This is a genomic window from Nostocoides sp. F2B08, from assembly GCF_009184895.1.
Lineage (GTDB): Bacteria > Actinomycetota > Actinomycetes > Actinomycetales > Dermatophilaceae > F2B08.
Genome location: NZ_WESE01000006.1, coordinates 501 through 58,171, shown reverse-complemented (window position 1 = coordinate 58,171; position 57,671 = coordinate 501). Strand labels below are relative to the sequence as shown.

General features: G+C 69.6%; 43 protein-coding genes and 1 other RNA gene (1 of these 44 only partly in view). 13 read left to right on the top strand and 31 right to left on the bottom strand.

The window, feature by feature from the left end:
* The 5 genes from GA707_RS14005 to GA707_RS13985 form a co-directional block, all read right to left on the bottom strand.
* A protein-coding gene (locus GA707_RS14005) for a DEAD/DEAH box helicase (protein WP_152179075.1) crosses the window boundary here: on the bottom strand, positions 1-1,258 show its 5' portion. Its footprint begins 503 nt before the window's first position; the window shows 1,258 of its 1,761 coding nt (coding positions 1-1,258); its start codon is at positions 1,256-1,258; the stop codon falls past the left edge of the window.
* A 67-nt stretch (positions 1,259-1,325) separates the two neighbouring features.
* The gene (locus tag GA707_RS14000; protein ID WP_152179074.1) at positions 1,326-1,634 is read right to left on the bottom strand and encodes a DUF3039 domain-containing protein; all 309 of its coding nucleotides are present in this window, start codon (positions 1,632-1,634) and stop codon (positions 1,326-1,328) included.
* Positions 1,635-1,705: 71 nt separating this feature from the next.
* Positions 1,706-2,266: a YqgE/AlgH family protein gene (locus tag GA707_RS13995; protein WP_152179073.1), complete on the bottom strand. Its 561-nt coding sequence runs from the start codon at positions 2,264-2,266 to the stop codon at positions 1,706-1,708.
* Between the two features lie 40 nt (positions 2,267-2,306).
* Entirely contained in the window at positions 2,307-4,370 is a 2,064-nt protein-coding gene (locus GA707_RS13990) for a DEAD/DEAH box helicase (protein WP_152179072.1), read from the bottom strand.
* A 96-nt stretch (positions 4,371-4,466) separates the two neighbouring features.
* The gene (locus GA707_RS13985; protein ID WP_226963806.1) at positions 4,467-4,907 is read right to left on the bottom strand and encodes a VanZ family protein; all 441 of its coding nucleotides are present in this window, start codon (positions 4,905-4,907) and stop codon (positions 4,467-4,469) included.
* Between GA707_RS13985 and GA707_RS13980 the strand changes: the two genes are divergently transcribed.
* The 3 genes from GA707_RS13980 to ppdK are packed head-to-tail and all read left to right on the top strand — an operon-like array spanning position 4,906 to position 8,932.
* Entirely contained in the window at positions 4,906-5,553 is a 648-nt protein-coding gene (locus GA707_RS13980; RefSeq protein ID WP_152179071.1) for an SIMPL domain-containing protein, read from the top strand. The genes GA707_RS13985 and GA707_RS13980 overlap by 2 nt on opposite strands.
* A complete protein-coding gene (locus tag GA707_RS13975; RefSeq protein ID WP_152179070.1) occupies positions 5,550-6,191 on the top strand; it encodes a hypothetical protein in 642 nt (213 codons plus the stop codon). The genes GA707_RS13980 and GA707_RS13975 overlap by 4 nt, the downstream gene beginning before the upstream one ends.
* Positions 6,192-6,244: 53 nt before the next feature.
* Complete coding sequence (gene ppdK, locus GA707_RS13970) at positions 6,245-8,932, top strand: pyruvate, phosphate dikinase (RefSeq protein ID WP_152179069.1); 2,688 nt, start codon at positions 6,245-6,247, stop codon at positions 8,930-8,932.
* 126 nt (positions 8,933-9,058) lie between these two features.
* Here ppdK and GA707_RS13965 read toward each other — a convergent pair whose 3' ends face one another.
* The gene (locus GA707_RS13965) at positions 9,059-12,616 is read right to left on the bottom strand and encodes an adenylate/guanylate cyclase domain-containing protein (RefSeq protein WP_152179068.1); all 3,558 of its coding nucleotides are present in this window, start codon (positions 12,614-12,616) and stop codon (positions 9,059-9,061) included.
* A 656-nt stretch (positions 12,617-13,272) separates the two neighbouring features.
* Entirely contained in the window at positions 13,273-13,617 is a 345-nt protein-coding gene (locus GA707_RS13960; RefSeq protein ID WP_152179067.1) for a hypothetical protein, read from the bottom strand.
* A 343-nt stretch (positions 13,618-13,960) separates the two neighbouring features.
* Between GA707_RS13960 and speB the strand changes: the two genes are divergently transcribed.
* Positions 13,961-15,130, top strand: a complete 1,170-nt coding sequence (speB, locus tag GA707_RS13955) for an agmatinase (RefSeq protein ID WP_152179066.1) — start codon at positions 13,961-13,963, stop codon at positions 15,128-15,130.
* A gap of 127 nt (positions 15,131-15,257) precedes the next feature.
* Here speB and ssrA read toward each other — a convergent pair.
* Positions 15,258-15,623, bottom strand: a transfer-messenger RNA (tmRNA) gene (ssrA, locus tag GA707_RS13950).
* A 162-nt stretch (positions 15,624-15,785) separates the two neighbouring features.
* On the opposite strand from ssrA, the gene GA707_RS13945 reads away from it, so the two are divergent.
* Positions 15,786-19,163 carry a pyruvate carboxylase gene (locus GA707_RS13945; RefSeq protein WP_152179065.1) on the top strand — a complete coding sequence of 1,126 codons (3,378 nt, stop codon included), beginning with the start codon at positions 15,786-15,788 and terminating at the stop codon, positions 19,161-19,163.
* 138 nt (positions 19,164-19,301) lie between these two features.
* Positions 19,302-19,475 (top strand): CsbD family protein, encoded by a 174-nt coding sequence (locus tag GA707_RS13940; RefSeq protein WP_152179064.1) that lies wholly within the window; start codon positions 19,302-19,304, stop codon positions 19,473-19,475.
* 69 nt (positions 19,476-19,544) lie between these two features.
* On the opposite strand, the gene GA707_RS13935 is transcribed toward GA707_RS13940, so the two are convergent.
* The 15 genes from GA707_RS13935 to GA707_RS13865 all read right to left on the bottom strand — a co-directional run bounded on the left by GA707_RS13935 (position 19,545) and on the right by GA707_RS13865 (position 32,862).
* Positions 19,545-21,473: a DUF2207 domain-containing protein gene (locus GA707_RS13935; RefSeq protein WP_226963805.1), complete on the bottom strand. Its 1,929-nt coding sequence runs from the start codon at positions 21,471-21,473 to the stop codon at positions 19,545-19,547.
* Between the two features lies 1 nt (position 21,474).
* Complete coding sequence (gene smpB / locus GA707_RS13930; protein WP_152179063.1) at positions 21,475-21,948, bottom strand: SsrA-binding protein SmpB; 474 nt, start codon at positions 21,946-21,948, stop codon at positions 21,475-21,477.
* A 70-nt stretch (positions 21,949-22,018) separates the two neighbouring features.
* A complete protein-coding gene (locus tag GA707_RS13925; protein WP_152179062.1) occupies positions 22,019-23,428 on the bottom strand; it encodes a M23 family metallopeptidase in 1,410 nt (469 codons plus the stop codon).
* Between the two features lie 103 nt (positions 23,429-23,531).
* The gene (gene ftsX, locus GA707_RS13920; RefSeq protein ID WP_152179061.1) at positions 23,532-24,437 is read right to left on the bottom strand and encodes a permease-like cell division protein FtsX; all 906 of its coding nucleotides are present in this window, start codon (positions 24,435-24,437) and stop codon (positions 23,532-23,534) included.
* Between the two features lie 61 nt (positions 24,438-24,498).
* Complete coding sequence (ftsE, locus tag GA707_RS13915; RefSeq protein ID WP_152179060.1) at positions 24,499-25,188, bottom strand: cell division ATP-binding protein FtsE; 690 nt, start codon at positions 25,186-25,188, stop codon at positions 24,499-24,501.
* 56 nt (positions 25,189-25,244) lie between these two features.
* Entirely contained in the window at positions 25,245-26,366 is a 1,122-nt protein-coding gene (gene prfB, locus GA707_RS13910) for a peptide chain release factor 2 (protein ID WP_152179059.1), read from the bottom strand.
* A gap of 11 nt (positions 26,367-26,377) precedes the next feature.
* Entirely contained in the window at positions 26,378-27,028 is a 651-nt protein-coding gene (locus tag GA707_RS13905) for a class I SAM-dependent methyltransferase (protein ID WP_152179058.1), read from the bottom strand.
* A 5-nt stretch (positions 27,029-27,033) separates the two neighbouring features.
* Positions 27,034-28,068 (bottom strand): prenyltransferase, encoded by a 1,035-nt coding sequence (locus GA707_RS13900; protein ID WP_193315341.1) that lies wholly within the window; start codon positions 28,066-28,068, stop codon positions 27,034-27,036.
* Positions 28,069-28,073: 5 nt separating this feature from the next.
* Positions 28,074-28,796 carry a class I SAM-dependent methyltransferase gene (locus tag GA707_RS13895; RefSeq protein ID WP_152179057.1) on the bottom strand — a complete coding sequence of 241 codons (723 nt, stop codon included), beginning with the start codon at positions 28,794-28,796 and terminating at the stop codon, positions 28,074-28,076.
* 93 nt (positions 28,797-28,889) lie between these two features.
* Complete coding sequence (locus GA707_RS13890; protein WP_152179056.1) at positions 28,890-29,906, bottom strand: cobalamin-dependent protein; 1,017 nt, start codon at positions 29,904-29,906, stop codon at positions 28,890-28,892.
* A 72-nt stretch (positions 29,907-29,978) separates the two neighbouring features.
* Complete coding sequence (locus GA707_RS13885; RefSeq protein WP_226963804.1) at positions 29,979-31,283, bottom strand: glycosyltransferase family 4 protein; 1,305 nt, start codon at positions 31,281-31,283, stop codon at positions 29,979-29,981.
* 71 nt (positions 31,284-31,354) lie between these two features.
* Positions 31,355-31,774 carry a hypothetical protein gene (locus tag GA707_RS13880; protein WP_152179055.1) on the bottom strand — a complete coding sequence of 140 codons (420 nt, stop codon included), beginning with the start codon at positions 31,772-31,774 and terminating at the stop codon, positions 31,355-31,357.
* A gap of 32 nt (positions 31,775-31,806) precedes the next feature.
* The gene (locus tag GA707_RS13875; RefSeq protein WP_226963803.1) at positions 31,807-32,268 is read right to left on the bottom strand and encodes a pilus assembly protein; all 462 of its coding nucleotides are present in this window, start codon (positions 32,266-32,268) and stop codon (positions 31,807-31,809) included.
* Positions 32,265-32,681 (bottom strand): TadE/TadG family type IV pilus assembly protein, encoded by a 417-nt coding sequence (locus tag GA707_RS13870; RefSeq protein WP_152179054.1) that lies wholly within the window; start codon positions 32,679-32,681, stop codon positions 32,265-32,267. Before GA707_RS13870 ends, GA707_RS13875 begins: the two co-directional genes overlap by 4 nt.
* Positions 32,665-32,862, bottom strand: a complete 198-nt coding sequence (locus tag GA707_RS13865) for a hypothetical protein (protein ID WP_152179053.1) — start codon at positions 32,860-32,862, stop codon at positions 32,665-32,667. Before GA707_RS13865 ends, GA707_RS13870 begins: the two co-directional genes overlap by 17 nt.
* Positions 32,863-33,052: 190 nt before the next feature.
* On the opposite strand from GA707_RS13865, the gene GA707_RS13860 reads away from it, so the two are divergent.
* The 5 genes from GA707_RS13860 to GA707_RS13840 all read left to right on the top strand — a co-directional run bounded on the left by GA707_RS13860 (position 33,053) and on the right by GA707_RS13840 (position 47,611).
* Positions 33,053-34,486, top strand: coding sequence for a recombinase family protein (locus tag GA707_RS13860; protein WP_152179052.1), 1,434 nt, complete (start codon positions 33,053-33,055; stop codon positions 34,484-34,486).
* Positions 34,487-34,939: 453 nt separating this feature from the next.
* On the top strand, positions 34,940-37,213 hold the full coding sequence (locus tag GA707_RS13855) for a DUF6603 domain-containing protein (RefSeq protein ID WP_152179051.1): 2,274 nt from the start codon (positions 34,940-34,942) through the stop codon (positions 37,211-37,213).
* A complete protein-coding gene (locus GA707_RS13850) occupies positions 37,210-39,597 on the top strand; it encodes a hypothetical protein (RefSeq protein WP_152179050.1) in 2,388 nt (795 codons plus the stop codon). The genes GA707_RS13855 and GA707_RS13850 overlap by 4 nt, the downstream gene beginning before the upstream one ends.
* A complete protein-coding gene (locus GA707_RS13845; RefSeq protein ID WP_152179049.1) occupies positions 39,594-44,870 on the top strand; it encodes a hypothetical protein in 5,277 nt (1,758 codons plus the stop codon). Before GA707_RS13850 ends, GA707_RS13845 begins: the two co-directional genes overlap by 4 nt.
* A gap of 512 nt (positions 44,871-45,382) precedes the next feature.
* Complete coding sequence (locus GA707_RS13840; RefSeq protein ID WP_152179048.1) at positions 45,383-47,611, top strand: hypothetical protein; 2,229 nt, start codon at positions 45,383-45,385, stop codon at positions 47,609-47,611.
* A 167-nt stretch (positions 47,612-47,778) separates the two neighbouring features.
* Here the strand turns inward: GA707_RS13840 and GA707_RS13835 are convergent, their stop codons facing one another.
* Together GA707_RS13835 and GA707_RS13830 are read right to left on the bottom strand one after the other, a co-directional pair.
* Complete coding sequence (locus tag GA707_RS13835; RefSeq protein WP_152179047.1) at positions 47,779-48,405, bottom strand: DDE-type integrase/transposase/recombinase; 627 nt, start codon at positions 48,403-48,405, stop codon at positions 47,779-47,781.
* A gap of 186 nt (positions 48,406-48,591) precedes the next feature.
* A complete protein-coding gene (locus GA707_RS13830) occupies positions 48,592-50,028 on the bottom strand; it encodes a DUF6519 domain-containing protein (protein WP_152179046.1) in 1,437 nt (478 codons plus the stop codon).
* 913 nt (positions 50,029-50,941) lie between these two features.
* Here GA707_RS13830 and GA707_RS13825 point away from each other — a divergent pair.
* Positions 50,942-52,303 (top strand): hypothetical protein, encoded by a 1,362-nt coding sequence (locus GA707_RS13825; RefSeq protein WP_152179045.1) that lies wholly within the window; start codon positions 50,942-50,944, stop codon positions 52,301-52,303.
* A gap of 196 nt (positions 52,304-52,499) precedes the next feature.
* Positions 52,500-53,243 carry a hypothetical protein gene (locus GA707_RS13820; protein WP_152179044.1) on the top strand — a complete coding sequence of 248 codons (744 nt, stop codon included), beginning with the start codon at positions 52,500-52,502 and terminating at the stop codon, positions 53,241-53,243.
* Here the strand turns inward: GA707_RS13820 and GA707_RS13815 are convergent.
* The 6 genes from GA707_RS13815 to GA707_RS13790 all read right to left on the bottom strand — a co-directional run.
* A complete protein-coding gene (locus tag GA707_RS13815) occupies positions 53,240-53,791 on the bottom strand; it encodes a nitroreductase/quinone reductase family protein (RefSeq protein WP_226963820.1) in 552 nt (183 codons plus the stop codon). The genes GA707_RS13820 and GA707_RS13815 overlap by 4 nt on opposite strands.
* A 156-nt stretch (positions 53,792-53,947) precedes the next feature.
* Positions 53,948-54,559 (bottom strand): hypothetical protein, encoded by a 612-nt coding sequence (locus GA707_RS13810; protein WP_152179043.1) that lies wholly within the window; start codon positions 54,557-54,559, stop codon positions 53,948-53,950.
* Positions 54,560-54,802: 243 nt separating this feature from the next.
* Positions 54,803-55,465 carry an organomercurial lyase gene (merB, locus tag GA707_RS13805; protein ID WP_152179042.1) on the bottom strand — a complete coding sequence of 221 codons (663 nt, stop codon included), beginning with the start codon at positions 55,463-55,465 and terminating at the stop codon, positions 54,803-54,805.
* Between the two features lie 171 nt (positions 55,466-55,636).
* Positions 55,637-56,089 (bottom strand): cupin domain-containing protein, encoded by a 453-nt coding sequence (locus GA707_RS13800; RefSeq protein ID WP_152179041.1) that lies wholly within the window; start codon positions 56,087-56,089, stop codon positions 55,637-55,639.
* A 249-nt stretch (positions 56,090-56,338) separates the two neighbouring features.
* The gene (locus GA707_RS13795; RefSeq protein ID WP_152179040.1) at positions 56,339-56,869 is read right to left on the bottom strand and encodes a hypothetical protein; all 531 of its coding nucleotides are present in this window, start codon (positions 56,867-56,869) and stop codon (positions 56,339-56,341) included.
* A 219-nt stretch (positions 56,870-57,088) separates the two neighbouring features.
* On the bottom strand, positions 57,089-57,671 hold a 583-nt coding region (locus tag GA707_RS13790; RefSeq protein WP_226963802.1), incomplete at its 5' end, for an alpha/beta hydrolase.

The window sequence follows — 57,671 nt, the reverse complement described above, 5'->3', positions numbered from 1 at the left end:
CGTCGTCGGCGTCCTGTGGGCGGTCCAGCGCATGGTCTCGCTCGGCTTCCATCGCCCCCGCGTGGGCGAGGATCACCGGCACGCTCGGCAGGAAGACCGACGCCGTCTCCCCCCGCCGGCGGGCCCGGACGAACCGGCCGACCGCCTGGGCGAAGAACAGCGGGGTCGACGTCGACGTCGCATACACGCCGACACAGAGCCGGGGCACGTCCACGCCCTCGGAGACCATGCGCACGGCGACCATCCAGCGGGCGGTTCCCTGCGCATACTGCTCGATCCGCTCGGAGGCGCCGGCATCGTCCGAGAGCACCACCGTCGGCGGCTCACCCGTGATCCGCTTGAGGATCGACGCGTACGCCCGGGCCTGGGTCTGGTTCGAGGCGATGACGAGCCCACCGGCGTCGGGAACGTGCCGGCGGACCTCGCTCAGCCGGGTGTCGGCCGCCGCGAGGACGGCCGGGACCCACTCACCCTTCGGGTCCAGCGCGGTCCGCCAGGCCTGCGCGGTCTGGTCCTTGGTCATCGGCTCGCCGAGGCGGGCGGCAACCTCGTCGCCGGCCTTGGTCCGCCACCGCATCGACCCGCCGTAGGCGAGGAACAGCACCGGCCGGACCACCCCGTCGGCGAGCGCCGCGGCGTAGCCGTAGGTGTAGTCCGACGCCGAGCGGAGGATGCCCTCAGCGTCCATCTCGTAGCGGACGAACGGGATCGGGCTGGTGTCCGAGCGGAACGGCGTGCCGGTGAGCGCGAGTCGGCGCACGGCCGGCTCGAACGCGGAGCGGATCGCATCGCCCCAGGACTTGGTGTCCCCGCCGTGGTGGATCTCGTCGAGGATGACCAGCGTCCGGGAGCGCTCGGTGCGGTGCCGGTGCAGGTCGGGGCGGCTGGCGACCTGCGCGTAGGTGAGCGCGACGCCGTCGTAGTCGCTCGCCGTGGCGGCGACCGAGTTCGAGAAACGCGGGTCGAGGTGGATGCCCACGCGACCGGCGGCATCGGCCCACTGGGTCTTCAGGTGCTCGGTCGGCGCGACGACGGTGACGGCGTCGACGACGCCGCGGCCCATGAGCTCGGCGGCCACGCGGAGGGCGAAGGTCGTCTTGCCTGCACCCGGCGTCGCGACCGCGAGATAGTCACGGGACTCGGAGCGCAGGTAGCCGTCGAGCGCAGCCGCCTGCCACGCGCGCAGCTTGTCCGCGGTTCCCCACGCGGCCCTCTCGGGAAAGGCGGGAGGGAGGTGGGAGGCGGCCGATGTAGACATGGGAGCGGCCACCGTAACCGATGGCCGCGCGACTCAGAGCATCGACACGCGCCGGCCGGAATCCGGGTCAGTCGCCGCCGTCCTGCGGCGCCCGCAGACCGTCGTAGATCTCCTTGCACACCGGGCAGACGGGGAACCGGTCGGGGTTGCGGCCCGGCACCCAGACCTTGCCGCAGAGGGCGACGACCGGCTCGCCGGTCACGGCACTCTCGACGATCTTCTCCTTGCGCACGTAGTGCGCGAACCGCTCGTGATCGCCCGGCTCCCAGAGGTCCTCGTGCGCGCGGGTCTCCTCACGCTCGAGGACCGAGGTCGAGGTCGCCGGCTCGCTCGTCGGCGCCTGGGGCTGCTCCAGCGGGGTCTGGGATGCCTGCATCACCCAACTGTATGCGGTGGTCGGCTGTGCGTGGCGGGTCCGCTGATGCGGCGCGACCGACCCAGTCGGCGTCAGTTCATCGTGGGGTCGACGGGATAGGTCGAGACGAAGGCGAGCTCGTCGCGCTGACGACGCAGGACGCGTACCCAGAGTCCGTCCGGATCGTCGGTGAAGGCGTCCCTCGCCTCGGCGTCGACGACGTACCAGCTTCCGGTCCTGACCTCACCGTCGAGCTGACCGCCGGTCCAGCCGGCGTAGCCGGCGAAGATCCGCAATCCGGTGACCTCCGAGGCCACGAGGGGCGGCGGGGCATCGAGGTCGAGCACGCCGATGCCGCCGAAGAGCCGGCGGATCGCCATCGGCGCCTCGCCCTCCCCCGGAACGGCGACCAGTCCGAGAGCGGAGTCCGTCTGCACCGGTCCGCCGTGGAAGACCCGCGGTGGCGCGGTCGCGAGCTCCTGCCAACCGGGCAGGACGGCGTCGACGTCGGCCTCGAGGGGGCGGTTGAGGACGACGCCCTGGGCGCCCGCCTCCGAGTGGTCGAGGACGAGGACGACACTGCGCGCGAAGATGCCCTCCTCGATCTGCGGAGTCGCGACGAGCAACCGCCCGGTGAGCCTCTCGTCCGCCATACCTCCATCATGGCAAACGCGGCCGCGGGCCCAGCACGGTCTAGCGGTCGCCGCGCCGGTCCTGTCGGGGCCGGCGCTCGCCGGAGCGTCCGCCCTTGCCGAACCTCGGCCGGCCGCCACCGCCGGGAGTGCGGGCCGGATGGCCGCGGCGGTGTCCCCGATGCTTCGGAGCCAGGATCGCGGCCACCTCCTCGGCGACGGAGACGCCGGGCGGGGTGCTGCCTCCCGCGGCGTCGATGAGCGGGTCACCGGGCCGCACGGACACTGGTGAGATGTCGAGGCCGGCGGAGGCGATCATGCGTTCCATGGTGCGGCGCTGGTGCGGCAGCGCCAGCGTCACGACGGTTCCGAGCTCGCCGGCCCGGGCGGTCCGTCCCGACCGGTGCAGGTAGTCCTTGTGGTCCGCGGGCGGGTCGACCTGAAGCACGAGGGAGACGTCGTCGACATGGATGCCGCGGGCCGCGACGTCGGTCGCGACGAGGACGGGCAGTCGCCCCTCCCGGAAGGCACCGAGCACCCGGTTGCGGACGGACTGGGTCAGCCCGCCGTGGAGAGCGGCGGCGCGGATGCCGCGGTCCTGGAGCTCGCCGGCGACCCGGTCCGCGCCGAGCTTGGTCCGCACGAAGACGATGGTGCGCGTCGTGCGGTTCGCGAGCTCGGCGGTGACCGTCTTCTTGTCCTGGGGACCCACGAGGAAGACGAAGTGGCTCATCGTCTCGACCGAGGCACCCACGTCGTCGACGCCGTGCTCGACGGGGTCGGTGAGGTAGCGGTCGACGACCTGGTCGACACCGTTGTCGAGGGTGGCGCTGAACAGCAGGCGCTGACCGTCGTTCGGAATCTCGTCGAGGATGGTCGAGACATCGACCATGAAGCCCATGTCGGCCATGTGGTCGGCCTCGTCGAGGACCGTGACCTCCACGTCACCGAAGTCGACCGCCTCCCGTTCGCGGAGGTCCTTGAGCCGGCCCGGGGTGGCGATGAGGACGTCGACGCCGCGGTCGAGTGCGGAGATCTGGCCGGTGTAGGACAACCCGCCGGCGACGAGCCGACATCGCAGCCCGCTCGCGACGGCCAGAGGCTCGAGGGCGTCGTTGACCTGCATCGCAAGCTCGCGGGTGGGCACCAGGACGATGGCTCGAGGGCGCCTGGGCTTGGACTTGCTGCCCATCAGGCGGGTGAGCAGCGGTAGCCCGAACCCGAGGGTCTTGCCCGACCCGGTCTGGGCGCGCCCGAGGACGTCCCGACCTGCAAGAGCGTCGGGAATCGTCGTCGCCTGGATCGCGAAGGGCTCGGTGATCCCGTCCCGGGCCAGCCGCTCGACGAGCACCATGGGCAGACCCATGGCGGCGAACCCGTTGTCGTCCGTGACCTTCGCCGGCCCGCTGGCTCGCGCTCCGGAGTACCGCACATAGGTATCGGCCTCCGCGCGCTCGGCCTCGGCCTCCTCCCAGGTAGGCGGCGCGTCCTCGCGGCCGCGGGTGTCCGGGCGCCGGTCATCCCTTCCGCGATAGTCACGCCGGTCGTCCCGGCCGCCCCGGTCGTCACGGCGGTCATCACGCCGGCGGTAGTCACCGCGGTCATCGCGACGGTAGCCGCCCCGGTCGTCACGGCGGTCATCACGCCGGCGGTAGTCACCGCGGTCATCGCGACGGTAGCCGCCCCGGTCGTCACGGCGGTCATCACGCCGGCGGTAGTCATCCCGGTCATCGCGACGCCGGTACTCAGTGCGGTCATCCCGGGACCGGTAGTCACGCCTGTCGTCCCGCTGGCGGTAGTCACCACGGTCGTCCCGAGACCGGTACTCCCTCCGGTCGCCACCCCTGTCGTCCCGGCTGCGGTAGTCGCTGCGCTCGCCGCGGGGACGCTCGTCGCGGGCGCGGTACGGCCGGTCCTCCCGCTTCTGGTACTCGCGCGGCTCCCTGCGCTCGTCCCGGGTCGACGCCGCAGCGGTCGACCCGCCCTTGCGGTGCGGCTTCTTGGGGCCGCCGGCGGCCTTGAGCTTCTTGGCGGCCGCCTTCTGGGCCGGGGTCCAGCGTGCCTTCTTCGGGGCGCCGGCGGTATCGGTCTTCTTGCCGGCGCTCTTCTTCGGCGGGCGAGCCATGGGTGGTCCAATCACATCAACATCGGGGGTAGGTGCATCCGCGCGTCAGTCGCATCGCACGGGAACTCACGCGGGCCGAATGATGAGGCGGACCAATCAGTCTACCGCCGCCGGAGCCCTCCGGATCACGCTGTGACGACTGAGCATCACCGCTCCGATGGCGAGACCGATGAACACACCGACGACGTCGGCGACGACGTCCCACGGGTCACCCGTGCGACCGGGGATCCACAGGTGCTGGACGACCTCGCTCACCGGTGCGTGCACGGCCAGGATCACACCGACGAGCCACGGCCGCAGGCCCGCGAGCACCCCGAGAACGGCGGGCAGTGCAAACACCAGGGCGTGGACGACCTTGTCCGCGTGCGGCACAGGCAGAGCGGCTGAGCCGCTCGGCACATAGAGGTACAGAACCCAGAGCTGGGCGAGCACTGCGGCGATGAACCCGCCCCGTAGGAACACGAGCGGACGGCGCGGCAAGAGGCTGCCGTCGGTCCGTTCCCCACCGCTCCCCCGTGCGGCATAGTTCGTATCCATGACGAACATCCTGCCCTCATGCGTCGACGTCACGGGCACCGGCAGCGCCGGTGCCGTCCCGGACATGGTCAACCTGGAGCTTCGCGTCACCCGCGAGGGAGAGAGCGTCTCGGCCACCCTGCGCGAGGTCGACGCGGTCGTCTCCGCCGTCCGCGCAGTTCTCGCGGACTCGGGAGTCGCAGAACGCGACGTCACCACCACGTCGAGCGGCATCCACCACAGGTACGACGACCGGGGCCAGGTGACGAGCCGGCTCACCGGCTTCCACACCCTGCGGGTCGGGATCCGCGACCTCGACCGGGTCAGCGTCATCCTCGACCGTGCCGTCGAGGCAGCCGGTGACGCTCTGCTCATCGACGGCATCGCCCTGGCCATCGCGGACCCGACGCCGCTGCTCGCGACTGCGCGCGAGCGCGCCTTCGAGGACGCCCGGGCCAGAGCGGAGGAGTATGCGCGGTTCGCCGGCCGCACGCTCGCTGAGGTGGTCTGGATCGGCGACCACGTCAGTGGACCAGAGCCCCGGCCGTTCGCTGCGCGCGCCGATGCGATGGCGACCAGCCTGTCCGTCGCGCCGGGCGAGAGCACGGTCACGGCCCAGGTCAGCGTGCGCTGGGCCTGGCACGGACCCGAGGTCGCCACCCCGTGAGCTGGATCGACGCCGTCGGCTGGGCCGGCTCGGCACTGCTCATCTTCTCGCTGCTCCAGGCGAGGGTGCTGCGGCTGCGGATCCTCAACCTCGTCGCCTGCCTCGTCCTCGTCTTCTTCAACGCGGTCATCGAGGTCTGGCCGATGGTGGCGATGAACATCGTGCTGGCCGGGATCAACATCTTCTTCATCACGAAGCTGCTGCGGGAGCGCCACGACGAGGACGCCTACGCGGTCGTCGAGGTCGACGAGGGCGACGCCTACCTCGAGCATTTCGTCCGGACCCATGAGGGTGAGATCGGACACTTCTTCCCGCACTTCTTCGGCGAGGTCGCCTCGGCCGAGGGCCGGATCGGGGCCCGCGAGGACCGGTTCACGTACCTCGTACTGCAGGGCGACGAGACCGTCGGGGTCGTCGTGGTCCGCGACGCCGGCGACGGGGTCGCGCAGATCGAACTCGATTACGTGACACCGAAATACCGGGACTTCACGCCGGGTGAGTTCGTCTACCGGAGGTCCGGTCTGTTCACGGATCGGGGCTTCACCAGCGTGCGCACCCCTCCCGACATGGTCGCGCCCTACTACGAGCGACTGGGCTTCGCGCGCGAGGGGACCTCCTGGCGCTTGGAGGTCCACTGACTACTACTATGTGTAGTACCAAAGTCCTGCAGCACCCCTGAGGAGGGCTGGCGATGAGCCGCTACGTCTACGACTTCACCGAAGGCAGCATGGAGGACAAGGACCTCCTCGGCGGCAAGGGCGCCAACCTCGCCGAGATGACGAACCTCGGCATCCCCGTCCCACCCGGCTTCACGATCACCACCGAGGCCTGCCGCGCCTACCTCGCCGACGGAGCGGTTCCGGAGAGCCTCGAGGCCGAGATCGACGACCATGTGGCCGCCCTCGAGAAGGCGATGGGTCGCAGTCTCGGCGACGCCGTCGACCCGCTCCTCGTCTCGGTCCGGTCGGGTGCGAAGTTCTCGATGCCGGGGATGATGGAGACCGTCCTCAACATCGGCCTCAACGACGACTCGGTCGAAGGTCTGGCGTTTCAGACGGGCAACCCGAGGTTCGCGTGGGACAGCTACCGGCGCCTGGTGCAGATGTTCGGCAAGACCGTGCTCGCACTGGACGGCGAGCACTTCGAAGGCGCGATGGACCGGATCAAGGAGGCCAGGGGGGTCACGGCCGACGTCGATCTCGACGCCGGGGACCTGCGCGAGCTCACCCGGCGTTTCCAGGCGATCATCGAGGCCGACTCCGGTGCCCCGTTCCCCCAGGACCCCCGCGAGCAGCTCCGCGAGGCGGTCGTCGCCGTCTTCCGCTCGTGGAACGCCGACCGGGCCGTCCTCTACCGCCGCCGCGAGCGCATACCGACGGACCTCGGGACCGCGGTCAACGTCCAGGCGATGGCCTTCGGCAACCGCGGCTCGACGTCGGGCTCGGGTGTCGCCTTCACGCGCGACCCGGCGACCGGCCAGCAGGGCGTCTACGGCGACTACCTGCCCAACGCCCAGGGTGAGGACGTCGTCGCAGGGATCCGCAACACCCTCTCCCTGCACGAGCTCGAGGAGCTCGACAAGACGTCCTACGACGAGCTGCTCGCCATCATGGACCGCCTCGAGAAGCACTACCGCGACATGTGCGACATCGAGTTCACGATCGAGGACGGCCGGCTCTGGATGCTCCAGACCCGCGTCGGCAAGCGCACGGCGGCGGCCGCGTTCCGCATCGCCGTCGACCTGCTCGACGACGGGACGATCAGCGAGGAGGAGGCACTGCAGCGGGTCACCGGCGACCAGCTTGCCCAGCTCATGTTCCCGCACTTCGAGACCACGGGCGAGCGCGCCCTGCTCGCCACCGGGATGAGCGCGTCACCGGGAGCAGCGGTCGGTCGCGCCGTCTTCGACTCCGAGACCGCCGTGCGGCGCGCCGAGGCGGGCGAGGCGGTCATCCTCATCCGTCGCGAGACAAACCCCGACGACCTGCACGGCATGGTCGCGGCCACCGGCATCCTCACGAGCCGCGGCGGCAAGACCTCCCACGCTGCCGTCGTCGCCCGCGGGATGGGCCGCACCTGTGTGTGCGGCGCCGAGGCGCTCGACGTCGACACCAAGACCAGGTGCTTCACGACCCCCAACGGCACGAAGATCTTCGAGGGCGACGTCATCTCGATCGACGGAAGCACCGGCGAGATCTTCGCCGGGGAGGTGCCGGTCACGGCCTCACCCGTCGTGCAGTACTTCGAGGGCGAGATCGAGCCGGACGAGGACCACCCCCTCGTCTCGGCCGTGCACCGCATCATGACGATCGCCGACGCCCGCCGCCGGATGCGGGTGCGGGCCAACGCCGACACCGCAGAGGACGCTGCGCGTGCTCGGCGGTTCGGAGCCGAGGGCATCGGGCTGTGCCGGACCGAGCACATGTTCCTCGGTGAGCGTCGCGAGCACGTCGAGCACCTCATCCTCGCCGAGACCGACGAGGCCCGGCATGCGGTCTTCGAGGAGCTGCTCCCCCTGCAGCGCGCGGACTTCGTCGAGCTCTTCCGGGCGATGGAGGGTCTGCCCGTGACGATCCGGCTCCTCGACCCGCCGTTGCACGAGTTCCTGCCCGACCTCACCGACCTCTCGGTCAAGGTCGCGCTGGCCAAGGCCACCGGCCACGAGATCGACAAGGACACCCAGCTCCTCGTCGCCGTCCAGCAGCACCACGAGCAGAACCCCATGCTCGGACTGCGCGGCGTCCGCCTCGGCATCGCCATCCCCGGCCTGTTCGAGATGCAGGCCCAGGCGATCCTGGAGGCCGCCGCCATCATCACCGAGCAGGGCGGGTCGGCCCATCCCGAGATCATGGTCCCGCTCGTCGGCGCCGTGGAGGAGCTCCGCAACATCAAGGAGGAGATCGCCGAGGCGGCCCACGAGGCACGACTCAAGCACTCGGTCCACCTCGACCACCTCGTCGGCACCATGATCGAGCTGCCCCGCGCGGCCCTGACCGCGGGCGAGATCGCCCAGGCCGCGGACTTCTTCTCCTTCGGCACCAACGACCTCACCCAGACGACGTGGGGGTTCTCCCGCGACGACGTCGAGTCGAGCTTCTTCTCGCAGTACCTCGACGCCGGCATCCTCGGGGTCTCGCCGTTCGAGACCATCGACCGCGACGGTGTCGGCCGGCTCGTGCGGATCGGCACCGACGAGGGCCGGCGCACCAAGCCGAACCTCAAGGTCGGCGTGTGCGGGGAGCACGGAGGCGACCCCGAGTCGGTGCACTTCTTCGAGGAGCGGGGCCTGGACTACGTGTCCTGCTCGCCGTTCCGGGTGCCCGTCGCCCGCCTAGAGGCCGCCCGCGCGAGGTTGGAGCGGGAGGACGCGACCGCCTGAGCTGCCGGCATCGGGCGTCACCCGGCACCGCCACGAACCTCATCCGCCCCCATGTGCGCCGGGGGCGGATGAACCGTGACGGCGGAGGCCGGCTGTGCGACGACCCGCCGGATCGAGCGAGACGAATCACCCGGCGGCGCCGGCGAGCTCCGCCAACGCACGGCAGTCCGGGATCTGGAGGAACCGTTCTCGGACGGCGGCGTCCTCGACAAGCGCGGCCCGCCGGGTCAGAAAGCGGGCTGCGACCACCGGCACCTCCCGGGCCCACGGGTCGCCCAGAGCCTCCAGGGCTCGGTGGCAGGCGATTAGGGCGCGTCCGGGGTGCGGCTCTCCACACGGTTCGGGACCATTGGGTCCCATCGCGACGAACGCTTTGCGAGCCAAGGCCCGCGCCTCCTCAACGCGAGTGGCCGTGGCCAACGCATCGGCCAGGAACGCCTCGCTCTGAACAGTCTCGGTGGCCACGCCCAGCAGCCGGGTCCGGTCCGACGCCGCGGTGAGAGCATGCACGGCCGTCTGTGTGTCGCCGGTAGCAAGAGCGGCGAGCCCGAGGGCGATGTCCGACTTCGCGATCGCGAGCGGGATGTCGCTCAACGTCGCCGACGCGCGCGCCTCCTCTGCGAGGGACAGAGCGTCGGCGGGGCGGGACTCATCGAGCGCCAGGGCGCTCAGCGACGCGAGCGCATGGCAGACGAAGTAGTGCAGCGAGTGCTGGCGCCCCAACTGAACTGCGCGCTCGAGGTGCTCGCGCGCTGTCGTCCCGGCACCGGTGAGGCGCTCGGCTTCACCGAGGCGCTGAAGGGACGAGACGATGCCTTCGAAGTCCTCCACCCTCTCGCTCAGCTCCACGGCCCGGACGGCGGTGACGAGCGCCTCATCGAGGCGCCCGGTGTCCAGCGCGATGCTGTTGAGGTTGCCCAGCACGATGCCCTGGCGCAGGAGGTGCCCGTTGGCGGTGAAGACCGCGAGAGCCGCTTCTGAATGCACCTTGGCCTCCTCCATCCGACCGGCCAGCATGTGCACCGCAGCGAGCTGGCCGCTGACGAGTGCCTGACCCTCCTCGTCACGCACCTGCCGAAAGGCGTCTGCGGACTCCTCGAGCAGGTCGACTGCCAACCGCTCCTCGTGCAGGTTCGTCGCGACGACTCCCAACAGACGGAGCGTCTCGCCGACCTGTCGCATCGTGCCGGCCTCCCTGGCCATGTCCAGTGCCGCCTGCAGATGACGCCGGGCCTTCAGGTGCTCGCTGGCGAACGCGAGCGAGCGGCCTCCCATGATCCACGCCTCGACCTCGTCAGTGCGCAGCCCGGCCTTCTCCGCGAGGGCGGCCGCCTCTGAGGAGACCCGGACGGCGTCTGCGTACTCGGCATGGAAGAACAGCCACCGTCCTCGCACCAGGAGCACCTTCGCCCTGCGTCCCAGGTCGTCGCCGGCCGCCTCGACGAGGCTGTCCAGCACGGCCCGTTGCTCGTCACGCCGCCCGGTCCGGTCGAGCACGCGCTCCTTCTCGAGAAGAACCTCGAAGCGCAGGTCGTCGCGGGTGCCCGCGGCGGCCCGGTCGAGAAGCGTGAGCGCCTCGTCGTTGGCGTATGTGCGGGCCGCGTGCCGAGCGGCGCTCAGCAGCCACGGTGCCGCAGCCTCCTCCTCGCCGGCGGCGAGCAGGTGTTGGGCGACAGTGCCGGCATGCTCGTCCAGTCGCCCACTGGCTCGCGCGGTCTCGAGCACCCAGGCAGCGGCTCTCGCGTGGTAGGTGCGGCGCACCGGGCTGAGCAGGCCGTCGTAGGCGACGTCACGCAGCAGGGCATGTCGGAAGGCGAACTCGTGCGCGTGCGCGAAGGCCGACGACGGACGCTGATGCACGACCTCGCGCCGACGAAGGGCGTCGTAGGCCTGGGCCGATGGCGCCGGCAACCCCTCGGCGAGGTGTGCCACGGCGGCGTCCCAGAAGACTCGACCGATGACGCTGGCCCGGTCGACGAGGTCCCGTTCCGAGCGAGACAGCGTGTCGAGCCGCGCCTCCAGCACGGCGCGGAGAGTGCCCGGTACGGCCGCGGCGTTCGGCGGGGAGGGGAGGACGGTCCATCCCCCGGGACCTGTGCCGATGGTCCCGGTGTCGACGAACCAGGCGATGACCTCCTCGACGAAGAACGGATTGCCCTCGGTCGCGTCGACGACGACCTCTCGGACCCAGTCGGGGACGGTCTCGAGTTCATGGAGGATCTCGGATACCAGCAGACCTGCCTCTCGTCGCGAGAGCGGCTGGAGCCGCACCTCGCGGTGGCCAGACAGTCCCTCCCCCCAGTGCGGGTGTTGCTCGAGCAGGGTCGGCCGCGCCGTGGCGACGACGAGCAACGGGTATGCGCGAGGCCGGGCCTGCACGTCGATGAGCAGGTCGAGAACGGGGCGGTCGGCCCAGTGCAGATCCTCCAACAGCAGCACCACCGGGGCTTCATCGCACATCGCACGCATGGTGGCGTCCAGTGCCGACCACGCGCGATGCTGCAGGGCTGCAGGATCGAGAGGCGCGGTGTCTGTGGCCGAGGTGTCCGTCGTGGTGAATCCGAGCCAGCCGATCAGGTCCTCCGCTCCGCTCACTGCACCCGCCGACATCGCAGCCATGCCTTTGTGCCACTTCTCCAGGACCTCGGCGGGAGGGTCAGTGTCCTGGATCGAGAAGCGTTCGGCGAATGCGGACCGCACGAGGCCGTGCGGCATGCCGTCGGCAGAGGGGTCGGCGCGGCCCCTGAGCAGCCAGACGGTGTCGGGCAGGCTCGCCAGCCAGGCCTCGAGGTCGGCCAGGAGGCGCGATTTGCCGATGCCGGCGTCACCCACCACTGTCACAACGCGTGAGGCCCGCTCCTCGACCGTGTCCTCGAACAGCTTGGCGAGCAGCTTCAGCTCGACGTCCCGCCCGATGGTTCGTGTCGAGACCCCCTCCAACCCTCGCGCCGTGCTCCAGAACCCAGACTCTGCGGCCGAGTGGACGAGGTAGGTCCGCACCGGACGGTCCAGACCCTTGAGGTCGAGTTCGCCATGGTCCTGGAGACCGAATGAGCCACGCACGTGCCTGGCCGTCGCCGAGGACAGCAGGATGCCGTCGGGTGGGGCAGCCGTCTGCAGGCGGGCCGCGCGGTTGACCGTCGCACCGACCACGACGACGTCCCCGTCCCCCCGCTCGTCGAAGCTGCCCAGCACCACGTCGCCGGTGTCGATGCCCACGCGGGTGCGTAGCGCCTGCCCGTGCTCGGTACGCACCTCATCGGCCAGGCGGGCGAGATCGGGCTGTACCGATACGGCGGCCCGCACGGCTCGGTGGGGGTCGTCCTCACGGGCCCGGTCCATGCCGAAGACGCCGACCACGGCGTCCCCGATGAACTTCAAGACGTGCCCTCCCTGCGCCTCGACCGCCTCGCGCCAGAGCCCGAAGTAGCGTCCCATCAGCTCCCGCATGGCCTCGTCCCCCAAGGCAGCGGTCAGCGGCGTGGAGTCGACCAGGTCGCTGAACAGGACCGTGACCAGCTTGCGCCGGTCCCCGGGATGCGCGGAAAGCCGCTCCCGTCGCTGCAACAGAGGCCGCAGCGCCGCGTCGACGACCGAGTCGCCCAGCGTCTCGCGCTGACGCTCGAGGGCGGCGATTCCCTGGTCCAGAGCGTCCAGCTCACCGGCCGGGCCGTTCACGGACATGCACCGATGATGCTCGACCCCGGAGCCGCTGTCGAGTGTCCCGCATCATGAAGGTGGCACGAATTCGGGTCGGTCAATGTTGTGGATGGTCGGGTCGGCGGCGCCAGTTGTGGACCTTGTACGAGAAGTTCCAGGAAAGGGGGGTCGTGGAGTCGGATCGTGTTCAACTCGACCCGGAGTGTCTTCGCGCGTAAGGCGCGGAGTTGCTCGCTATCGGCCGAGGCCACGGACCTGACCGCAACGGTTCCGTCGAGCTTGCCGGGGACCTGTGTGAAGCTCGCGCATTGTCGAGCGAAAGCATTCCGATGAACGCCCCAGGAGCCGATAATTCGCTGAGTACCGCTGTTCCCGGCGGCGGGCCAAGTGGGCTGGACGTCGTAGGTGTCGAGGCAGACACGAGATGTTGGGTGGGACCCTCGCGCTCGTGGCAGTCATCGTTCTCGGGCTCAAGGTGATGGAACGCCGTGCATCGCAAGATGTTCGCGATCGCCTTACCGCCTGCGTGTCATGGGAAAGACATTGCCACCTGGCGGAGTCCGCTGGACCTGTGAGCCCCCGCGGGCCCATAAGGCGCCAGAGGGTGACACGTGACGCCGAATACCGTGAACTTGGCGTCGCTGCCTCCGGTGATTCGGTTGCCCGGTCCCCGCTCTCGGCTATGACGAAGAGAACTCGGTTGTCGAGGCCAGCAGCCGTCGCGCTCGACGACCAAGGTCATTCAAGTCCACCCGGCCGGCATCCGCTGCCGCCGCTAGCCGCGCCGCCAAGTCCAAGGCCTCATCGAGCTCAGGGCCAGCGATCGCCGCTTCCTGCCCCATGTCACGGAGGATGGTGCCCTCGGTCCTCGAGGCGGTCAAGGGCTCGGCGACTCCATCTATCCAGACCCGAGTGCGGCGCCCATCCCCGCGTTCGTCGCCGGTGATTCGCTCAAGCGCGAAGATGCGGTCGGCCCGCGCGAACTTGCCAAAGCCCAAAGCCACCATTCGAGTGTCAGATGCCACGCAGACAATCTTGTCATCGCACACGACAACTCGTCAGGCACCGCCTCGACGCGCGACGGACGAGCTAGTGTGAGGCGGCCGGAGACGAGATGCCTCCTTTCGCCGAGAGCCGGGGCATCGGGGCGACCGCGGGGTCCTGTCGTCCTGTGGGTTGTGGCTGCAGGGGGTGGCTGAAGTCGTTCTGGGATTCCTTGACTGGTTCGATAGGGGCTGCTAAGCCTGGACAACACTTCTACCGAAGGCGGTCGCCATGGGTCCAGGACGCGACAACACCGAGACACCAGGCTCGAGAACAGGTGAGTCGCCGGCGGCTGATGGGGGGAGGCGGCAGTCGCTGTCGGGGATGCGCGCCCGTCGCCGGTTGCGGGACGTCCCGGGGGTGGTTCGCCGGCAGTGGGTCGAGCGCGGACTGGACCTCGGGTTACAGGCGGCGCCCTCGGTGCAGGACCGGAACATTTCGTTGTTCTCGCGGGGCATGGACCCGCAGTTCGCCGGGATACCGACCTTTGCGCGGATGCCGTATGTGGAGGACGTGCAGACCATCGGCGGCTACGACGTCGCCGTGGTCGGGGTCCCCTTCGACATGGGCACGACGTACCGCAGCGGCACCCGCTTCGGGCCGGAGGCGGTGCGCACCATCTCGAAGGTGTACGACGCCTACAGCCCCGACCTGGGTATGGACCTGCTCGAGGAGGTGCGGATGTGCGACGTGGGCGACATCTTCGTCATCCCCTCGAACATCGAGAAGACCTTCGACCAGGTGGAGCTCGGCATCAGCCACATCCTCGACAAGGGCTGCTTCCCGGTGATCATCGGAGGAGACCACTCGATCGGGTACCCCGACGCCAAGGCCCTGGCGAAGCACGTCGACGGCAAGCTCGGCATCATCCACTTCGACCGCCACATCGACACCGCTGATCGCACCATGGACGAGCGGATGCACACCACGCACTGGTCGCACGCGACCAAGCTGTCCAACGTGCCACCGACCAACCTGGTCCAGATCGGCATCGGCGGCTGGATCGGCAACCACTCCGGGGTCCACGTGGCAGATGACATGGACACCACCGTGATCACCATGTTCGACGTCGACGAGCGCGGTATCGACGACGTCATGGACGTCGCCCTCGAGATCGCCTGGAAGGACGCGGACGCGGTCTACCTGTCGTTCGACATCGACGTCTTCGACCCCAGCTGCGCCCCCGGCACCGGCACCCCCGACGCCGGCGGCATGACCTCGCGCGAAGGCCTTCAGGCCGCGCGCCGCGCCGCACGCGAAGGCCTCATCGGCATGGATCTGGTCGAGATCTCACCGCCCTACGACAACAACGACATCACCGCCCTCCTGGGCGCCCGCGTCATCATGGACGTCCTGGCAACCCTCGTGGAGCACGGCCACCTCGGCAACCGCCTCACCCCCGAAGACCGCACTCAGGCCGAACGCGACCGGGACCAGGCAGCCGGCATCGACAACATGAACCTCCCCCGCCTCGGAGACCGCCACTACCCCTAGAAGCGACTACCCACTCCGCCACGTGCCGGCAGACGAGAGTCGACGATCGCCAGTGCGGTCCTCTGTTGTGCAGCGACCGCCACGAGACTTCGCTTTGAGCACTGAACAGCGTGGGAGCGGACCGCATTGGTGGAGGTGGCGGGAATTGAACCCGCGTCCAATGACGGGAGACCAGGGCTTCTCCGGGTGCAGTGCGCTGTGGAGTTTCTCGGCCCCAGGGCTCGCACGCACACGTCCCCTGACAGGCCCAGTCGGGTGGGAGTCCCGCGCCGACCCCCGACGAGCCGACGCAGCAAGATCTCTAGATGACGCTGGTGACTAAGCCGAGATCACACTTAGGCCAACGGACTTCGGGCTCGCTCAGGCGGCGAGGGCGAAGTCGGTGCGCTTGGAATCGGCACCTGTTGTTTTGCACGGAGCGTTGACGAGATGACCGTGCATCCTCGACCCGCTTCCCCTGACCAGCCGACCACTGTCGAAACCGATCACCCCCATGAGGGGGTTGCTCCCACGCTGTTCAGTTGTCTTCGTCGGTACAGCCAGAACGCGCAGAGCGCGCCTGTCCAGTATGCCGTCCAACGACCCGTCGCCCAAACGCATTCCCTAGGCTGGGCAACGATCGGCCCGCCCGCAAACCACCCGTCGGAGGTACGCCGTGTTCAGCAAGGTCCTGGTCGCCAACAGAGGCGAGATCGCCGTACGCGCCTTCCGTGCGGCGACCGAGCTGGGGGCGAAGACCGTCGCGGTGTTCCCGCACGAGGACCGCAACTCGGAGCACCGCCTCAAGGCCGACGAGTCCTACCAGATCGGGGAGAAGGGACACCCGGTTCGCAGCTACCTCGACTACGAGAACATCGTCCGGGTCGCGCAAGAGTGCGGAGCCGACGCGATCTATCCCGGCTACGGATTCCTCTCGGAGAACCCCCTGCTCGCCGAGGAATGCGCACGCAACGGGATCACCTTCATCGGGCCACCTGCCGAGGCGCTGCACCTCGCCGGCAACAAGGCGAGGGCGATCGCGGCGGCGCGTGCGGCCGGCCTGCCGACACTGCGGAGCGCCGCCCCCACGACCGACCTCGAGGCCTTGGCCGAAGCAGCCGAGGGGATCGGCTTCCCCGTGTTCGTCAAGGCCGTCTCGGGAGGCGGCGGTCGCGGTATGCGCCGGGTCGACGGACCCGGTCAGCTCCGGGACTCGCTCGAGGCGGCACAGCGGGAGGCCGAGTCCGCCTTCGGCGACCCGACGCTGTATCTCGAGGAGGCGGTGGTCAACCCGCGCCACATCGAGGTCCAGGTACTCGCCGACGCCACCGGCACCGTGCTCCACCTGTTCGAACGGGACTGCTCACTCCAGCGGCGTCATCAGAAGGTCGTCGAGATCGCCCCGGCCCCCAACCTCGACCCACAGCTCCGCGACCGGATCTGCGCCGATGCCGTCGCCTTCGCGGAGTCGATCGGATACGTCAACGCCGGAACCGTCGAGTTCCTGCTCGGTGAGGACGGTCGCTACGTGTTCATCGAGATGAACCCGCGTATCCAGGTGGAGCACACCGTCACCGAGGAGGTCACCGACGTCGACCTCGTCGTCGCCCAGATGCGCATCGCCTCCGGCGAGACCCTCGCCGAGCTGAACCTGCGCCAGGAGGGGGTATACGTTCGCGGCTTCGCCCTCCAGTGCCGCATCACAACCGAGGACCCCGCCAACGGCTTCCGTCCGGATGCCGGGCAGATCACCGTGTACCGCTCGGCCGGCGGTGGCGGGGTGCGACTCGACGGCGGGACGGTCTTCGTCGGGGCCCAGGTCAGTCCGCACTTCGACTCGATGCTCGTCAAGCTGACCTGCCGCGGGCGGACATTCGAGATGGCGGTGCGCAGGGCCCGGCGGGCGCTGGCCGAGTTCCGCATCCGGGGCGTCTCGACGAATATCCCCTTCCTCGAGGCCGTGCTGGCCGACCCGACGTTCCAGGCAGGTGAGGCGACGACGAGCTTCATCGACCAACGTCCCGAACTCCTCAACGCACGCATCCCCGCCGACCGGGGGACCAAGCTGCTCGCCTACCTCGCCGACGTGACGGTCAACCAGCCGTACGGCCCACCCCGAACGACCATCCGCCCCCGCAACAAGCTTCCCGAGATCGACCGGGATGCCCCGCTCCCCCGCGGGTCGCGCGACCTGCTCCGCGAGCTCGGCCCCGCGCAGTTCGCGAGACAGCTGCGTGAACGCAGCGACGTCCCCGTGACGGACACGACCTTCCGCGACGCGCACCAGTCCCTGCTCGCGACGCGGATGCGCACCCGCGACCTGCTCCACGTCGCAGAGCACGTGGCCCGCCTCACCCCCGAGTTGCTCTCGGTCGAGGCGTGGGGTGGGGCGACCTACGACGTCGCTCTGCGCTTCCTTTCCGAGGACCCGTGGGAGCGACTTGCGCTTCTGCGCGAGGCCATGCCGAACGTGCCGCTGCAGATGCTGCTGCGCGGGCGCAACACCGTCGGCTACACGCCGTACCCGACGAAGGTCAGCGACGCCTTCGTGCGCGAGGCGGCCGCCACGGGGCTCGACATCTTCCGCATCTTCGACTCGCTCAACGACGTCGAGCAGATGCGCCCGGCCGTCGCGGCGGTGCTCGAGACGGGGACAGCGGTGGCCGAAGTCGCCCTCTGCTACACCGGCAACCTGCTCGACCCGGCCGAGCATCTCTACACCCTCGACTACTACCTGCGCCTCGCCGAGCAGATCGTCGACACCGGAGCGCACGTCCTCGGCATCAAGGACATGGCCGGCCTTTTGCGGGCACCCGCCGCGCGTCGACTGGTCACGGCACTCCGCGAGAACTTCGACCTACCGGTCCATCTGCATACCCACGACACGGCCGGAGGCCAGATCGGCACCCTGCTGGCCGCGATCGACGCCGGGGTCGACGCGGTGGATGCAGCGTGCTCCTCGATGGCCGGGACGACATCGCAGCCGAGCCTGTCGGCCCTCGTCGCCGCGACGGACGGGACCGAGTGCCCGACCGGCCTCGACATCGACCACGTGTTCTCCCTCGAGCCGTACTGGGAGGCCGTGCGCCGGTTGTACTTCCCGTTCGAGAGCGGACTCGCCAGCCCGACCGGGCGCGTCTACTTCCACGAGATCCCCGGCGGTCAGCTGTCCAACCTGCGCCAGCAGGCCATCGCCCTCGGCCTCGGCGACCGCTTCGAGGACATCGAGGACATGTACGCCGCGGCCAACCGCATCCTCGGGAACATCGTCAAGGTCACACCGTCGAGCAAGGTCGTCGGTGACCTCGCCCTCGCCCTGGTCGGGCTGGGCGCCGACCCGCGTGAGTTCGAGGAGGATCCGACCCGGTTCGACATCCCCGACTCGGTCATCGGCTTCCTCGCCGGTGAGCTGGGCGACCCTCCCGGCGGGTGGCCGGAGCCGTTCCGCACGAAGGCGCTGCAGGGTCGGCAGAGCAAGCCGCGGGTCACCGAGCTGACGGCGGAACAGGAGGAGGCACTGGAGGCGGACCCGCAGCGCACTCTGAACACCCTCCTCTTCCCGGGGCCGACGGCCGAGTTCGAGCAGTCACGCGAGAGGTTCGGCAACCTCGGGGTCCTCGGCACGAGCCAGTTCCTGCACGGTCTGCAGTCCGGTGAGGAGTACGAGGTCGAGATCGAGGCCGGCAAGCGGCTCATCCTCGGCATCGCGTCGGTGGGCGAGGCGGACCGACAGGGTATGCGCACGGTCATGTGCACCCTGAACGGCCAGTTCCGCCCGATCCAGGTGCGCGACCGCAGCGTCACCGTCGAGACCAAGGCCGCGGAGAAGGCCGACACATCCAACCGCGGACACGTCGCCGCCCCGTTCGGCGGGGTCGTCACGCCGACCGTCGCCGAGGGTGATGCCGTGGAGGCCGGTGCGGTCGTCGCGACGATCGAGGCGATGAAGATGGAGGCGAACATCACCGCGGCCGTCGGCGGGACCGTCGAGCGCCTCGCGATCGGCGAACATCAGCAGGTCGAGGGCGGCGACCTCATCGTCGTCATCTCATGAGTCGTCGGCCGTCCGGCGACCACGCACACTACCCCTGAGCAGCGCTTTTGAGGTTTCGCCCGACCTTGGACAGCGGTAGGTTCGGTCATTGAGGGGGTCGGCGACCGCCGTCACCCACCCGCGAGGAAGGAGTCCACGATGGGCATTGGTGACAAGTTCGAGAACACCAAGGACGACCTGGTCGGCAAGGCCAAGGAGGCCACCGGCAAGGCGACCGACGACGAGCAGATGGAGGCCGAGGGCAAGGCCGACCAGACGAAGGCCGACCTCAAGCAGGCCGGCGAGAACGTCAAGGACGCTTTCCGCAACTGAGGTCTCCCGACGCGTGACGACGGGGCGTCCGGCTCAGGCCGGGCGCCCCGTTCCGTTACCCCGCGACGGCTACCAGGACCCGCCCGAGGCGCCGCCGCCACCGCCCCCGGAGAAGCCGCCTCCCCCGAAGCCGCCGCTGCTGAACCCTGAACCCCCGGAGGACCCCGGCGTGGACGCGAAGGTGCCCGCGGCGACGGTGGAGAAGTCGTTCATCGATGAGGCCATCGAGCCGTACGACCCGCTGCCGATGTACCAGGTCGGCAGGACGACGCTGTGACCGGCGGCGGCAGCCGCCTGCGCGACCTCCTCGAACGTCGTCGCCCACTTCTCGGCGATGCCGAACACGATCGCGTAGGGCAGGAAGCGGGAGAAGATCTGCTCGGCCTCCTCCCACCGGATCTGGTTCGCCTCAGCCGTCTCCATGTAACGACGGAACCCGAGTGACTGCGCGAGGACGGCACTGCCGTCAGCGGTCCGGCTGGCCATCCGCCGACCGAGGGCGATGACGATGAGCCCGGCGATGAACAGCCCGACCACCAGCGCCAGGAAGGGCGGGAAGGGGAGCCCGGTGTTGTCGAGGAGCCGCGCGATCGGCCCGAACGCGAGGAAGCCGAGCAGGATCGCCCCGCCGCACATGACCGCACCGAGCGACTGCCAGGACTGTCGCATGACGTCCGGCGACCTGCGGAACCAGCCTCGGTCGACCACCTCGGAGTACATCCGTCTCTGCACGAGGTCGAGCGTGGGGCGGAACTTCTCGCGTAGCGCGGACAGGCGCACCGGGGAGCCGGACGCGAAGATCCCGTCCATCAGAGCGTTCTCGTATGCGGTGAGCGGCTTCGCGTCCGGCGGCGGCGTGAGCCAGGTCAGCTCCCAGTCGTCGCGGCCGAAGAGGCCGCCCTTCTGGACCTCCTCGATCTTGAGGAACCCGCGCACGGCGAGGTCGACGATGGTCGCCGAGACGTCGACGGTGTCGGCCTGCTCGTCGACGATCGTTCCGACGAGCCCCGGTTGGACACCTTCGGGGGGATGGAACTGGACGACGACACTCGGGGTCCCACCACGCCGCACGGGCGCGTCCTCGCCGTGGCCGGGCGTCAGGCCGGGGGTGAGCCCCGCATACCACTCATCTCGCCCGCGCGTGTGCACGAGGGCGCCCATGAGCGCGGCCGCTCCGACCGGAAGGAGGACACCGGCCCCGACGAGCAGCCCGCCGAGCGCCCGCTGGGTCGCCGGCGGGAGCGAGGACTGGCTGTCCGGTCCGAAACCGTCCGTGGAGTCGTAGGGGACGAGGTCCGGGGTGAGGTCGCCGAAGGCCTCCCGAGGGAAGGACAGCACGATGGTCACCCCCTCCCCCGGTCCGACGTCCGGTGACGAGAACGTCGAGATCGCGCCGGTCTCGTGGGTGCACTCCTCGGTGGCACCGAGCTCACCGACGAAGCAGGCGGTGCGAGTCGCCGGCGCGGGTCCGGTGACGCTCGCTCGGATGCCCTGGTAGACGCTGTTGTTCGACGGGGCGATGAGGTTGTAGTAGAGCTCGGCGGTGCCGTCGCCGATGTCGTTGACCACCTTGGCCAGGCGGTAGGACACGACATAGTCCTGGGTGCCGCTCACGGTCCGGTTCGGGTCGCCCACCCTGATCCGGGTCGTCGCGCCGAAGTCGGTGACACCGACGTCGTCCGGCGCACCGGTCGGCGAGGAGGCGGTGATGTCGCTGATCCGGTAGCGGCGGTAGACCTCGTCGCTCTCCTGGTACCCGACCGACGTCGTCACGAGTCGCTCGATGCCGCGACGCGCCTCGTCACCGGGGAACTCCCAGGTGATCCGTTCGGTGACGAGCACCGAGCCGTCCTCGGCCACCTCGAAGGTGACGTCGAACGAGGTCGCCTGGTCGGCCATCGGCAGGGCGACGGCGGAGGCAGGCGCCACGGCCAGCAGGAGGAGGGAGAAGAGCAGAGCCATTGCCGCAGCGACGCGTCGCACGCCCCTGACCACCATGTCAGCGCCCCTTGTACCGAGCGCTCATGGCGCGGTCGACCTCACGGCGGTCCTGGCGCTCGCGCAGGGTCTGCCGCTTGTCGTGGAGCTTCTTGCCCTTCGCCAGGCCCAGCTCGACCTTGGCCCGACCGTCCTTGAAGTACAGCGACAGGGGCACGATCGTGTGGCCCGTCTCGCGGGTCTTGGCCAACAGCTTGTCGAGCTCCGCGCGGTGCAGGAGCAGCTTGCGCCGGCGGCGCGGCGTGTGGTTGGTCCACGTGCCCTGGACGTACTCCGGGATGTGCACCCCTTCGAGCCACAGCTCGTCCCCGCGGAAGGTGGCGTAGCCGTCGATGAGCGAGGCCCGGCCCATGCGCAGCGACTTCACCTCGGTGCCCATGAGGACCAGACCCGCCTCGACCGTGTCCTCGATGTGGTAGTCGTGGCGGGCCTTGCGGTTGCTCGCAATGAGCTTGTGTCCCTGCTGCTTGGCCATGATCGACAACGCTACATCGTCGTCCGGACGTCGAGGACGCGCATTCCGCGGCGCCTGGCGCCGCCTCCGGTCAGAGCCAGCGACGCGGGTCCTTGGGGACCCCGTCCTCGTAGGTCTCGAAGTGCAGGTGCGGGCCGGTCGAGTCGCCCGTGCTTCCGATGTAGCCGATGACCTGACCCTTGCGCACCGTGCCGCTGCGGACGGCGAAGCCGTTAAGGTGCTTGTAGACCGACACCAGGCTGACGCCACGCTCGATGCCGTGGTCGATCATGATCATGTTGCCGCCACCGCCGCCCCAGCCGGCGGAGATGATCCGGCCTCCGGCCGCCGCCACGACAGGGGTGCCGGTGTTCCCCGCGTAGTCCCGGCCGGCGTGCAGCTGCCAGCGATCGTGGATCGGGTGGAACCGCATCCCGAACTCCGAGGAGATCCAGCACCCGCTCGGGCACGGTGAGGCCAGGACGCCGCTCGGAGCCGGCGCGGGTGCCGGTGCCGGTGCCGGCGCACTGGACCCGGAGCCGCGCGATGACCGCGCGGCGGCCTCCCGTTCGGCCCGGGCCCGCGCCTCGCGCTCGGCACGCGCCTTGGCCTCGCGCTCCGCCCGCGCCTTCGCCTCGCGCTCCGCTTTGAGCTTGGCCTGCCGGGCGATCTCGACCAGGACTGCCTCGAGCCGGGCCTGCTCGGCTTCGGCAGCCGCGAGGTCCGCCTCGGTGGCGGCCCTCTCGGCCTCCAGGGTCTCGGTCTGGGCCTGCTGCTGTGCGGCGAGCTCGTCGAGCTGGCGCTTGGCGGCATCCGCCGCCGCCCGCGCGGAGGTGGCGCGCTCGAGTGCCGCCTCCGCCTCGGCCTGGGCCTGCTGCTTCTCGACGCGCAGCGCCTCGAGCAGGGCCTCCTGGGCGGCCTGGTCGGCCTTCGCGGTGTTGAGCCGGCCGATCTGACCATGCTGGACGTCCATCACGGTGTCGACCATGGCGAGGCGGTCCGCGAACTCCTGCGGGGTCGTGGCCTCCATCGCGATGGCGAGCTCGCCGATGCCGCCCTGCTCCTGGTAGATCTGGGCGGCGAATCGGGCCACATCGTCCCGGGACGCCTCGATCGCCTCCGTGGTGCGGGCGAGCTCGTCGCGGGCGCGCTCCTCCTTGGCCTGGGCGACCTCGAGAGCGGTGCGGGCCCGTTCCTCCTCGGCGATGGCGGCGGCCTCGGCCGCCTGGGCCTGCGCGAGCGCGGCCTCCGCGCCCGGGATCTGGGCCTGCGTCTCCTGCAGGGCGTTGTATGCGGCGCTCAGCGCGGAGTTCGTCTCGTGCAGGTCACCGGTGAGCGACTCGACCTGGGCGTCGGCACGCGCCTTGTCCCGCGCGGGGTCGTCCGCGGCGACGGCCGTGACCGTGACAGCGAGGGAGGCGACCACGCAGGCGCTCGTCAGCGCCGCCGCGCGCCGGACGGCACGCGACAGGAACTTCCCGGCGTCGGGGGGTGCAGTCATGAACTGAGCGGGGGACCTCGTGGTTGACTCGGCGTGCTGTCACAGACGTCACAACAGTCACAGGGTGCTCACGAGCATAACCGTGCCCCTCGGGTCAGACAACCTAGACGCGCAGGTACCGCCACAGCGTGACGGTCGACGTGAGCACGGCCAGGGCCACGACCCCCGCGAACATCAACGGGGCCACCGCGAAGACGTCGGAGTCGCCGATGAGCGCCTGGTCGAGGACCACCTGGTTGAGGAAGCGGCTGAAGATGTAGTGCACGGTCGCCCAGAGCAGGCCGAAGGCGAGCAGGGCGCCGAGCACGGCGGCGATGAGCGTCTCGATGACGAAGGGGACCCGGATCGTGAAGTTCGAGGCCCCCACGAGTCTCATGATCCCGATCTCCCTCCGTCTGCTGAACGCCGACTGGCGGATCGTCGTCGCCATGAGCAGGATCGCCGCGAGCACCATCAGCGCAGCGAGCAGCACCGAGAACAAGGTGATGTAGTTGATCACCGTGAAGAACCGGTTGAGCACCCGTTCCTGGTCCTGGACGTAGGCGACCCCCGCGGCGCCCTCGAACTGGGAGACGACGACGCCGAACCGGCTCGGATCCTCGAGCTGGACCCGGTAGGACTGCGGGATGTCGCCGACCTGGATGTTCCCCGCGAGAGGGCTGTTGCGGAACTGGTCCTGGAACCGCGAGTACGCCTCCTCCTCGGACTCGTAGAAGACCTGCTTGACCTCGGGCAGGGCCTCGAGCTGGGTGAGCAGGGTGGACTTCTGCTCCTCGGTCACGGCCCCGGTGCCGCAGTTGGGCCGACTCGAGTTGTCCGTGCAGAGGTAGATCGAGACCTGCACGCGGTCGTACCAATACCCCTTCATCGTGTCGGCCTGGCGCTGGGCGAGCAGGCCCAGGCCGAGGAGGTACATCGACACCATCGTGACGAGGACGACCGAGACCGTCATCGACGCGTTCCGTCGGATGCCGGTCCAGATCTCGCCGAGGAGGAAACGGGGGCTCATGAGTGCTCGATCGTGAGGTAGTCGCGGGTCTGGGGTGCCGCAGCGGCTGCGGTCGTCGCGGTCATGAGGCCGGCATGTAGGTGCCGTGCTCGTCGTCGCGCACGATCCGACCGTCGGCGAGCTCGATCACCCGGCGGCGCAGGTCGTTGACGATCGTGTCGTTGTGCGTGGCCATGACGACCGTCGTGCCCGTGCGGTTGATCCGTTCCAGGAGCCGGACGATCTCGAGACTGATGGCCGGGTCGAGGTTTCCGGTCGGCTCGTCGCAGAGCAGGATCATCGGCTTGTTGACGACGGCCCGCGCGATCGCCACCCGCTGCTGCTCGCCGCCGGAGAGCTGGTGCGGCAGCCGCTTCTCCATCCCGGTCAGACCCACCATCTCGAGGGTCTCGGGGACCACGCGCCGGATCGAGAGGCTGGACTTGCCGATCACCTGCAACGCGTAGGCGACGTTCTGGTAGACCGTCTTGCCGGGCAGGAGGCGGAAGTCCTGGAAGACGACGCCCATCTGGCGCCGGAGCCTGGGCACCTTGCGCAGCGGCATGGCGCCGAGGTCGTGACCCGCCACGAGGACCGTGCCCGAGGTGGGGGTCTCCTCGCGCATGACGAGACGGAGCATCGTGGACTTGCCGGAACCCGACGGCCCGACGACGAAGGCGAACTCACCCCGCTCGACCTCGACCGAGACCCGGTCCAGGGCCGGCCGCGTGCCGCGAGGGTACTTCTTGACGACGTTCTCGAAGCGGATCATGCGGCGACTCCCCTGCTGTCCGAACCCCTGCTCTGGTCCCCCTGCTCACTCACCGGCTAACCCTCCCTGGCCGCCGTCTTCTCCGCGTTGCGCCGCCACCGGATGCCCGCTTCGAGGAATCCGTCGATGTCACCGTCGAACACGGCGCTGGTGTTGCCGACCTCGTACTCGGTGCGGAGGTCCTTGACCATCTGGTAGGGGTGGAGGACGTAGGATCGCATCTGGTCACCCCAGCTGGCCTTGACGTCGCCGGCCATCTCCTTCTTCGCGGCGGCCTCCTCGGCCTGCTTCATGAGGAGCAGTCGGGACTGCAGGACCCGCAGCGCGGCGGCCCGGTTCTGGATCTGGGACTTCTCGTTCTGCATGGAGACGACGATTCCGGTCGGCAGGTGCGTCATCCGCACGGCCGAGTCGGTCGTGTTGACCGACTGCCCCCCGGGCCCGCTGGAGCGGAACACGTCGACCTTGATCTCGTTCTCGGGGATCTCGATCGAGTCGGTCGACTCGATGAGCGGGATGACCTCGACGGCCGCGAACGAGGTCTGGCGACGGCCCTGGTTGTCGAACGGACTGATCCGGACCAGCCGGTGGGTGCCGCCCTCCACGGAGAGGTGCCCGAACGCATACGGCACATCGACCTCGAACGTCGCGGACTTCAGCCCGGCCTCCTCGGCGTAGGACGTGTCCATGACCTTGGTCGGGTAGCCGTGGCGCTCCGCCCAGCGCAGGTACATCCGCATGAGCATCTCGGCGAAGTCGGCGGCGTCGACCCCGCCCGCGCCGGCCCGGATGGTGATGACGGCCGCACGCTCGTCGTACTCACCGGAGAGGAGGGTGCGCACCTCGAGCTCACCGACGTCGCGACGGAGCGCCTCCAGCTCACGCGCGGCCTCGTCGAGCGTCGCCTGGTCGTTCTCCTCGGTGCCCATCTCGACGAGCACCTCGAGATCCTCGACCCGCTGGTCCATGCCGGTCACCCGGTCGTACTCGGACTTGGCGCGGGAGAGGTTGGACGTCACCACCTGGGCCCGCTCCTGGTCATCCCACAGGTCGGGCTGGGACGCCTGGGTCTCGAGCTCGGTGATCTGCGCCTCCAGCCGCGCGAGATCGGTCACCTCGCGCACGGAGTCCATCGTCGCGCGCAGGTCCCGGATCTCTTGGGTGAAGTCGACAGCCACGAGGCCCAAGCCTACGTCAGCGAACCGGGCACTCCCGGCAGCACCGAACCGGTGCGGCGGAGCACGCGGAGCGAGCCGGTCACCGACACCTCGTCGAACGCGCCGGACTCCAGCGCCCGCCGCACGACATGCCACGGCGCCTGCCCGCCGTCACGCGGGTCGGAGAAGACGTCGTGGACGAGGAGCAGGGCCCCGTCGGTCAGGTGCGGGGCGAAGGCGGCGTAGTCGTGCTGCGCGACCTCATCGGTGTGGTTGCCGTCGAGGAACAGCAGCTCTAGCGGGCTGGTCCACCACGGAGCGACCTGCTGGGTCGAGCCGACGAGCAGCGTGACGACGGGCTCGAGGCCGGCGTCGTGGAGGGTATGCCGGGCGTGCGGGAGGGTCTCCAGGCGCCCGGTCCGCGGGTCGACCAGCTCGGCGTCGTGGTACTCCCAGCCCGGCTGGTTCTCCTCCGACCCGTGGTGGTGGTCGAGGGTGACCAGGTGTGCCCCCGCCGTCTCGGCGACGGAGCCGAGGTGCACGGTCGACTTCGCACAGTAGGTCCCGATCTCGAGCCACAGGCCGGGGCGGGCGTCGGCTGCGGCGGCGCGCAGCGCGTCCGCCTCCTCGGCCGGCAGGAAGCCGCGAGTCCGATCGGCGACGGCCCGGCGTTGGTCGTCCATTCACCTCACCCGGTTCCGGCCGGGGCGACAGCAGGGGTATGCGCTGGTCGCCCCACGTCCCGGAACAGCCCCGAGGCCGGGGTCAGGTCGTGCACGGCATCGGTCGCGAGGATGACGGCCGCAGCGGTCCAGGTCGTCTTCTCGACCGGCCAGACGGCCCGGTCCGGCCAGACGTACCCCGTCCAGTAGCCGCCGTCGTCGGCGCGGTGCATCTCGACGTCCGCCAGGAGCACGAGGGCGTCGTCGCGCCGGCCGATCGAGTCGAGCGTGATCGCGAGCTCGGACGACTCCGCGGGCGTGGCCCACGGACGGTCCGCCACGCAGCGGATGCCATAGCCCGGAGCGATGAACTCCGCCCAGCGGCGGTCGATGTGCCGGTGCGCCGCATCGCCGGTCACCGCGCCTCCGAGCACCGGGTAGAACCAGTCCATGGAGTGGGTGGGCTTGTCGATGAACACCCCGTCACCGGCGCGGGCGCCGCGGACGGCCGCAGCTAACCGGTCCCGGGCACGGCCCCACTCCGGCCTGTCATGACCGAGACGCGTCGCGATCTCGAGGGCGCAGCCGAGCGAGAGCACCAGGCACGAGCTGCCGGTCAGCAGGCCCTCGTCCCACCACTCCCCGGTCGGCGCCCGCCCCCAGGCGATCGCGCCGGTGGACAGCTGCGCGCCGACGACGAGATCGACGGCGCGCTCGAGCACCGGCCAGTGCCGGGCCAGCTGGTCGACGTCCCCGGTGAGGAGGTGGTCGTGCCAGAGCCCGACGGCGACATAGCCGCACTGGTTCGTGTCGACCGTCGCCTCGGTGACGCGCTCACCCGAGGTCTCCATCGGCCAGGAGCCGTCCGGCGCCTGCGTCGTCGCCAGCCACGCCATCGCGGCCCTGGACTCCTCGAGCCGTCCGACCACACCGAGCGCCATCGCCGCCTCGACGTGGTCCCACGGGTCGGCATGGTGGCCCCGGAACCACGGGATCTGTCCGCTCGCGAGCTGGTGACCGGCGATGAAGTCGCCGGTCCGCTCCAGAGCGGACCACCGCATACCCATCAGCGGGTGTCCTCGTCGGGCTTGCGGAAGTAGAGGACGACACTCTTGCCGAGCACGGGGTTGAGGACCCGCTCCCCCACCCGGGTCAGCGTCGGGCGGGTCATCATGTCCCACACGAGCAGGCGGTGGTATGCGCGGGTCAGGGCCGTCTCGCGGTCGACACCGACGGCGCACTTGAGCCACCAGTAGGGCGAGTGCAGGGCGTGCGCGTGGTGGGACCCGGTGAACACGAGGCCGCCGGCCTCGAGCGAGGCCCGCAGCTCGCTCGCCCGGTAGATGCGGACGTGGCCGCCCTCGACCTCGTGATAGGCGTCGGAGAGGGCCCAGCAGACCTGCTCGGGCCAGCGGCGGGGGACGGTGACGGCGACGAGCCCTCCGGGCACGGTCACCCGGACGATCTCGGCGATGGCGCCCCGGTCGTCGGGGAGGTGCTCGAGGATCTCGGCGGCGATGACCCGGTCGAAGTGACGGTCGGCGAAGGGCAGGTCGAGGGCGTCGGCCACGTGCGTGACCGCCGCGGCCGGCGCGACGATCTCGCCCTCGAGGGCCATCGCGCCGACCATCGCCTCGACCTGCTCAAGGTCCTCGGCGGCGAGGTCGACCGCCACGGCCTCGGCCCCACGACGCAGGATCTCGTAGGTGTGGCGCCCCTGGCCGGCCCCGAGGTCGAGCACGCGATGGCCCGGACCGACGGGGAAGCGGTCGAAGTCGACGGTCAGCATGGGTCCATTGTGTGCGAACGGACCGCCTGCTCAGGCAGGCGGTCCGTTCTGTGCTGCGGGTGCGGTGATGAGTGTGCGGCGCTCGGGTCGTCCTCAGGCGGTCGCCCGCTCACGGGTCGACGCCGCGTCGGTCGCGGCGGAGGGCTCGGAGCTCGCCGCCTCGGTCTCGGTCGAAGCAGCCGGCTCGTCCGCGCCGGTGGCCTCCGCGTGGTCGGCGAGGATGCGTTTGGCGCTCTCGCTGACCGTGCCGTCGAGGTGGATCGACCCGGTGGCGGTGACCCCCGACCGTCCGCTGCCGCCGACGTAGATGCGCAGCTCGGGGTGGCTCTCTGCAAGCAGGGAGACGGTCTCTCCGGCCGCGACCGCGTCGTCGGTGGTCGGGACGCTGACGCAGACGATGTCCGCGGTCCGGGAGGTGACGGCGTGAAGCCAGGCATCCGGCGGAACGTCGGCACCGAGGTAGGTCACGTCGCAGCCGTTGCGGCGCAGGCTCGTCGCGAAGGCGAACGCGCCGATCGTGTGGCGGGAGCCCCGGGGGGTCCCGATGACGACCCGAGGGCCGGTGACCCTCGTGTGGGATGCCTCGTCGAAGGCCTTGGACAGCCGGCGCTCGATGCCGGCACTGAGGAAGTGCTCGCCGGCGACGGACAGCCGACCCTCGGCCCACGCCTTGCCCGTGGCGACGAGGATGGGGCCGAGCCAGATGTCGACGAGGTCGTCGAAGGAGTGGATCGAGAAGGCGAAGTCGAGCTCGTCCGAGACGCGCGGGGCGTCGAGCGCCTCGGCCGCCTGCATGATGACCTCGATGTGCTCGGCTTCCTCCTCCGGGGTGGGCGGCACCGGGTCGGGCCGGACCTCCTCGGTGGCGACGGGCAGCGGCGCACCCTCGCCGTCCCCGTCGTTCATGACATAGGCGGCCGCGTGCCGCGGCGACCAGCCGGAGGCGATGAGCGAACTCATCCGGGTGAGGCGACGGAGAGCGGCATCGTCGTAGACGCGGTAGCCGCCCTCGGTGCGGATGGGTTCCACGACGCCGTAGCGACGCTCCCATGCTCGGAGGGTGGACGGGCTGACTCCGCAGAGTCGAGCTGCGCTGCTGACTGAGTGCATGGTGATGACTATACCCCCAAAACCCTGCACGCACCTTGTACGTGCAGGTGAACCTTGTACAAAACGTGATTTCTACCCGTGCGGGTGCGTGCTGATCGCCTGCCGGTACACCTCCACCGTCCGTGCTCCGATGGCCGTCCAGCTGAAGCGCTCAGCGACCCGCGTCCTGCCGGCCTCTCCCATTCGGGCCCGCAGGCCCGGGTCTGCGAGCAGCTTGTCGAGGGCGACGGTCAGCGCCCCTGGGTCACCTGCGGGAACGAGTAGCCCGGCCCGGCCGTCGCGGCCGACGACCTCCGGCAGGGCGCCGGCGTCCGACGCGACCACCGCACATCCGGAGGCCATCGCCTCGATGGCGGGGAACGAGAAGCCCTCGTAGAGCGAGGGCACGCATCCGATCTCGGCGGAGGAGATCAGGTGGGCGAGCTCTTCCTGCGAGAGACCGTGCACGAACCGCACCCGGTCACCGAGGTCGAGGTCGCGGACGAGCCGCTCGGTCGCACCGCCGCTCTTGAGTTTTGACACGACGACGAGGTGGGCAGGGCTCTCCTCCGGGAGGGCCGCCATCGCGCGCAGGAGGACCGGCACGCCCTTGAGGGGGATGTCCGCGCTGGACAGGCAGACGATGCGACCCGGTATGCGTGGCCCCCGCGGTGCGAAGACCTCGGTGTCCACGCCGACCGGGATGACGGAGAACTGCTCCGGACGCATCCCGAAGTCCTCGACAGCGTCATCGCGGCTGCTCTCGGACACGGTGATGACCGACCCGTCGGCGAGCCTCCGGGCCACTCTGGCCTGCATGCGTACGAAGCCGAACCAGCGGCGCTGAGTCAGGCGGTGCAGGCCGCGCGCCTCGGCGAGCGCCACGCGCCGATCGACGGAGATGGGGTGATGCAGCGTCGTCACGAGCGGGAGCTCGGCGTCGCGGACCCGCAGCATCGCGGGGGCGAGGGTCTGGTTGTCGTGGACGACGTCGAAGTCGTGACGCCGGTCGACGAGGATGGGGGCGACCCGGCGCGCGAACGTGCGCGGCTCGGGGAACCCGGCGGTGCACATCGTCGCGAACTCGAGGACGTCCGTGCGGTCGCGGAACTCGCGCAGAGCCGGGGTCCGGAACGGGTTCGCGTCGTCGTAGAGGTCGAGGCTGGGGACCTCGGTCACTCGAAGGCGCCCGGTGTCGAGGGCCGTGAGACCGGACATGTCCGGGTAGGGCTGGCCGGAGAAGACCTCGACGTCGTGCCCGAGGTCGGTGAGCGCGTGCGCGATCTGGCGGACGTAGATGCCCTGCCCACCCGAATGCGGCTTCGATCGATAGGAGGTCAGCGCGATGCGCAGCGGGACGTCCACCCCCCGTCTGGGACCACCCGCACGAACGTTCACCCGACGACCCTACCCGCGAGTCACCTGTGCACCTCAACGAGTGCGACGACCCCTACGGATGCGAGGAGGCATCAGCCGACGAGGCCTGCGCGGGCACTGCCGCGCACGGTGATCGTCACCGAGCTGCCGACGGCGTCGAGGAGGGGCCCGACGACGGGCAGCTCGACCCGACCCGTGACGACGACGACGGCCGTCGTGCCGTCGGGCGTCCCGGTGCCCGCCTCGATCCCCCAGACCGTGACCCGGCTCGGCCGGTCCCGATCGCCGAGGTAGCCCGTCGCCGACTCCCACACGGTCGCGTCGCTGATCGCGACCGCGTCGTCGAGGCCCTGCTCGTAGGCGCGGGCGTCCAGTGCGTCGGCGGCGTCGAGGGCCGCGCCGTCCACCACGTCGAGCAGTTGGACCCGCGCGAGCTGCGCGCTCGTGGCGACGACGGTCCCGAGGATGAGCAGGACGGCGATCGCCATGCACCCCGTGACGAGAAGCGTCATGCTCCCGTCCTCGGCAGTCGGCCTGGACCGGCTCACGACGCGCTCCGGAACCGGTCGACGGTCGACACCGACGTGGAGTCGACCGGGATCCGCAGCGGAACGACGGCCCGTGCGAAGTCAGGGACGAGCGGCAGCGGCACGGACACCTGCGCGCGGGTCGTGATCCGCCCCTCCGGCCGCAGGCACGGCGAGCCGTCGCACCCGATCTCGAGGTCACCGGCGAAGCCGAAGTCGGCGAAGGCGATCTCCGCCGCCGCGTAGGCCCGTCCGGGGGCGCTCTCGGCGGACTCAGCCGTCACGTATGCGCGGCCCGCCTCGCGCGCGGCCTGCGCCACCGCATACGTTCCGGCCTGGATCCGCGCGACGGTCAGGACGAGGTAGATAAGCGGTACGAGCACGACGACGGTGAGGAAGACGAACTCGACGACGGCACTGCCCCTGTCCTCGCGGTCGAGCCGAGAGGCCAGTGCGCGCAGGTCTTGCGGTCCACTCACTGTGACTCCTCGAAAGCCCGCCCCGTGACAGTCAGGCCGCGGTCGGGTCCGATCGGGCCGAGCACGGGGATGGGCGCCCGGATGGTCACCACGACGACGGCTACGCCGTCGACGCTGCCGCCGCCCGCGGTGATGTCCTCCGCGAACCGGGCGGAGAGCGAGCCGGTCACCACCTCGCGCGCCCGGGCCACCCCCGCCTGTGGCCCGGCGTCCAGACGTGCCCCCGCCCTGGCCCCTTCGGAGGCCGCCAGGGTCAGCGTGTTGCGCACGTGCAGCGCGAGTCCGAGCTGCATGACCGCGAGGAAGACGAAGATCACGAGTGCGCTGACGAGGGCGAACTCCGAGACGGCGGCGCCGCGCTCATCGCGTGCCACCCCCTGCGGGACAGCCGCCGGGTCAGCGCGACACGTCATCGATCGCGTCGTTGAACAGCCGGGTCAGGGCCGGCTCGGCGAGCGCCCAGACGGCGGCGACGATGGCTGCGGTCATGAGGGTCACCATGACCCAGCCGGGGATGTCTCCCCGCTCCTGGGCCGCGACGGCGGCGGCTCGCTGGCGGAGCCGGATCGTGAGCTTCGTCAAGGTGGTGGTCATGCTCTGGTGTCCTTTCGGTGACTGGTGAGGGGTGTCGACAGGTGTTGTTCGATGGGGCGATCGGTGCGTCGTCACAGCGAGAAACTGAGGAAGGAGAAACCGGGGAAGGCGGCGAAGACGACCGTGATCGGCAGGATGAGGAAGACCACCGGGGGTATCATCGGCTAGACCTTCCTCAGTAGGAGTCGCCGTGTCGGTACCAGCAGGCATCTACCTTCGGATTTCGCGTGACTCGGAGGGCCTCGGTTTAGGTGTCCAGCGGCAGCTGGACGATTGCGAGAAGCTGGTCAAGCAGCTGGGGTGGGAGCTGGTCCAGGTGTACGAGGACAACGATGTGAGTGCCACCAAGCGCAAGCCGCGACCTGCTTACGTTCGGATGATGCAGGACGTGGAGCGCGGAGCGATCAAGGCCGTCGCAGTCTGGGACGTGGACCGTCTCACGAGGACTCCCCGCGAGCTGGAGGACATCATCGATCAGGCCGACCGGGTCGGGTTGAAACTCGCTTCCGTTGGCGGAGACATCGACTTAGCTACCGAGCAAGGCCGGATGATGGCTCGAATGAAGGGCACGGTGGCTCGCTATGAAGTTGAGCAGCAACGGCGACGGCAAAAGGCCAAGCATCGTCAGTTGGCTGCCGCCGGCACTCATATCGGAAAGCGGCCCTTCGGGTGGGACTTCAGGCCCGATCGCACGTTGGCCATCAACCCCGAGGAGGCCGCCGTCATCCGCGAGTGCGTGGAGCGCGTGCTCGCCGGGCAGGCCCTGTGGCGGATCTGCATCGACTTAAACCAACGCGGGATCACGACCAACTCTGGCAAGGCGTGGCAGAGCGTCGTGTTGCGGCAAATGCTGCTGCGGTGGCGGAACTGTGGCGTGCGGACTCATCACGGAAAAGCCGTAGCGCTTGGGCAGTGGGAGGCGATCATCGACCAACCCACCCACGAACGAGTCGTCGCCCTGTTGACCGACCCAGGTCGTCGAAGCAGCAACCGCGGCTCCGAGCCTAGGTACTTGCTCACCTCGATTGCACGCTGCGGCGTTTGCGGCAGGGACCTAGTGGGGACGAACGAATACACCTACGTCCTCAAGACCGGACGCACTCGGTTCTATCCCCACACCTACACGTGCCCACACTCGGGATGTATGAAAGTCAGGCGGCGCATGGCCGATGTGGACGAGCTCGTCACCCAAGTGGTCGTGGGCGTCCTTGAACGTGACGGAGTTCGGCTGCTAGGCGGGGACCCTGGAGTTGCGGCACACGCCCGCACGCGCATTGCTGCACTGGAGGCCAAGCTCGCACTAGCAGCTGACCAGTTCGCTGACGACACCATCTCAGGCGACCAACTACGACGGGTTTCCGAACGCATTAGGCCTCAACTGGCAGCAGAGCGCGGCCGTCTCGCCGCAGCACAGCCGAGCCCCGAGCTGACAGAGTTCGCTGGGAGCAGCGTCCGAGCGGCGTGGGAACGGGCCGATGTCGAGACCCGCAAACACATCATCCGGCTCCTTGGCATGGACATTGTCATCAAGCCAATCGGCTCCGGCAAGGGTCGCATCTTCGACCCCGACGCCGTACAGATCGAATGGACGAAGGCCATCGTCGGCCGACCTCCCTCTCCTTAACAAGACAACCTCGAGGACCCGCTTGACAATGTGACTGTGACATCACTGCGCCGACAGGACAGCAGTGTCACAGCGCCCACTGTGGGCGCCTTCTCCCAAGGCTAGGAGGCTCCCCTGGGTGCAACGGCCCTCGTGCCCAGTAGGTGAACGACTTCCACGCCGAGGTGTCAGTGCTCGCGAAAGAGGGCAGCGTGATCGCGCGCTACGAGCGGGGGCCGCCTTACCCGCGGAACGGGATCCGCGAGCGACGGAAGATCATCCAAGCGACCTTCGCTTAGCTGTCGGTACGCCGCGCGTGAAGCCGAACGCGGCAGATGAGGATGTTCGCTGCGCCGCCCGTGAGGGTGGGCGTTGGGCATGCACCCGAGCTCTTGCAGTAGATGGATTCCGGGGCGAGAATCAGGTACGGACCCTGACAAGAGTCCCCAGGCGATATCGCTCCAGGAGGCTCGAATGGGCCGTGACGTATCACTTATCAACGACTTACAGAAGACGGTCCTGCACGCCGCTGGGAATAGGCCGGTCACAGCACGGCTGACCGCCGCGATCACCGCCCTGGCAAACGCCCCCGACAACGCCGTTGCCGCATCGATCAACGAGTACCGGGCCGCGCTTGCGGAGGCCGCCGGAAAGACACAGGCTGAGCTCAGGGAACTGATCAACGAACTGGCCGCGGCACCGGTCGCGTTCCTCGGCCCGGTGCATGCGGCGGCCGGGCAACTGCTGGACCGCGCCACGGCGCACGGCACTGACTTGGCCGACAGCGTAGAGCTTGGCCCGGCCACGCTATCTCTGATCGCGAAGGCGGCCGCGGTCCGCAGTCTGCCCACACCCCCGGAGCGGCCGACCACAATGGTGGTGGGCCACCTGCCCATCGCCGGTCTGGCGGCCGCGCTGGAACTGGGGCCTATCAGCGCCTCCGGCGCGGGCTACTTCGACGTCGCCAGCCGCAGCGCGGGGGCGGCGCTCACGTCAGAATTGGGACCTGCCCGCGTGGACGTGGCGTTGCTTGTGGACGCCAGCGGCCCGCTGTCCGTGCGGGCGCTTCTGCGTGCGGAGTTCCGCCCCACCGGCATCCATCTGGGCTTCGGGTTCTCCTTGGACGCGGTGGGCGGGATCGTCGGCATCAACTGCGGCGTCGACGGCGACCGAATGCGCGACGGCATCGCGGATGGCTCCGCCATGGACGCACTCTTCGGCGGCGGGCGCTCCGCGGACCAGATCCGTGCCACGGTGCGCGCCCTGGAACGGATCTTCCTCGCGCGGGACGGGAGCCACGTCGTCGGACCCACCCTGAGGTTGGGCTGGCTCAATGTGGGCGGCACGTCGCTGGCCAAGGTGGACGTCGGGGTGATCCTCGAGCTCCCCCGCGGCCGGGTGCTGCTGCCGGGCCGCTTAGTGGTGGAGGTGCCCGGGCCCGGTGTGCCGCTGCTGCACGTAAGGCTGGACCTGCTGGGGGAGGTCGACGTCGCAGGCAAGCGCCTTGCCCTGGACGCCGCACTCGTCAATTCGTACGTGCTCGGCGGCTTTAGCATCGCCGGGACGGCGGCGGTGCGGATGGCGTGGGGGGACCACGCCACGATGCTGGCCACCGTCGGCGGCTTCTACCCCGGCTTCTCTCCCTCCCCCGCCGTGGTGCCGCCGCAGCGACGCATCTCCATCGGGCTGCGCAACCCCATCCCCGTTGGCCTTAGCATCACGATCAACGGCTACGCAGCGGTCACTGCCGGCACCGTGCAGGCCGGGGCACACCTAAGCGTCTCCTTCAAAGTGCCGGGGGCCAGCCTTAACGGCTCCGCCGGGTTCGACGCAATCGTGCAGCTCTCACCGCTGTGGTTCGAGGCGCAGGTGCACGGCTCCGTCTCCATCCGCGCTCTGGGCCAGGACCTGCTCAGCGTGAATTTGAAGGGCACCCTCACCGGCCCCGGGCCGCTTGTGCTCACCGCCGAGGCCTACTCCAGGGTCCTCGGCGTGAAGGTGGGCGGGCGCAAGTCCTTCATCCTATCGAACGAGGCCGGGGCGGACCGCGCGCCCTTCGACGGGCTAGCCGGCTTGGTGCGCGAGGAGTTGGCGCGCGCTGCCAACGTCACCGGCAAGGGAGGTGCAGACCCCGACGTCGTCCTCGCACCGCGCGCCGCCGACGACGCCCCGCTGCTGGCTCCCAACGCCGAGCTCGTGTGGGCGCAGGAGGCGTTCCCGCTGGACGGCCCCTTCCAGAAGGCCGGCGGCCGCACCATGGCCAGCCCCGCCGCCGTGCTGGTGTCGCCTGCCGTCCCCCGGGCGGGGACCGTCAAACGGCAGCTCACCACGGCCGCCTACACCACCATCACCCCGGCCAACGCGCTGACTGTGCCACAGTTCGAGGACCGCGAGGCCGGCTGGCACCTGCAGTGCGTCTCCACCAGGTCCAGCAGCAGTAAGACCGTGGACAGAAGCCACCGCACCATCATGCTCCCCAAGCCGACCCCTCTTTGGAGGGACTCCATCCACGTCGAAGTGCCATGGTCGGTGGCCGCCGCGCTGCGCAGCCGTGAGGCGCCCGCGGCGTTGGCGAAGGGGGTTGGGGCCGCCGTCGTCGTGGACAGGGAGAAGTGGGCCTCCGCTGAACCTGGCAACCCGATCGCCGATTTCCACGGCTCCGGCGCGGCCTCCCATTCCGCCGCGCTCCTCAAACCCGGCGGGTTGGCCTTGCCGGCGTACGCACTGGACCCGGTGGTGCTGCCATGAAGGCCAAGCTGGAGGGATTCGTCCGCACCGCGCCCGTGCCGCTCACCGGCGCCGTACCGCACAAGGGCAGGCTGCGCGTGAATCTGGTCATGGACGCGGTCATCACGACCGGCGCGGGGACCGAGGCGGTGGCTCCCGTCGCTCGAACCGTCGACCTGTACGGCCCGGGCGACGTCACGGGCCTGGCTCCGGGCGCCATCGCCCGCACCAGCCCGCCCGACGGTGCGGGCGACGTGGACGGCGAGTACTGCTGTTTCGTCGAGTTCACCTCCGAGGACCTGCCCTGGCGCTACTCCGCGGACCCCAACACCCCGGAAAAGGCCAAGCCGTGGCTGGCCCTGGTGGCCGGCGTCGAGAACCGTGAGCTGGGCGTGGCAAGGGACGGCACCTTGTGGTTGCGGCCTGCGGTGACCAGCTTGCTGGACCCGGACCTAGCCGCGGCGTGGGCCCACACCCAGGACGGCAACTTCTCTCGGCTGCTGTGCCCGCGGGTGCTGCCGGCAGGGGCACAGTGTCTGGCCGCGCTGGTGAAACTCCACAGGCCCGACGGCTCCTACAGCTGGACCAAGGGCGCCAAGGCCACCGGCATCCCCGTGCTGCACACGTTCCGGTTCTCCACCAACGAGGCCGGCACCTTCAAGTCGCTGGTAGAGGCGCTGCACCCGGTTGATCCGCCCGACGCGCTGGGCCAGGTGGTGGTGCACGCCGGGCTGCCCGGCCACCCCGAGCGGGAGACCACCACCTACGGCGCTCTCGCCCGGTACGACGCCCCCGGCCACGTCCCGCTGCCCGACGCCGGCCTGCCCGCTGCCATCGACGCCCGGCTGGAACCCCGGCCGTCGACCGCCCGCGGGCAGCCCGACGACGCCGTCCCGCCACCGCCCGCACCGATCATCGGCGCACCCCGCTGGTCCGCGCCGGTGTGCTGGGACGAGAGCGCCCCGTGGGTGGCCGAGGTGGATACCGACCCCCGGCACCGCGCCGCCGCCGGCCTGGGCGCGCGAGCCGCGCTGGACTGGACCGACACCATCCTCCGCGCCGCCGCCACCCGCTTGGGCGACACCCACCTGGCCGCCGCCAAGCTTCGTCACCTCACCGGCGGGGTGGCTATGGCCAGGCTCACCGCCGGGCACCTGCCCCCGCCCGGCGCGGCGCGGCTGGCGTTCCACGGGCCGGGGCTGGCCGCCGTCGTCGCCGGCACCCCGTCCGGTGTCGCCGGTGCGCTCGGGCAGTTGTTCCCCGACGAGAGGCCGCTGCCGGCGTCGCTGCTCAGTTCCGCGGCATCGCACCTGCTGCGCCCCACCGGGCCGACGGCGAAGGCCAGCGCCGACCCCGGGGCGGTTTCGAACCCGGCGACGGTGCTGGAGGAGGCCAGGCGATCCCCGGAACCGTCGGAGTCGCCGCTGGGGCTGGTGGAGCCGCTCGACGGGAACGAGGAGGGGGTGCTGGGCGAACTGCTCGGTGAACGGGAGGAAACACCTCGGCTCCCCGAGCAGGACCCCGGCTGGGTGGACGCGGCAGACCAGGCCGTCTTCGACGCGTTCCAGCCCGACGGCATCCCCGTGGCCCGCGTGGTGAGCCTTATCTCCGGCCTGCACGAGCGCTGGGACGTACCTCTGGAGGTGCGGCCGGACCTGGACCTGCCGCTGTGGGACTGGTTCCGTCGCCACGAGCCGGACTGGCTGCTGCCGCTAGCCGGTGAGCTGGGCCGCGACGGAGTCGTCGCCCTGCGCACCGACCGGGCGTTCATGGCGTCGGCGCTACTGGGCGCGTCGCGCCAGGTGGTTGCCGAACTGCGCTGGCGCGGCGTGCCCGTGGTGCACGGGTGGATGCCGATGCGCACCTTCTGGCAGAACGTCGAGTCCGCCCAGAACCCGGCCCCGATGGTGGACCTGGTGCAGACGTCGTCGTGGCCATCGGTGCCGCTGGCGCAGCTGCCCGGGCCGCGCGGGAGCGGGCAGGAACTGGTGATCGCCATGCGCTCAGACCTGGTCCGCCGCTACCCCGACACGCAGGTGTACCTTGCCCCGGCCTTCGGGATTTCCGGCCACGGTCAATTCCCCATCCTGCAGGACCCCATCTGGCCCGTCTGGGTGGCGCGACTGGATCCCGACGTGTGGTGCTTTGCGTTTCCGCGCCCGCCGTCGGACCTGCCGAATCTGTGCCTGGTGCTGGAGGAGCCGGACAAGGGGCCCAGGTTCCGGCCGCCCGACGGCGCCACCGCCGCCGGGTACCAGGTGAGGCCGGTGACCTATAAGCAGGACGGCAAGAAGGTGACGGGGAACGTGGCTGTGGTGGTGGACGACGGCGCGGAGCTTGGCGGCGCCACCTGGGACCAGCCCATACGGGCCATCCTGCCGGGCACTGAGCTGGTGCAGCAATGACCGCCATCACCGCGCTGCTGCCCGTCCGGCTGGAGACCCGCTTCCACGGCTCCGAATCCTCGGGCTGGCGGCTGCGGCTGCGGCTGGTGCCCGACACCATCTCCTTCGACACCCACGACCCCGCCATCACACCTGCCGAACAGCTGGCGCTGAGCGCGTTCTGGGGGTCACTGCGCACCCAGCAGGATGCGGCAGATCCCGCTGCCGCCGTCGCCGCCGCACGGCAGGAGGAGGGTTGGGCCGACGCATTCGCGCGGCTGGCCGGGCAGGTGGGTGCCGGCCGGGCGCACTGGCTGGTGGGCACCGTCGCCAACCCGACGGCCGAGCCGCTCGAGGTGCAGGGGGTGCTGCGCGGGCTGCCACCGCAGGTGCAGGTGTGGGCGAAGGTGTCCGGGAACTCCCAGCCGGTGGAGCTCGGCCTGCTGGAGATCATGGTCGCGGCCCTTGAGGCACCGACCGCGGTGGCGGAGTGGCTGGTGGACTGGGCTGCCGCAGTCGACGTCGGGCTGGCGAAGGAGATCACGCTGCCCATGCACCCCAAGGACATCGAGGTGCTGGGGGTCAGCGGCTGCCGCGACGACGGCACCCTCGCACAGCTGCTGGCCGGGCACGCCGCCGAGGGGAACTTGCTGCTTTCGGGCCCCGGCGCCGCCACTACCGGCGTGCACGGCCAGCCCGTGCCGCTGTGGAACGCGCCGTTCGTGGAGCCCGACTCGATGCCCGCCCTCGCCGAGCGCACCCTGCATGCGCTGGGCGCCGGGGACCTGGCGGTGCGCAGCGTCGGCGACGACGACGTCGACCAGCTGCTGCTGCGGCTGACCTTCCCCACGCTGTTCGGGTACGGGCTCACCGAGGTGACCCGCGCCGTCGAACGGCTCGAGATCGGGACACTATGGAAGTGGGCGGCCCAGTGGCTGCGGCCCCAGGGCACCTACGCCACCCTCGCAGTCGGCGACACCTCCTACGGCGTCCTGCCCGTGGTGTACCCCGGCTCGGTACCGCTTGACGGGCTGGAGCCGCTGCAAGGCATGCTGCCAGGGCTGGAGATAGCGCTGCGCAACTGGGCAGAGGCTGCCCGCACCGACGAGGGGGCCGTCGGCGACGGCGTCGAGGAGGCCGTGCGGACCCTGCGGCGCGGCCCGGTGCCCGGTGACGTCGCGGGCGCACCGCTGCTGCGCACGGAACTGCTGGCGCACCTCGCCGGCGGCGACGTCGACGACGCGATGGACCGTTGGCAGGTGCGCAACCGCGAAGCCTTTGAGACGAGCCTGTCCCCGGAGTGGGGGCTGAGGTACGACACCCTGAAACCCGGCCTCAAGCCGCTGGGGGTCCCGCTGCTGGTTGGGGACGAGGCGGCGCTGCACCCGCTGCTGGACTGGCTGGGCGAGTGGCGCAGCCAGTTCCTCGAACCGTACCCGGTGCAGTTCGACCAGAACCTCCCCCCGGTGGTGGCCCTTTACGTGGCAACGAGGTGGGAGTCAACCAGCAACACGTACGTGGAGTATGAAGCGCCCCAGAGCATGCTAGTGCGGCTGTTCCGACGCAGCATCGCGCTGGCCGGCGGCGGGCTGGACCTGTGGCGGCAGGCGCTGGGCGCGGCCCCGGTGATGACCGAGCCGGAGCCGTTCCTCGGCGAGCACCTCGAACGGGTGGAAAGCACGCGGCTGCGGGAACACCTGATCGCCCTGGCAGAGGGAGTACTGGCCAACGGGTCCCTGGCCGCCTGGGTGAACGCCGAAGCCCGCGCCCTCGAACTGGCCACCCAACTCACCTGGCTGGGCGGGGACGGGATGACCGCGCTGACGGACCTGCTGATCGAGAGCGCGAACACGCCCGAGTACTCGCTCCGGGCGGAGCGGGCTCTGCGGGCGCTGATCGAGACGGCGTCGGGACGCTGGGACGTCTGGTGGCACGCCGTGGGCGCCCATCACGTGGCGAAGGTGGTGAGTGCGCACGGAGCCCCGACCACCGGCCTCTACGGGTGGGTGGACCGGCCCTTCCGCGGCACCCCCGGGCCGGGGCCGGGAGGGTTGCTGCTGGCACCGTCGACGGCGCAGGCCGCCACCGCCGCCGCCCTGCGCGACCGGGCGGTCCACGAGCCGTCAGACCGCTGGCAACTGCGCCTGAACTCCTCGCTGGTGGGGCCGGCGCGAACGCTGCTGGAGCGAATCGGCGACGACTGGCACCCGGCCGAGGTGGTGGGGCGGATGGTGGAGTCCGAGGTGACCGCCGCCGCCCTCGAGGTCGGCGTGGTGCTCGGCGCCGCGGACCTGCAGCCCATCCGTACCCTCCACCCCCTACGCGTCGGGCAGGGGCAGTTCGGCTGCTGCCACGGGCTCGACGTGCTGGCCGACGGCGGGTTACCCGACTTGGTGCGCGCCCCCGGGCTGCTGGCCCGCGCCGTCTCAAGGGTCCGGGACGTGGTGCAGGCGGCGTCTGACCTGGTGCTGGCCGAGGCGCTGCACGGCGTGCTGGCCGGACGGCCCGAGCGCGCCGCCGTGGCCACCGAGTTCCTCGCCGGGCAGGGCGCGCCCGGGCCGCTGCAAGTGCTGGACCCCATGCACGAGGCGCGGCAGGTGCGGACGCTTGTGCTGGCGGGGCTGCCTTCTGTTGGGGCATCGGGTGAACTGGGCACATTGGGGGCCTTGGGGGCCGCGCCGGCCTTCGACGCGGCGTTGCGGTCTGCGGTGGCGTCGTCGTGGACCGTCTCGGTGCCGGGTGGCTCGTCCGTGGCTCTTACCGAGTTGGGGTTGTCCGCCGTACATGCCGTCGTCCTCGACGAAGCGGCCCTGGTGCGGCTGGCGGCGCTGCGGCTGGGGCTGTTGGGGACGCCGGTTGTGTTGGAGGACGTTGTGGGCGGTGTGCCCGAGGCGCCCGAGGCTCGTTCGTTCGCGGCGGCGGTTGCAGGGAGCGCGCCGCACCCGTCGGAGCTGGTGGCTTCTGCCGCTGCCGACGTGGGGCCGGTGCTGGCGACGGCGACGGCGGGTTGGGAGCAGCGGCTCGACGCGCTGGCATCCGGGGCATTGAACCTTGTGGATGCGGTGTTGGTGGACGTTGCTGCGGCGCGGTCCGCGTGGGAGGCGGAGGTGGACCGTTTGCTCGGGCTCGATGCCGACGGTGCGCCGCCGCCCGTCGACGTGCCCGCCGATCTGCGCGACGCCGTCGCATCCCGGCTACTGGACGTGGCGGCCTGGGGGTTCAGCCCGCCGCCCGAGGCGCCCGACCTGTTCGCCCTCGAGGTCGGCACCCGCGAGGCTGCCCTGGTGGCAAGCCTGGCCGCGCTGGACGCCGCGGCCGGTGGGCTCTCGGCGCGGGTGCTTGCGGCGGGCTACTCAGTGTCCGACGGTGCGCTGACCCGTACCGGGTCCCTGGGGCCGGGCGCACTGGCCGAGCTGGGTGCCGGCAGGTCGCTGCCCGTGGGGACGCCGGCGCCGGTCGCGCTGCTGGGCGAGCCGCTGGCTCCCGTGCCCGGCACCGCCACAGCCGATTCCTGGATGCCGCTTATGGCGAGGCTCCGGCCTTCATTGGGGCGAATGTCCGGGTTCATGGGGAGTCTGCTGGCCGTTGCCCCAGAGGACCCGTGGCGGGTTGCGGCACTGACGGGGTCCGACGAGCCGCGATTCACGGTAGTCCTGGACGCCGGCTCCGGGCCGGAGCGCGAGTGGGTGGTGCTGGACTCGTTCAGCGAGCAGGTCCCTCTCGCCGAGCAGCACCTGGGTGTCGCGTTCGACGCGGCCACGCCGTCGGCATGCCCACCGCAGGCCGTGCTACTGGTGCCAGCGATTGACCCGGACGCCGGGGTCACCCAGGAGGAACTGACACACGCGGTGCTGCTGGCGCGGGCCATGGCGCACGCCCGGATGGCGACGACCAAAACCCTCGCCGACGCCGGGCTCGGGGCGCTGGCGGCCACCTGCGTTCTGCCGCAGGACTGGGACACGGGCGCGCCGATCTCCGACGACGGCGACCGCCTGCCAACGTACGACCTGCCCGTCGCCCTCCTCCCACGAACCACCAACCGGGACACCGACGAACTCGTCGCCGGCACTACGGCCGACGCTGCTTGGATGGTGGGGCTGCAGTGGCGCATCGGCGAGCACCTCGGCGAGGACGCCGCCACCCCCGTACGGCTCGACCTCTACGTCTCCAGTGAGCCCATCACCGAGGCCCTCCTCGCCTCCCAGCCTGCCGAGGCCGTCCTCGAGAAGACGGGCTGGCGGCCCTCGTCGCTGGACCACGCCGGAACCTGGTCAGCACTCCAGGTCCCCACCCACGACGCCGGTCCCCTCGACTGGTGGTCCCTACGGCTCACGCCTCCAGCGCCCGCCGCTCCGGTCGTGGCCGTCGAGCGCCACGTCGCCCACCCGACCCGCCTGGAGTGGCCGGGCCAGCCACGGCGTCGGTACTGGGAGGTGGAGGACGTCGAGGCCAACCCGCTGTGGCACCCCGTCGACCGGGCACACCCCGCGACGCTGCACCTGGTCGAGCTCGTCAACCGGCTGGGCGACGACTGGTACCTCGCACCCATGCCCGGGCGCGCTGGGGAGTTCACGCGGATCCGCTGGGCCGCCATGACCGACGCGATGGGCGCCATCTGGTCGCTGTCATCCGAGCCAGGCTGGTCCCTGTTCGCCGTCGAGGGCGACGACGTCGGGGCGGGGGGACATCGGTCGCTGCCCGTGCTGCTGTGGGCGGCCGGCGCGCTGGAGGGCAAGCCGTTCGAAGAGATCGCCCTCGCCGTTGATGAGGACGCCAACCTCTTGTGGGCTGCTCTGCTCCGCGGACAGGGACTTCAGCCCGCACCCACAGCGGAACCGACCCTCGGTGCCGTCCCAGTCGGACACTCGGTCCCCGACGACGGCGCGGGGCACGTCGCACGAATGAGCGTCCTCTGGGAACTGGGCGGCATGCCACCACTGAACCGGGTGCCCTACCTGTACGGCGGCTCGGTGCGGCCAGGCTGGTACGGGCACGGCCGGGACCTGTTCGTGCAGGCACGCATCCGGGACCCCCTCACGGGCCAACTGGCCCCGCTGCCGACGATGGCGATCCTCCCGCCACCACCCGACGGTGCACCGCATACCCTGCTGCCACTGGCGGTGCCCTCATCCGGCATCCGGCTGTCGCGACGCCTGGTGCTGGCGCGCGATGTCGACGGCAACCCGGTCTTCTGGGAGCGGACCGAGCGCCGCCCTCTGGACGTGTCGGTGGATGTGGACCTGCGCTGGGACACACTCAACCAACGCCCGCCGGTAACAGAAACGGGGGCGTGAACGCCAAACGGGAACGACGGCGGCGGGATCGCCCGCATCCGGCTGTGCGGGCCGCGGCTGAGGGTCCTAGACATCGCCGCGTGCGCCCCACACACCGAGTGCGGGTCTGTCCGACGAACGGTGTTTCCGGCGTTCATCTCTAGGGGGTCTCCGCCGGGGGCATGCGCTCGGCGAGGGTGACGGCGAAGGCGTTCAGGGCCGGCTTCCACCGGGGCGGTTCAATACAAGAAGCGAATGACGGTGCCATGACTCGGCTACCCGAGGGCCGTGACCCGACAAACATCAACGGGATCAACCGGCTGATGCCTGCCGAGGCCGTACAGGACCGTGCGGCCTCCCAGGCGTCGCCAGGTCTGCCTGGCCTCGCGTGCCGGGAAGTGACGGCGTTGTCCCCTTGGGGCGGTGATGCCGTGGACTCGGCGCGGGCAAACCCCTGCGACACGCATTAACTCTGGCCTTGGCCGAGGAATGGGAGTAGGTTGGCCCACCATCCTGGTCTTGCGGAGGCTGTCATGACCATCGAGGTGCAGGTTCGGGACAGTGTCTTGGCGCAGGCGGTGACGGAAGAGGTTCAACGGCACCTGTTCACCCTGTGCGTCGCGTCGCCTGTGCCTGCGGTGTCTGTCGACCACGTCGACACAGTCGACCAGTCGGCGCGCTTCACCACCGTACCCGGCGCCGGTGTCGACGTCCGGCTGGACGTGGGCGTCCACATGGTGACCGACGACGACGTGATGGCACATCCCAACGCGCCGGCCCCGACCCACCAAGCCATCATCGGGGTAGTCATCCGCCTGGCTGTGGTGGACCGTAAACTGGTCATCGCGCGCGCCCTGTCGGATGCTTCGGCGCTGCCTGGACCCAGGCCCTTGCGGGCTGCCGTCCAAGCCGCGTTGGATGCCAGATTGGCCTCCCTGAACGGGGAACTCATCGACGTGGCGCCCATGGTCACGGCCCTGACACCGCTCGCCCCGTCAGAAGCAGACCTGGTGCACGGGCAGGGGGTAGTAGCGCTGCGGTTCGGCGCCCATGGGCCGGCCTCTCCTCGCCTCGGTCCAGGACAGGACTGGGGAGTCTTCCTCGACGCTGACGAGGCCATCGGAATGATCGAGCGTCGGCTGCCCCGCGGACTGCCGACCCGCGTGGTATGGCAGCCCCAGGGGGCTGCACCGTCGCTGGCGCTGACGCTGTCGTTCGACCTCAGCTTCGTCGGCGAGGTCAACGGAGTCGCCACCGCGATCCCCCAGTTCCATCCGCCGTCCTTGCTGCGACTGGCCATCAGCTGGGGCGTCAACCTCTCTGGCATTGCGAGCGTGTTCGAGCGACTGGCGCGGAAACTGCTCAGGAACTTCCTGCGTGACCGGATCCCCGACGCGGTCCACGACGGCGCGCAGAGCTTCTATTTCGACGTGCCACTGCCGCCGCCGCCGTCGTTCCTCGGAGCCCGCGCGGAATGGGCGGGCATCACAGCCAGCCCAGCGGGCATGACCCTCGGTGGCCCCGTCAGGGCTGCCCCCGACGCTGACCGCGGCCTGCTCGATCTGTCGGTGCACCGCTTCGGTCGCCCGGTGGTGTGGTTGAGCTGCCGTGAGTTGGCGCGCACCGGCGACGGTTCACCGCCCCGAACCTTCCACCGCTCAGACCCAACATTGCGGGCAACAGCCGGTGCCGGCTTTGCGGATGCCGGTGCATTGTGCACTGCGCACATCATGGCGCCCAACGCCAAGTACGAGGCATGGATGAGTCTGAGTACGGCAGGAGCTTCCATCAACCTACCCCTAGGCCTGGCCGCCACCGTCCCCAGCGAGATCCGCATCCTGGTCTCGACCGCCCGTGGATGCCGCCTCATCGATCTCGGCATCCCGGACATCCGTGTCGATGGTGACGGTAACGTCGACGTCCAAGTGAACAGGCTAGAGAACTGCCTCCATCTGGATGGACCGTGGCTCAAGCTCGCCACTGGCGCAGCTCTCACACCCGAGGATTTCCGTCCAGTCCCGCTGGAAGACGAGGACTGGATGGCTGCACTGAACGCCACCATCGGACTGGACAGCCACCTCCTGACCATGCGCGGCCTCCACCCGGGGGAAGCGATCCGCGTCCAGGGGCGAGGGCTGCACCTGGAAGTCGTCGCCGACGATCGCGGTCGCATCGCAGTGCCGGCGCTCCTGGGCCGGGCACCGACTCTCAGCGACTTCATCATCGAACGGGCGTCCGGGCAAGACCTGCCCGCGGACACCGAGATCGTGACTGTCACGTTCACCTGGTTGGCCGACCTCGGCCCTGCCGACGCAGCAGCAGTCCGTGACGTCGGTGGACACGCCGTGGTGGCGCGCCTCCTCGGCGAGGACCTCGTGGTGGAGGAGTTCCGGCCAGATGAGGACGACCCCGTGCTGGCGGTGGAACCAGGCAGCGAAGTCGCACTCAACCCTCAGCCCCTCCCGCCGCACCCACCGGAGGCTGCCCGCATCGCCGCCGCCGCCGGCGTCGACGACGCCGTGGCGGTTGCCCTAATGCCCGGTCATCCATCGACACTCGTGCTGGCACGCACGGCCAACGCTGAGATGCTCGTGGTCGACGGGGGAGGCTCCGACACCCCGCGTCGTGCCGGCGTCTACCACGGGCCCATGGTCGGGATGGACGTGGACGGCTCGTTCGCCATCAGCAGCAACGCAACGACGGTACAGCTGTTCTCGGTCCAGCCCCTCGAACCGGCGACCATCAGCCAACTGGTGTCCTAACCGGGGAGACACTCCGGGCGGGCAGATTCCGCCCGGGACCACGCTGACAGCACCTGTTTCGTCGCTGTCGAACATGTCCCGCGTCAAGAAGTCGGCACGAATTCGGGTCGGTCAAGGTTGGGGATCGTCGGGTCGGTGATGCCGGTGTGGACCTCGTAGGGGAAGTTTCAAGAGAGGTGCTCGTGGGGTCGGATCTTGTTGAACTCGACGCGGAAGGTCTCCGCGATCGGGACCAGCTCGAGTTGGTCAGCGATCTCTTCCAGGTACAGGCCCTGGTACTTCAGTGACTGGAACGCCCCCTCTCGCGCGCCGTTCTGCCCGGGGGTGCGGACCTTGATCCGGACGTGCTTGAGCTCGGGACGGGAGGCGATGAACGTCGCGAACGCGTGGGAGCGGAACGGGCCGCCGTTGTCGCTGACCAGGGTGACCGCGTGCAGGATCTCACCGGGGTCCGGATCGATCGGGCACAGGTCCGCCAGCGGGTGCCCGAGCATCGACTCGGCCTCGACGATGGCCAGCTCGACCGCGGCGATCGCGTCGTGCCTGTTGGCCGTCGGTGACCAGTGCCACCCGAACTCGTACTTGGACCAGTAGTCCGCGACCCCCGCCACCCGCCAGGTGCCCCCGGCGATCGTCTCGAACTCGCTGAAGTCGAACTGCCACACCTGGTTCGGCCGGGTCGGGGTGACCGCGAACGCCGCCTTGCGTTCCCCTGCGAACTTGCGCCGCTCCCGCTGATAGTCGGCCCGCTGGACCAGGTCGGCCTCGGTGAGCACCCGCAACACGCTCGACATCGATAACCGGTGTCCATGATGGCGGGAGGTCGCCCACACCTTTCGATGCCCCCACGCCGGCTTGCTCTTGGCGTTCTCGACCAGCGCCTCGCGATGCAGCGCCCGCACTCCGGCGGGCGAGACTCCGTCGCTTCAGGGCTGAGAATGGCTGCCTCGAACGAACCAGTCGTCTGTTCTGAGATTCGCTTAGACGGGTGAGGACATGGGGCTGAACTGGTGTCGGCAGTCGCGCGTAAACGTCCAGGCCCCATTGGCGCTGAGGCTGCCGATCGCCAACGGGGCGTAATGGTGGCTTACCCCTTCAGGGGGCCTGGGCATCGGCAACCAGGAGCCGTCGACCGTCTCCTCGGGCCAGAGGACGGCGCCGATCGTGGTCCTGGCGGGGATGAGCCAGTAGTCGCCCGTGCGGTAGTCGTGTGGTTTCCCGTCAGTCGAAGCCAGGAACTGAACGCTAACGCCATCCTCGAGCTCTATCCACGCATCGTCGGGGTCCGTGGCCTCACGCACGAGGAGCGCGCCGGCGTCGCCGGTGGAGTGGTCGGCGACGACGTGGTCCCAGCGGCGTAGTGCAGGGTTCATTGCCGGGTCCCTGCCAGTGTCGTCGGCGAACCCTGTAAGGGACACTGTTCGCTTGTCAGAGTCGACCCTCGCCACTTGAAGCATGGGCGTAGGTGAACCGCGCAGGGAGCTTCCGTCATCGACGATTTGAACCCAGTCGCCGACCGTCAAAGCGGTGCGTCCGTCGGGGCCGAAGTCCGCCAGCTCGAGCACTGTCGCGCTTCCGTCGAAGAAGTGGCTCAGGACTCGAATGAGAACCGAGCCGTTCTGACGAGACCAGGAGAAACTAGCGCCACCCTCGGATTGCGCTGCTGCGCGGGCGGTGCCGCCGCGCTGTATCTCGATGCGGTACAGCCGGTTCTCGGCGCCGCGGTACCGGGCCTCCGAGTAGATTTCGCCCTTACCGTCGAGCTTCTCAGGCGTGCGCGCGGCTGCACGCAACAGCGGCAGTCGCTCACGTGCCAGGGACTGGTAGTGAGCGCACTTGCGGGGGGTCTCGCCGCGGCTCACCTTAACCTGCCAAACCAGCTCACTGCGGGTGCTGGTGTCGAGGCCGTCGAGGGCCGCGTCGAGCAGTTCCGGCCGCTCGGCAGCAGCCAGGTGACGCTCCCAAACATCCAGATAGATCAGCATATTGTCGACGCCGAGCAGATTGTCCACGGCGGTGTCCTCGCCAAAGGGATACCCGAGCTGCTCGCTGTATGTGGTCCACGTGTCGCACTGGGCGAGGCGCCCATGTACGTAGTAGCGACCCTGTCCGATAAGGAAATCTCCACGAGCAAGGCGCGCTTTGATCTCCTGCAGCCGATCGGGTGGCAGCGGCTGGCCAAGGTCGTTGGTTAGGGCGTTGAGGGTGCTTGCGTCGCTGATGATTTTGAAGCCGCAGTTGGCGAGAGGACCGCCGTGCGGGCCGATCAGATCAGCAGCCAGGGTCTGTAGGAGATGCTGTGATATCGCGGACTGCTCATTCAAGTCGGCGTCGAGCTGCATGCGACCCTGCTGCGCAAGGACACGTGTGTAGTGCCGATGGCTGTTGAACGTGTCGCGTGTGAAGTCGCCCTTCATCGCCTCTCCCAAGAGTCGGCAGCTTCTTATCACGGTAGGCCCGCAGCAGGTCCTACGGTTGATGAGGGGCGCAGGTTCGTCCTCTCTCTATCCGCCGCCAGGTGCTTGCTTGCCTGGCCTCTGCCGGCGCCGCAGGCGGGGACCCGGTCGTTGAGAGGTTAGTAGGATTTGCGCTCCACTACCGACCTCATTTCGGGTCCATACTGCTGGCGCCCACCGCCAAGGCCTCATCGACCTCAGGCCCGGCATGGCGGCTGCTGCTCCAAGTCACGGAGGATGGTGCCCTCGGTCCTTGAGGGGACAAACGCTCGGCGACGCATCTATCCCAGACGCGAACGCGGAGGCCATCCCCACGTTCCTCGCCGGCGATCTGCTCGAGCGTGAGGATGCTGTCTGGGCGGGACTTGCCGAATCCGAAGGTCACCATTCGAGTCTCGGAAGTCGTGCGAACAACCTTGACATGACATCGCGTACCCAACCTCCTCAGTCACTCCCGTGAAGCGGTCGGAGGGGTAGGTGCGACAACCGTCCTTCGTGCGTCCTACCGCCGGCAGTCGACCGCACCGCGTTGGTGGGTCCCCGCGCCCACAAAGGGGGCAGGTCGCGGGTCTTGGAGGTGGCCTGCAGGCGACGGATACCGCTGGGATACGTCGCCTGCCTCGGGCGGATACCGCGGCCGGTGAGCCGACGCCTTCACCTGCGAGGAATTCTGAGCGGCTCCGGCCCCGCGGTCAGCGAGCCCCTAGTCGTCGTTCGGCGCGAGGTCGATACCGGACGGATACCAGTCAGCGCCACCGTAGGGGTTCGTGCTCGGTCTGTCGCCCCTGACTCCCGGAAGGAGAACATCATGCGGCATGTGACGATGGAGGTAGCAAAAGCGACGGGGGCGGCATGGGCGGCGGGGAGAGGTGCCATGCCCGTGCGGCGAGCGGGTTGGCTGGCGGTCGTCGTCTCGCTCCTTCTCGCCGGGACCGCCGTTGTTCCCGCGGCCGCGACGGTGATCAAGCTGGAGCCCGTTCAAGGCACCGACTCCTGGGACTACTCCGACTGCGGGTACCCCGTGCACGTCGAGGCGCAGTTCGAGTCGACAGCCAGCCTCCGGGTCGGCAAGAACCGCGACGAGTCCGTGTTCTTCGTACGAGCCCGCGGGTCCTACATAGAGGTGCACACCAACACCCTCACCGGCGAATGGTTCGTCGTCCGTGGGCAGTCCTCCTACCGTGAGGTCAAGGCCACTCAGGTCGAAGGTTCGGTCTATGAGATCGCCTCGCTCGAGACCGGTCAGCCTTTCGTGATCGAGGATTCCTCCGGTCGGGTCGTGGTCCGGGACCGGGGTGCCATCTGGCGGCATCTGCTGTTCGACACCGGCGGGGACGCCAACCCCGACGCGGCGTTCGTCGACTTCCTCGGTCTCGAAGTTCGTGGTCCGCACCCGGGCTCCTTCAGCGACTTCTGTGGTTACGCGGGGGATCTGGTGGGCATCAGCGACTCTTCGCAGCGCGTCACGCTGCACCCCCGGGGCACCACGGGCTCCCCCCTCGGGTACAGCGAGTACCTGCCGCCCAGCTACGGAGACGACGGATCGAGCCCGTTGCTGGTGTTCCTGCATGGCTTCGGCGAGAGCGGGGACGGCTCCGAGGAACAGCTGGCGCTCCTTGCGTCGACCGCGATCCCGTACTTCATAGCCAACGATGGCTGGCCAGACGAGCGGCCCTCCGTCGTACTGTCACCCCAGCATGAGATCTCCGGAGACCTTTCCGCGTACGACGCATGTGACGGGGTCGAGTTTGGCGCTTCGTGCGTGATGGCCGTCCAGCACGAGCTGGGCAACCCGGCGACAGGCTCGCTGTGCTTCACACCCGGCGAAATCCAGGCGTTCCTCTCCTACGCGATCGCGTCCTACGACGTCGACCCGACACGCGTCTACCTGACCGGTTTGAGCTGCGGCGCATTCGGTGCCTGGGAGTATGTGGCCGAGCACGGTGGAAGCCAAGTCGCCGCGGTTGTCCCCATCGCCGGAGAAGGTCGTCCGGCCTGGGCAACCGCGAGCTGCTCACTTGGTGAGGTGCCACTCTGGGCGTTTCACGGCGAGGCTGATGACGTCGTCAACCCAGCTGGCAGCATCGAACCCATCACCGAGCTCCAAGCTTGCACCTCGCCGACACCCCGTGATGCCCGCCTCACGACCTATCCCGACGTAGACCACGACTCATGGACGAGGACCTACGCGGCCGGCGCCGAGAACGACATCTACACCTGGATGTTGGATCAGTAGCGCCACAGCCGAGAACTAATCCGGGAGCCCCCGGCAGCGGGTGCTGCACGCCGACGAGCCACACAGGCCGGCGTGCATCGGACTTCCGCTCCTGAAGGTGAGTCACACCGCCGGCAGTTGGGCGCAAGCGGGTTCCAGGCGGCGTCACGGCGCCGCGTAGCGCGCGGGCTTGGCCCGGGGTCCCTAGACTCCGATCATGTCGGAGACGGTGGTGTCGGCGTCGGGGGTGGAGCGCGGGGGTGAGCAGCCGCCGTCGTGGTGGCCGGTTGCTCGGTGGTCGGTGCTGGCGCTGTCGGTGCTGACGCTTGCTGTGTTCGCCGTCCAGGGGCATCTGCAGACCTCCTATAGTGACTTGCAGCAGGCGCTGCGGCAGGGCACCGTCACCGAGGTACGGATCGAGGGCGGCCTCGGCGGTGCGGACGGCATCGACCCTGCCGTTCAGGGCGTGGCAGTGGTGCACGTGTACTGGGATACCGGCTGGCCGAGCCGCGTGACCCGGCTCTGGCAAACCACGTCGGTTTCGGAGCTGAACAGCGACACCCTGGCCGGTGCCGAGGCAGACGCCGTCGTCATCGGACCAGTCGATGACCCTCTCCGCATGGAGGCTCCAGGGCTCACTGTGACGTTCGCGGAGCCGACGGAGGCGAGCGCGGGGGCGATCTTTGGTCGCTGGGAACTGCCCGGCAACTGGATGGTGCTGCCGTTCGTTCTCCTCGCCGGCTTCTTCCTCGTCCTAGGGCGCGGACCAGAGCCGCGGTGGGCTACCCGGTGGGCCTGGGTGTGGCTGAGCCTGACCCCCGTCATGGTGCTCGTGGTGCCGCTCTACGTGCTCTTCGGTGCCCGACCCGACCCGTCTAGTGCACGCCGCCTGACCGGCGGCTGGGCCTTCCTCATCACCCTCATCGTCTTCTCCAGCCTCGGAGTCCTCGTTCCGATCTAACTTCCGAACGCGCTTTCCAGGGTCTCGACATACATCGGCCAGATGCCCCACATCGCCGCCTGACGACCCACTTGCCTCTGCCGCCAGCAGTTGACGGACCCGCGCTGTGCGGTCACCGCGGCTCGATTCGGAAGACGGGCAGGTTCGCTGCGACGGCCTCGAAGTCGGCGAGTGGGGCGCCCACCGGCACGGGAATGTGGGGTCGGCCTCCTGGAACCTTCTGCACATACCGGCGCAGCACCGGGGCCCGGTCGTTGACTGGAACCTCGACCAGTCGCACCGGACCCCATCCCCGCCCCTCGCAGCACGACCTCGCCGTGCGCGGCTCGCACGTTACGCACCCAGGCGCACTCACCGGGCATCGAGACGGCGAACCACTGCCCGCCGACGTCGGCGAGCCCGAGGGGGAACGAGCGCACCTGCCCCGAGCGCCGGCCAACCACGTCGAGGCGCACCCATCGTCGTGGGGCCAGGCCCGACGCGAGAACGCGCGACCACAAGGCGGACAACCGGCGCGCCGCGGCGTTGCCGCGACCCCCGGCATACATCGCCCGCAGTCGCCGGGCCCGCCGTTGGCTCCACCACCCCACGCCCCTAGCGTCCCACGCCCACGGGCTGGCTTCCATGGCCATGAACATGCCTTGAGCCAAGACCCGCTGCACACCGCCGGGTAGTCGCGTCATGGCGTTCTGCACCTGCTGCGATCAGAGCTCCATGGCCTCTCGGTTGACTGCACCCACGACAGCGGTGAGGAGCACATGGCCAGCATCGGGTGCTACTGGCACGGCTCCGAGATCCACGCGTCTGATCTGGACGCATTGGGGTTCGAGGAACCGCTCAGTTGCGATGACGCCGGCTTCAAGAATCTGGATCGGCGACAGCGCACCAACCCGCGGGAGTTGCAGGTCGTAGTCGACCTTGAATGCCCTCCGCTGGTGATGGACGCCAGCCATGAGTGCGGCAACGGTGACGACCACAACGCCTGGGGCCGTCCCGCGAGCAAGCTTGACCACGTCCGGGCCAAGCCATCGTTCTCGCTCGGCGCTTGCGTTCGGGGCAAACGTCCACACCCCGAACGTGGATTTGAACTCGATAGCCGTCCCGCCCACCACCAGATCGACGCGGGTCAAGCCACCGAGGCTTGCTTCTCGAGCCACGTGAAGTCCTCTGTGGGCAGCCTGCCACGCGGTCTCTGAGACCCAAGCATGTTCGCCATGGGAAAGGGTGGAGGCGAACGCAATTCGTTCTCTTGACTCGACGCTGTCGGAGACCAGGCGCAACAGGTTGACGACGATGTCCATTGGCGTCGCGGTCATCAGGAAGTCCGAGCCCCTGGGTCCCCCGTATGCGCTCGATCTTGATTCCATGGCTATGTCTACAGGCCCTGCAACTGCGGCGGGAAGGTTGGAGAGCCCACGCCAGCCAGCCCTTGCATGAGCATGGTGCGCATGTAGGAGGTGACCCCTACCGCCGGGTGCTGGGCGTGGGAGAGCGACTCCTGATGTTGTCGTCGGTGGTGCGGCCGGTCGAGGCAGCGTGGCGATCTTGGGTGGACGAGGTCAGTCTGGGAGTCCCCAGAAGGGTCCGGAGAGTCCGACGCTGCGTAGGTAGTCGGCCGCGACGCTCGGTTCACGCCGCACGTAGCCGCGCTCGAGCCGTCCCGCGTACCACCCGGACGCGAGCCGCCACAGCGTGAACAGGTCCATCACGTACCCGCGCTGGTTGCCCGTCCGCTCCAGCCAGGCGCTCACGCACTGCTCGGAGCAGAAGATCCGCTGGTTGCCGCAGGTGTGGACCACGTCGTCCCACATGTGACTGGCCGGCACCAAGAAGTGCGCGACCTGCTCACCAGGCGGTGCCTCACGGGTGTCGACACTCCAGGCGTGCGGTCCCTGGCAGGCGGGACAGGTCGTGGCCACCAGCATCGGGCTCTGCTCGGGCAGCAGGTGCGCGAGAGCGAACGAGTCCCACGCGCACCCGCCCCACCACAGCGTGTCTTTACCCATCACCGAGAATCCCAACGGGACCGCCGTGAACGGGTGAGCCATCGCGATCTCACCGTCCGCGCCGAGCGCCAGGTGCCGTTGCCCGGCCAGGTCTTCCAGGCCCTCCCGGACCTGATCCACCGACACGGCGAGGTCGACGGCGAGGGCGGCCACGGCGGGGAGCCGGCCGTGCCGGAACCGGTCGTACACGGCGATGCGCAGGTCCTCGGAGTCCACCACCGCAGCGTAGGGCAACGCCCTCACCCAGATCAGCTGCCCCGAGGTGGGTAGGCCGGACGATCTCGACCGCCGCAAGGACACGGCGCACCCACCCGGCGTGCTGCGCACCGCCGGGTGCGGGACCTGTCTGCGACTGCGACGAGAGGTGCGCGCGGAGCGGGGCTGGGGTCAGGTGGGGTAGTCGCCCACGATCGTGGTGCCGTACTGCGCGGCCAGCGCGATCAGCCGATCCGGATCCGCCAGCAAGTCCTCCTCGCCGTGCTCGGCTACTGCCGCGAAGATCCGCTCGAAGCCTGGTGGGGAGACCAGCGTGAGCATCCGTACCGGCTCGCTGGAGAGACGACGCAGACCGTGCGGAACGGACCTGGGCACGACGATGAAGGAACCCGTGGAGGCCTCCGAGACCACCCCGTCAGCCCACACCTCCACCAGCCCGCCCAGAACGTAGAAGACCTCTTCGGCGTCGGGGTGGATGTGTAGCGGGGTGGCCTCACCCCAGAACTGTTCTTCCATCGCCGAGTAGGCGCCCGAGACCTCTGCGCCATCGGTGAGCACGCGGTAGGTCGAGCCGAGCGCGGTGACCATGCGGCCTCCCGACGGCGGGATGAGAAGCGAGGACATAACTCCTCCTGGTGGGATGCGTTACGGCCATCAGCGTGCCACCGACGGGATGATCTGTCATGCGATGCAGGACCAAACGCGCCGCCGGAATCGCCCACCACCGGGGTGCCCCACATCGCCGGCTGTTGTCCGCACCGTGGAGGGCTCTGAACCGTTTGAGGTCGCACTCCGTTCGTCTTTACGGTCAGTTCCTGGCTCGACCGTCCACCGGAGCCTCCCGTGGCGAGGAACGCGCAGTTGGCCGACGCCTCAGCTGCTCACCGCGGCGAGGCCACCGAGGATGAGGGCGGCGCCGGTGAGGGCACAGATTCGCGCACCGGTGGCCCTGTCGGGTCCCTCCCTAGCGATCAGGACGGCGGTCCCCACGGCCACAACGGCCGCCACCACGATGTAGATCGGAGTGGAGTAGAGCCAGGAGTAGGGCACGAAGTGCACCGCCAACGTCACCGCGAGTGCCCCGACCGCGACGGTGTACCGCTCCAAGGTCACCAGGACGATGACCAGCGGCAGGATGAGCAACTGCCCCGTGCTGAGGTAGATCGACAGCGAGTTCAAGCTCGCGTCCTGGGGACGCGGGCCATCCGCGGCGGCCGCCGTCAGCAGAAGCCCGAGCGGCAGGCCCACCATGCCCTGGAACAGCGCCGCATAGGTGCCGACCCGTTCCCCGAAGCGCCACCCCAGCACGGCAGCCGCGAGCCAGGTCGAGCCGTAGGCAAGCAGAAAGCCGAAACCATTGCGGTTCACCTGCGCCAACTCGCGCAGATACTCCTGCACATCCATGCCTACCCCCTCGACCAGCCCGAACGCGAGCCCTCCACCTTACGGAACATCAACCACCGGTCTCTCCAGCAGCGCCACCCCCAGTGCACGGCTGCCCCCAATCGCGGCATCTCCGCGCGTCCGAGCCTCAACGCCTCCTGCCAGGCCCGCAGATCGTGACCCACTCCGCAGTGGTATCGCCGGTGTGGAGGGCGCGCAGGCCATTGCCTGCTGCGGGCGTCAGTCGATCAGCTTGTCGAGGAGCTCGAAGGACTCGTATGGCTGGTCGATGTCTCCGAAGTGGCCGTCGTCGCGGACGATCTGGGTGCCGCCGAGACGCTCGAACATGACGCGACCTTGCGTGTCGTCACAGCCGTACGGATCCTCGCGGGAGTTGATGAAGTACAGGTCGCGGACATTGGCTCGTATCGCCGCCCAGTCGTAGCTGTCCTGGAGGACCGGTTCGTCCTCGTCGTTGGGTGGCGTGCAGTAGCCGGCGACGAGGATGGCCTGATCGACCGTGGTCTCGATGTGCTCGAGGATCGCGAGCAGCAGTGCTGCCCCGCCCGAGTGACCCACGAGCACGGTGTTCGCATCGAAGGTGTGGTTGGCCAGCACCGTCGGCAGGAAGGTGGCGATGGGTTCGACGTTGAGGCTGGGATAGTGCGGCGCCTCGACGGCGTAGCCGCGCTCCGTCAGCCGCCCTCGCAGCCACGGGAGCCACACCACGTCCGGATGCGCTGAGGTGCCGTGAAAGAGGATCGCCTTACGGGTCACTGACTGGTCCCATCTTCGTGGTCGGCGAACGCCCCGTTGGAGCATC

Bases quoted from the DNA above. Each gene is read 5' to 3' on its own strand.
- GA707_RS14000 (WP_152179074.1), bottom strand. From the start codon at position 1,634: ATGCAGGCATCCCAGACCCCGCTGGAGCAGCCCCAGGCGCCGACGAGC.
- GA707_RS13995 (WP_152179073.1), bottom strand. From the start codon at position 2,266: ATGGCGGACGAGAGGCTCACCGGGCGGTTGCTCGTCGCGACTCCGCAG.
- GA707_RS13990 (WP_152179072.1), bottom strand. From the start codon at position 4,370: ATGGCTCGCCCGCCGAAGAAGAGCGCCGGCAAGAAGACCGATACCGCC.
- GA707_RS13980 (WP_152179071.1), top strand. From the start codon at position 4,906: ATGACGAACATCCTGCCCTCATGCGTCGACGTCACGGGCACCGGCAGC.
- GA707_RS13985 (WP_226963806.1), bottom strand. From the start codon at position 4,907: ATGGATACGAACTATGCCGCACGGGGGAGCGGTGGGGAACGGACCGAC.
- ppdK (WP_152179069.1), top strand. From the start codon at position 6,245: ATGAGCCGCTACGTCTACGACTTCACCGAAGGCAGCATGGAGGACAAG.
- GA707_RS13965 (WP_152179068.1), bottom strand. From the start codon at position 12,616: ATGTCCGTGAACGGCCCGGCCGGTGAGCTGGACGCTCTGGACCAGGGA.
- speB (WP_152179066.1), top strand. From the start codon at position 13,961: ATGCGCGCCCGTCGCCGGTTGCGGGACGTCCCGGGGGTGGTTCGCCGG.
- GA707_RS13940 (WP_152179064.1), top strand. From the start codon at position 19,302: ATGGGCATTGGTGACAAGTTCGAGAACACCAAGGACGACCTGGTCGGC.
- GA707_RS13935 (WP_226963805.1), bottom strand. From the start codon at position 21,473: ATGGTGGTCAGGGGCGTGCGACGCGTCGCTGCGGCAATGGCTCTGCTC.
- smpB (WP_152179063.1), bottom strand. From the start codon at position 21,948: ATGGCCAAGCAGCAGGGACACAAGCTCATTGCGAGCAACCGCAAGGCC.
- GA707_RS13925 (WP_152179062.1), bottom strand. From the start codon at position 23,428: ATGACTGCACCCCCCGACGCCGGGAAGTTCCTGTCGCGTGCCGTCCGG.
- ftsX (WP_152179061.1), bottom strand. From the start codon at position 24,437: ATGAGCCCCCGTTTCCTCCTCGGCGAGATCTGGACCGGCATCCGACGG.
- ftsE (WP_152179060.1), bottom strand. From the start codon at position 25,188: ATGATCCGCTTCGAGAACGTCGTCAAGAAGTACCCTCGCGGCACGCGG.
- GA707_RS13905 (WP_152179058.1), bottom strand. From the start codon at position 27,028: ATGGACGACCAACGCCGGGCCGTCGCCGATCGGACTCGCGGCTTCCTG.
- GA707_RS13900 (WP_193315341.1), bottom strand. From the start codon at position 28,068: ATGCGGTGGTCCGCTCTGGAGCGGACCGGCGACTTCATCGCCGGTCAC.
- GA707_RS13895 (WP_152179057.1), bottom strand. From the start codon at position 28,796: ATGCTGACCGTCGACTTCGACCGCTTCCCCGTCGGTCCGGGCCATCGC.
- GA707_RS13890 (WP_152179056.1), bottom strand. From the start codon at position 29,906: ATGCACTCAGTCAGCAGCGCAGCTCGACTCTGCGGAGTCAGCCCGTCC.
- GA707_RS13880 (WP_152179055.1), bottom strand. From the start codon at position 31,774: ATGACGCTTCTCGTCACGGGGTGCATGGCGATCGCCGTCCTGCTCATC.
- GA707_RS13870 (WP_152179054.1), bottom strand. From the start codon at position 32,681: ATGACGTGTCGCGCTGACCCGGCGGCTGTCCCGCAGGGGGTGGCACGC.
- GA707_RS13865 (WP_152179053.1), bottom strand. From the start codon at position 32,862: ATGACCACCACCTTGACGAAGCTCACGATCCGGCTCCGCCAGCGAGCC.
- GA707_RS13855 (WP_152179051.1), top strand. From the start codon at position 34,940: ATGGGCCGTGACGTATCACTTATCAACGACTTACAGAAGACGGTCCTG.
- GA707_RS13850 (WP_152179050.1), top strand. From the start codon at position 37,210: ATGAAGGCCAAGCTGGAGGGATTCGTCCGCACCGCGCCCGTGCCGCTC.
- GA707_RS13845 (WP_152179049.1), top strand. From the start codon at position 39,594: ATGACCGCCATCACCGCGCTGCTGCCCGTCCGGCTGGAGACCCGCTTC.
- GA707_RS13840 (WP_152179048.1), top strand. From the start codon at position 45,383: ATGACCATCGAGGTGCAGGTTCGGGACAGTGTCTTGGCGCAGGCGGTG.
- GA707_RS13835 (WP_152179047.1), bottom strand. From the start codon at position 48,405: ATGTCGAGCGTGTTGCGGGTGCTCACCGAGGCCGACCTGGTCCAGCGG.
- GA707_RS13830 (WP_152179046.1), bottom strand. From the start codon at position 50,028: ATGAAGGGCGACTTCACACGCGACACGTTCAACAGCCATCGGCACTAC.
- GA707_RS13825 (WP_152179045.1), top strand. From the start codon at position 50,942: ATGCCCGTGCGGCGAGCGGGTTGGCTGGCGGTCGTCGTCTCGCTCCTT.
- GA707_RS13820 (WP_152179044.1), top strand. From the start codon at position 52,500: ATGTCGGAGACGGTGGTGTCGGCGTCGGGGGTGGAGCGCGGGGGTGAG.
- GA707_RS13815 (WP_226963820.1), bottom strand. From the start codon at position 53,791: ATGTATGCCGGGGGTCGCGGCAACGCCGCGGCGCGCCGGTTGTCCGCC.
- GA707_RS13810 (WP_152179043.1), bottom strand. From the start codon at position 54,559: ATGACCGCGACGCCAATGGACATCGTCGTCAACCTGTTGCGCCTGGTC.
- GA707_RS13800 (WP_152179041.1), bottom strand. From the start codon at position 56,089: ATGTCCTCGCTTCTCATCCCGCCGTCGGGAGGCCGCATGGTCACCGCG.
- GA707_RS13795 (WP_152179040.1), bottom strand. From the start codon at position 56,869: ATGGATGTGCAGGAGTATCTGCGCGAGTTGGCGCAGGTGAACCGCAAT.